The sequence below is a fragment of the Mycobacterium sp. 2-64 genome, from assembly GCF_035918375.1.
Classification (GTDB): domain Bacteria; phylum Actinomycetota; class Actinomycetes; order Mycobacteriales; family Mycobacteriaceae; genus Mycobacterium; species Mycobacterium intracellulare.
Window position 1 is genome coordinate 1,979,246 of the sequence record NZ_CP142361.1, and the last position, 57,671, is coordinate 2,036,916.

A 57,671-nucleotide genomic window follows, 5' to 3' on the forward strand; every position below is an offset into this window, starting at 1 on the left:
ATCCCGCAGGTCAACGCCGAGGTCCGCGACGCCCTGCGCGCCCGCTGGCCCGACGCCGACCTGTTCGACGAGCCGATGCTGCAGCCCGGCTCCTGGATCGGCGGGGACCGCGACGGCAATCCGAACGTGACGGCCGACGTGGTGCGCCAGGCCACCGGCAGCGCCGCGTTCACCGCGCTGGCGCACTACCTGGCCGAGCTGACCGCGCTGGAGCAGGAGCTGTCGATGTCGGCGCGCCTGGTCTCGGTCACCCCCGCGCTGACCGAACTCGCCGGGGGCTGCGCGGAGAAGGCCCGCGCGGACGAACCGTACCGGCGGGCGGCGCGGGTGATCCGCGCCCGCCTCAGCGCGACGAGCGCGGCGATCCTGGACCGGACACCGCAGCAGGTGCTGGATCTGGGGCTGCCGCCGTACGAAACCCCGGCCGAACTGGGCGCCGATCTCGACACCATCGACGAGTCGCTGCGCGGCCACGGCAGCGCGCTGCTGGCCGACGACCGCCTGGCGCTGCTGCGAGAAGGCGTGCGGGTCTTCGGGTTCCACCTGTGCGGCCTGGACATGCGGCAGAACTCCGACGCGCACGAAGAGGTGATCGGCGAGCTGCTGGCGTGGGCCGGCGTGCACCCGGACTACCGGTCGCTGCCCGAAGACGAGCGCGTCGAGCTGTTGGCGGCCGAGCTGGGCACCCGCCGCCCGCTGGTGGCCGACGACGCGCAGCTGTCCGACCTGGCCCGCGGCGAGCTGGATGTGGTGCGCGCCGCCGCGCAGGCCATCAAGCGCTACGGACCGTCCGCCGTCCCCAACTACGTGATCTCGATGTGCCGTTCGGTCTCCGACGTCCTCGAGGCCGCGATCCTGCTGAAAGAGGCGGGGCTGATCGACGCGTCCGGTGCCGAACCCTACTGCCCCGTGGGCATTTCCCCGCTGTTCGAAACCATCGACGATCTGCACAACGGCGCGACGATCCTGCACGCGATGCTGGAACTTCCGATCTACCGGGCGCTGGTGGCCGCGCGCGGCGAGACCCAGGAAGTGATGCTGGGTTACTCGGACTCCAACAAGGACGGCGGGTATTTGGCGTCCAGCTGGGCGGTGTACCGGGCCGAGCTGGCGCTGGTGGAAGTGGCGCGCAAAACCGGAATCCGGTTGCGGCTCTTCCACGGTCGCGGCGGCACCGTCGGGCGTGGCGGCGGGCCGAGCTACGAGGCGATCCTGGCGCAGCCGCCCGGCGCGGTGAACGGCTCGCTGCGGCTCACCGAGCAGGGCGAGGTGATCGCCGCCAAATACGCCGAACCGCAAGCGGCGCAACGCAATCTGGAGAGCCTGCTGGCCGCCACGCTGGAGTCCACGCTGCTGGACGTCGAGGGCCTGGGCGACGCCGCGGAGCCGGCGTACGCGGTGCTCGACGAGGTGGCCGTGCTGGCCCAGCGGGCCTACGCCGAATTGGTGCACGACACACCGGGTTTCGTCGACTACTTCATGGCCTCCACCCCGGTCAGCGAGATCGGGTCACTGAACATCGGCAGCCGGCCGACGTCCCGCAAACCCACCGAGTCGATCTCGGACCTGCGCGCCATCCCGTGGGTGCTGGCGTGGAGCCAGTCGCGGGTCATGCTGCCCGGCTGGTACGGCACCGGATCGGCATTCGAGCAGTGGATCGCGGCGGGCCCGCAGAGCGAGGCCGAGCGGGTGAGCATCCTGCACGACTTGTACCAGCGCTGGCCGTTTTTCCGCAGCGTGCTGTCGAATCTGGCTCAGGTGCTGGCCAAAAGCGACCTCGGCCTGGCGGCCCGCTACGCCGAATTGGTCGACGACGAGGAATTACGGCGCCGGGTCTTCGGCAAGATCGTCGACGAGCACGGCCGAACCATCGCCATGCACAAGCTCATCACCGGGCAGGACAACCTGCTCGCGGACAACCCCGCGCTGGCGCGGTCGGTGTTCAATCGCTTCCCGTACCTCGAGCCGCTGAACCACCTCCAGGTGGAGTTGCTGCGCCGGTACCGCTCCGGCGACGACGACGAATTGGTGCAGCGCGGGATATTGCTGACGATGAACGGGCTGGCGAGCGCGTTGCGCAACAGCGGCTGACGACGCGCGTACTTCCCGCGCTGACCACCGGTGTTGCGGCACGCGGTGTCGGCGTCGTTATGGTTGAGTCGTGGCTTGCCTGCGCGGGCCGCGCACGCAGGGACGAACATCCAACGGGGGAGGTTGGCATTTGAAATCCATCACATTCGGCAAGACGGGGCTTGAGGTTTCCCGGTTGGCCTTCGGCACCTGGGCGTTCAGCAGCGACTGGGGCCAAGCCGACGAGGACGCCGCGATCACCATGATCCAACGCGCGCGTGACCTGGGGATCAACTTTTTCGATACCGCCCAGCAATACGGGTTCGGGGAATCCGAGCGCATTCTCGGCAAGGCCCTTCGCGACGATTTCGCGCGGGCCCGCGACGAGTTGGTGATCGCCACCAAAGGCGGGTTGCGCAAAACCGACACGGGACTGGTCCGCGACGCCAGCCGCGAGTACCTGCGCAGCGGTGTCGAGTCCAGCCTCCGCGCGCTGGGCGTGGATTACATCGACCTCTACCTGGTCCACTGGCCGGATCCCACGACTCCGGCGGCCGAGACGGGTGAAGCGCTCGCAGAACTGGTGTCGGAGGGCAAGATTCGGCACGTCGGTGTCTCGAACTACGACACGACCCAGATAGAGGAACTTTCGGCCACGCTTCCGGTGGAAGCGGTGCAGCCGCCGTACCACCTGTTTCGCCGTGACATCGAATCCGACCTGCTGCCCTATTGCCACGCCCACGACATCGGGGTGATGGTGTACGGACCGCTGGCGCACGGCCTGCTCACGGGAACCATGAAGCCAGACACCAGCTTTGCCGACGGCGACTGGCGCGGCAAGAGTCCGATCTTCACCGGCGAGGATTATCTGCGTAACCTCAAAGTCGTTGATGACCTGAGCCATTTGGCCATCGATCTCGGCGTCACGACGAGCCAGCTGGCCATCGCCTGGACGCTCGCGCAACCCGGTGTGCACACCGCCATCATGGGCGCGCAGCACGTCACCTACCTGCAGGACAGCGCCGGTGCGGCCGACGTCACGCTGACCGACGCGGACCTGGCCGCGATCGAGGACATCATGAAGTCGGCGACGCCGGTCGGCGGCCCGGCCCCCGAGATGCACGAGAAAAAGGCGAGCTGACCAGGGGAGGGCGCCTAGCCCTTCACCAGCTCGCCGACGTGCGCGGTCACCGAATCGGCCAGGGCTTGCAGGTCATAACCGCCTTCGAGCACCGCCACCAATCGGCCGTCGCACAGCATCTCCGCCGATTTCATCAATTCCCTGGTGACCCAGGCGAAGTCGTCGGTCGTCATGGTCAGCGAGCCCAACGGATCGCGCTCGTGCGCGTCGAATCCGGCGGACACGATGATCAGTTCGGGTGAAAAGGCGTGCAGCGCGGGCAGTATCCGGTCGGCGAAGGCGGCGCGCAATTCGGCGCCGCCGTCGCCGGGCGCCAGCGGCGCGTTGAAGATGTTGCCGACCCCGGTTTCCCGCGCCGCGCCGGTGCCGGGAAACAGCGGCATCTGGTGCGTGGACGCGTAGAGCACGCTCGGGTCGGAGTAGAAGATCTGCTGCGTGCCGTTGCCGTGATGGACGTCGAAATCGACGATGGCGACGCGCATCAGCCCGTGTTTGCGCTGCGCGTGCCGCGCGCCGATGCTGATGTTGTTGAACAGGCAGAAGCCCATCGCGCGCTCGGACTCGGCGTGATGCCCCGGCGGCCGACACGCGACGAATGCGTTCTGCACGTCGCCGGCCAGCACCCGGTCCACCGCCCGCAGCGTGGCGCCCACCCCGCGCAAGGCCGTCTCCCACGTCGAGGGCTCCATCATGGTGTCGCCGCCGTCGAGATAGACGTAGCCGTGCTCGGGGCGCGCCGCCTCGAGCGCGTCCACGTAGCGGTTGGAATGCACGTAGCGCGTGGCGGCAAGCTCGGCCGGCTCGGCCGTCTCGCGCACCAGCGCGTCGAACCGGGGCTGGCGCAGCGCCGCCTCCACCGCGCGGTAGCGGTCCGGCCGCTCCGGGTGCCCGGGGGCCGTCCGATGCGCGGCGAAGGCGGAGTGGTGCAGCAGCAGCGTGGCCATCAGGGGTCGGGGCCTACTCCGCGGTCCGGTTGCGCAGCCTGTCCAGCAGACCGCGCACCGCGTGCTCGGTGATCGCCAGGGGCGACATCATGGTCTCGCCCACCTTCACCATCTCGTCGATCCGCGCGACGATGGCCTCCACGGGTTCGACCAGCACGATCAGCCGCTTGGCCAGATCGTCCAGGCTGGCCATGGTGCCGTCCAGGTGATCGAGGCCGGCTTCCAGGCGTTCCACCGTGGCGTTCAGCGCCGACAAGGAGCTGCTGAGCTCTTTCATGGTGTTGCTCAAACCGTCGAGGACGTCTTCGACCTGCTCCACCGTCTTGTCGGCGTTCAAGGCGGCCTGGGTGAGCGTCTTGATCCGGCTTCGCTCTTGCCCCCCGCGCACGGTTCTGTCTGCCATGACCGCCATTATGACCCGGACGGGCCGGCCGGGGACCCCACGGTGGGAATCGCGTCAGGCCACGCCGGACGGGTCCGACGGCAGCTTCGACGCGGCGTCCTCGTCGAGCAGCCAGAGCGTGGTCTCTTGACCGATCGCCCCGGCGGCCGGCACCGACACCGGCGCGGCGCCACCGATGGCCGCGGCCGCCGCGTCGGCCTTCCCGGCGCCCGACACCATCAACCAGACTTCGCGGGAACGCGCAATCGCGGGCAGCGTCAAGGTGATTCGTTGCGGCGGCGGCTTGGGGGAGTCGTCGACCGACACCACCATGCGGGTGGTTTCGAGCACGGCCGGGGTGTCCGGGAACAGCGAGTTGATGTGGCCCTCGGGGCCCATGCCCAGCAGGTGCACGTCGAAGCTCGGCACCGGCTGGCCGGGCGCGGCGTTGGCCGCCAGCAGTTGCTCGTAGGCCAGCGCCGCCGCGGCCAGATCGCCGCCGAATTCGCCGTCGCTGGCCGGCATCGGGTGCACCTGGCTGGACGGGATGTCGACATGATCGAGCAACGCGGCCCGCGCCTGCTTGTCATTGCGCTCGTCATCGTCTTCGGGGACGTAGCGTTCGTCGCCCCAGAACAGGTGCACCTTGGACCACTCGATCGGCCGGTCCACCAGCGACCGCAACAGCCCGATGCCGTTGCCGCCGCCGGTCAGCACGACGAGCGCGCGGCCGCGGGCCGCGACCGCCTTCCCGATGGTGTCGGTCAGTCGCGTCGCGGCGGCGTCGACCAGGGCCTGGCTGTCCGGGAAGATTTCGATGCTGGTGCTCACACGTATTGCACTTTCTCAATGCCTTCCAGCGCGGTTTGGTAAATCTCGTCGGGATCCAGGCGACGCAGGTCTTCGGCGAGGCACTCGCCGGTTTCCCTGCGCGCCAACGGAAGCAGCGCGTCGGGACGCGACGTCCGGCTCAGCGTGGCCGTCCTGCCTTCTTGCGGGCGGCTCAACACGATGGTCTCGCTGCTGCGCGTCAATTCGATCTTGAGCTCGCCGACCGCCCTGCGCACCGGGCCGTCGATCCGGCTGGCCAGCCACCCCGCCAGGACGTCGAGCGCCGGCTCGGTGGCCAGGCCGGACACCAGCGCCGACTCGATGGGCTCGTGCGGCGTCAAGTCGACGGCCGAGGTCAGCAGCGCCCGCCAGTAGGTGATGCGCGCCCAGGCGAGGTCGGTGTCACCGGCGGTGTATCCCGGCAGCCGGCTCTTGATCGCCGCCAGCGGATCGACCCCGTTGGTCGCGTCGGTGATGCGGCGAATCGCCAACCGGCCCAACGGATCCTGCGCGGGCACCGCCGGCGCGACGTCGGGCCACCAGGCCACCACCGGGATGTCGGGGAGCAGGAACGGGGTGACGACGCTGGCCGCGTGGCCCGACAGCGCGCCCGACAGCCGCAGCACCACGACCTCGCTGGCGCCGGTGTCGCCACCGGCGCGCAGCTGCGCGTCCAACCGGGGCTTGTCCGCGTACGGATTTCCCCTCATCGTGACGATGATCCGGCTGGGGTGTTCGTGGCTCGCGTCGTTGGCCGCCTGCAGCGACTCCTCGAGGATCTCCTCGCTGTCGGGCGCGATGATCAGCGTCAGGACCCGGCCCATCGCGACGGCGCCGACCCTCTCGCGGAGTTCGTCGAGTTTCTTGTTGACCGCGGTGGTGGTGGCGTCCGGCATATCGATAATCATCAGGGCCGCCGCCATTCCCGGCCGGTGCGGTGCAGCATCTCGAACGCGGAGTCCGGGCCCCAGGTGCCCGCCTCGTACGGCTCGGGCTTGCCGCCGGCCGCCCAGTTATCCAGCACGGGATCGAGTATCTGCCAAGCCAATTCGACCTCTTCATTGACCGGAAACAGCGACGGCTCACCCAGCAACACGTCGAGGATCAACTGTTCGTAGGCCTCCGGGGATTCCTCGGCGAACGCCGAACCGTAGGAGAAGTCCATGTTGACGTCGCGGACCTCCATCGCGGTGCCGGGCACCTTGGACCCGAACCGCAGCGTGACACCCTCGTCGGGCTGCACGCGGATCACCATGGCGTTGGTGCCCAGCTCGTCGGTCATGGTCGCGTCGAACGGCAGGTGCGGTGCGCGCTTGAAGATCAGGGCGATCTCGGTCACCCTGCGGCCCAACCGTTTTCCGGTTCGCAGGTAGAACGGCACGCCCGCCCAGCGGCGGGTGTCCACCTCGAGGGTGATGGCCGCGAACGTCTCGGTGGTCGAGTCCTTGGCGAACCCTTCTTCGTCGAGCAGCCCGAGGACCTTCTCGCCGCCCTGCCACCCCGCGGCGTACTGGCCGCGGCTGGTGGTCTCGTCGAGCGGCTCGGCGAGCTGCGTCGCCGAGAGCACCTTGATCTTCTCGGCCTGCAACGCCCTGGGGCTGAAGCTGACCGGCTCCTCCATGGCGGTGAGCGCCAGCAGTTGCATCAGATGGTTCTGGATGACGTCGCGGGCGGCGCCGATGCCGTCGTAATAGCCGGCCCGACCGCCCAGGCCGATGTCCTCGGCCATGGTGATCTGCACGTGGTCGACGTAGTGCGCGTTCCAGATCGGGTCGAACAGCTGATTGGCGAACCGCAACGCCAGGATGTTGCGGACCGTCTCCTTGCCCAGGTAGTGGTCGATCCGGAAGACCGACTCCTCGGGGAAGACGGCGTTGACGGACTGGTTCAGCGCTTGCGCGCTCTCCAGGTCGTGGCCGAACGGCTTCTCGATGACCACCCGGCTCCACCGCTCGCCCTGCGGGCGGGCCAGGCCGGACTTGTGCAGCTGATCGCACACGACCGGGAAGGACTTGGGCGGGATGGCCAGGTAGAAGGCGTGGTTGCCACCGGTTCCCCGCTCGGCGTCCAGCTTGTCCAGTGTCTCGGCCAGCCGGGCGAACGCCTCGTCGTCGTCGAAAGCGCCTGGCACGAAACGGAATCCCTCGGCCAGCCGCTCCCAGTTCTCCTCCCGGAAGGGGGTGCGGCAATGTTCCTTGACCGCCTCGTACACCACCTTGCCGAAATCCTGGGTGCTCCAATCCCGGCGGGCGAAGCCCACCAGCGAAAAGCTCGGCGGAAGAAGCCCGCGATTGGCCAGGTCATAGATCGCCGGCATGACCTTTTTGCGCGCCAGGTCGCCGGTGACACCGAAGATGACCATCCCGCACGGCCCGGCGATGCGCGGCAGGCGCTTGTCGCGCTTGTCCCGTAACGGGTTATGCCATTGTTGCGCGGTGCGGGCTGGGCTCATTTGGAGGCGGAACCCAGCTGCTTCTGCGTTTCCTCCAGCAGCTCGGTCCACGAATCCACGAACTTCTCCACCCCCTCGTCTTCGAGCACCACGAAGACGTCGCTCAGATCGATGCCGATCTGGTCCAGCTTGTCGAACACCTGCTGGGCGTCCGCGGCGGTGCCGGTGACGGTGTCGCCCTTGATCACACCGTGATCGGCGACCGCGTCAATTGTCTTCTCCGGCATGGTGTTCACCGTGTTGGGCGCCACCAGTTCGGTGACATAGAGGGTGTCGGAGTAGTCGGGGTTCTTGACCCCGGTCGACGCCCAGAGCGGACGCTGCACCCGGGCCCCGTGGGCCTTGAGCGCCTGGTAACGCTCGCCGCCTTCGAACACCTCCTGGTAGGCCGCGTAGGCCAGCCGGGCGTTGGCCACACCGGCCTGGCCCAGCAGCGCCTTGGCGTCCTCGGACCCGATCTTCTCCAGCCGCTTGTCGACCTCGGTGTCCACCCGGGAGACGAAGAACGAAGCCACCGAATGGATCTTGGACAGGTCGTGTCCGCCTTCGCGGGCCTTCTCCATGCCGGCCAGGTAGGCGTCCATCACGGCCCGGTACCGCTCGACGGAGAAGATCAGCGTGACATTGACCGAAATCCCTTCCGCCAGAACGGCGGTGATGGCCGGAATCCCGGCCTCGGTCGCCGGGATCTTGATGAACAGGTTCGGCCGGTCGACGATCTTCCACAGCTCGACGGCCTGAGCGATGGTCTTGTCGGTGTCGCCCGCCAGCCGGGGGTCGACCTCGATGGACACCCGGCCGTCGACGCCGTCGGAGTTCTCCCACTCGCGCGTCAACACGTCGCACGCGTTGCGCACGTCGTCGGTGGTGACGGTGCGGATGGTGGCGTCGACGTCGGCGCCGCGCTCGGCGAGCTCGGCGATCTGGCTGTCGTAGGCATCGCCCTCGGCGAACGCCTTCTGGAAGATCGACGGGTTGGTGGTCACGCCGACGACGCTCTTGGTGTCGATGAGCTCCTGCAGGTTCCCCGACCGAAGCCGCTCCCGCGACAGGTCGTCGAGCCACACGGAAACGCCCGCGGCGCTCAGCGCCGCGAGGTTAGGGTTCTGAGCGGTCATGTGAATTACCCTTTCCTCAGTTATCCACGACTTGTTCCGCGGCGGCAGCGACGGCTTCGGCAGTGAAGCCGAATTCACGGAATAAGGTCTTGTAGTCGGCGGATTCGCCGTAGTGCTCGATCGAAACGATCTTCCCGGTGTCACCGACCAGTTTGTGCCAGCTCTGCGCGACGCCGGCCTCGACGGCGACCCGCGCCGACACCGACGGCGGCAGCACGCTGTCGCGGTAGTCGTCGGGCTGGGACTCGAACCATTCGACGCACGGCATGGAGACCACCCGCGCCACAATGTCCTTGTCCGCCAACAACTTCTGCGCCTTAACGGCGAGCTGGACCTCCGAGCCGGTGGCGATCAGCACCACGTCGGGGTCCTGGCCGGCCTCCTCGCCGTCCGAACCCAGGATGTACCCGCCGCGGGCGACCCCCTCGGCGCTGGTGCCCTCGAGCACCGGCACGCCCTGGCGGGTCAGGATCAGCCCCACCGGGCCGCTGCCGTTGCCACGGGCCAGGATCGTGCGCCAGGCGTGCGCGGTCTCGTTGGCGTCCGCCGGGCGCACCACCGACAGCTTGGGAATGGCGCGCAACGCCGCGAGGTGCTCGATCGGCTGGTGGGTGGGGCCGTCCTCGCCCAGCCCGATGGAGTCGTGCGTCCACACGTAGATGGTGTCGATGTCCATCAGCGAGGCCAGCCGCACCGCGGGCCGCATGTAGTCCGAGAACTGCAGGAACGTGCCGCCGTACGCGCGGGTGGGGCCGTGCAGCACGATGCCGGACAGGATCGCACCCATCGCGTGCTCGCGAACGCCGAAATGCAGCGTGCGACCGTACCAGTCGGCGGTGTAGTCCTTCGTCGAAATGGACGGCGGGCCAAAGGATTTCACGCCATCCATGGTGGTGTTGTTGCTGCCCGCGAGGTCGGCCGAGCCGCCCCACAGCTCGGGCAGTTTCGGTCCCACCGCGGACAGCACCTTGCCCGAGGCCGCCCGGGTGGCCAGCTCCTTGGAACCCGGCTCCCAGTGCGGGATGTCGGCGTCCCAGCCGTCGGGAAGTTCCTCGGCGGTCAACCGGTCCAGCAGCGCCTTGCGGTCGGGCTCGCGCTGCACCCACGCGTCGAAATCCGCCTGCCACTTCTCGTGCGCTTCCTTGCCGCGGTCGACCAGCTTGCGGGTGTGGGCGATCACCTCGTCGCGCACCTCGAAGTTCTTGTCCGGGTCGAAGCCGAGGATCTGCTTGACGGCGGCGACCTCCTCGTCGCCCAGCGCCGCGCCGTGCGCCTTGCCGGTGTTCATCAACTTCGGCGCGGGATAGCCGATGATGGTGCGCAGCTCGATGAACGACGGCCGGTCGGTGACGGCCTGGGCGGCCGCGATGGCCTCCTCGATGCCCACGACGTTCTCGCCGCCCTCGACCCTCTGCACGTGCCAGCCGTAGGCCTCGTAGCGCGCGGCGGTGTCCTCACACAGCGCGATGTTGGTGTCGTCCTCGATCGAAATCTGGTTGTGGTCATAGAAAACGATGAGGTTGCCCAGTTGCTGGACGGCCGCCAGCGACGAGGCCTCCGAGGTGACGCCCTCTTCGATGTCCCCGTCGGAGGCGATCACGTAGATGAAGTGATCGAACGGGCTGGTGCCCGGGGCGGCGTCGGGGTCGAACAGACCGCGCTCGTAGCGGGCGGCCATCGCCATGCCGACGGCGGACGCCAGGCCCTGCCCGAGCGGACCGGTGGTGATCTCAACGCCCTTGGTGTGGCGGAACTCCGGGTGTCCGGGCGTCTTGGATCCCCAGGTGCGCAGCGACTCGATGTCGGAGAGCTCCAGGCCGAAACCGCCCAGGTACAGCTGCAGGTACAGGGTCAGGCTGCTGTGTCCGCACGACAGGACGAACCGGTCGCGGCCCAGCCAGTACGTGTCGCTGGGGTCGTGGCGCATCGTCCGCTGGAACAGCGTGTACGCCAGCGGGGCCAGGCTCATCGCCGTCCCGGGGTGGCCGTTGCCGACCTTTTGCACCGCGTCGGCCGCCAGCACCCGAATGGTGTCGACGGCGGCCGAGTCGAGCTCGGACCAGTCGTCCGGGAGGTGCGGTTGGGTCAGCGTGGAGATCTCTTCGAGTGTCGTCACAGACTCAGTCCTTGGGTCATCGAGCTGATCAATCCCACCCTAGTGCGGGAGGGCCGGCTCTTGCAGAGCAGGATTTCGGGTACCCGCGGCCGGCAGGTGAGAAAATTACGCGCCCGTCGAAAGCCCTTAACATTCAGTTCGGAAAACTGGGAAAAGTCTGCGGGAACCGACCCACGGGCGGGGCATCGCCGCCACTCGGTCTACCATCGTCTGTAGTAGATGCTGCGCGCCGCTGCGACCCCGAGGAGTTATTGCGTGAGCGTTCGCGGGCGCGCCGCGCCGAGCCGATTGCCAAGCCGGGTGCGAGGCACGGTGCTGGCGTATCTGGCGCTGACCAAGCCGCGGGTCATCGAGCTGCTGCTCGTGACCGCGATCCCGGCGATGCTGCTCGCGCAGCGCGGCACGGTCAACCCGCTGCTGATCGTCAACACCCTGATCGGCGGCATGCTGGCCGCCGGGGGCGCCAACACACTGAACTGCGTGGCCGACGCGGACATCGACAAGGTGATGAAGCGCACGGCGCGCCGGCCGCTGGCGAGGGCCGCGGTGCCCACCCGCAACGCCCTGGTGCTCGGGCTGGTGCTGACGGTCGGATCGTTCTTCTGGCTGTGGTGGACGACCAACCTGCTGTCGGGGCTGCTGGCCCTGGCGACGATCGCGTTCTATGTGTTCGTTTACACACTGCTGCTCAAGCGCCGCACCTCGCAGAACGTCGTGTGGGGCGGTGCGGCCGGCTGCATGCCGGTGATGATCGGTTGGTCCGCCGTGACGAACACGATCGGCTGGCCGGCCCTGGTGATGTTCGCCATCATTTTCTTCTGGACGCCGCCGCACACCTGGGCGCTGGCGATGCGCTACAAGGACGACTACAAAGCGGCGGGCGTCCCGATGCTGCCGGCCGTCGCGACCGAGCGCCAGGTGACCAAGCAGATCCTGATCTACACCTGGCTGACGGTGCTGTCCACGCTGGCGCTGGCGCTGGCGACGGGCTGGCTGTACGCGGCGGTCGCCGTGGTGGCCGGGGTGTGGTTCCTGGCGATGGCGCACCAGCTGTACGCGGGGGTGCGCGTCGGTGAGCCGGTCAAGCCGCTGCGGTTGTTCCTGCAGTCGAACAACTACCTGGCGGTGGTGTTCTGCGCGTTGGCGATCGACTCGGCCATCGGGCTGCCGTACCTGTTCTGACGATCTGGGGCCGCCACTCGGGCGCCGCCAGTCACTTGGGCCACTCCCGTCTCTCCGAGAGAGTGGACCGCGAATGCCCACCTCCCCGCGACAATCGCCCGGCCCGAGTAGTTGCAACCCCACCACGGCGAGTAGCGGCAACCCCACCACGGCGAGTAACGGCAACCCCACCGAGGCGAGTAACGGCAACCCCACCGCGCCTAGTAACGGCAACCCCCCCACCACGATGCTTTGTCGCTCGGAGGTGGGCAAAACGCCCATGCCTTCCGCGGCGAGACCAATGTGGCCGCTGTGACTCGACAGCCCTCAGGGCACCAGCACGATCGAGCCCGTGGTCTTGCGGCCCTGCAGGTCCTCGTGGGCGCGGGCGGCATCGGCCAGCGGGTAACGCCCGCCGACCTCGACGGTGATGTCGCCACGGGCGATCGCGGAGAACAATTCCTCTGCGCGCCAGCTGAATTCCTGCCCGGTGCGGACGAAGTGCGCCAGCGACGGCCGGGTCAAAAACACGGAGCCGGCGGCATTGAGCCGCTGCGGATCGAACGGCGGAACGGGCCCGCTGGCCGCGCCGAACAGCGCGAGCGTGCCCCGCACGGCCAGGCTGGCCAGGCTGGCGTCGAAGGTGGTCGCGCCCACGCCGTCGTACACCGCGGCCACCCCGGCACCGTCGGTCAACGCCCGGATCCGCTCGCCGAACTCGTCGGCGTCGTCGGGGTAGGAGAGCACCTCGTCGGCGCCGGCCTTCGCCGACATCCGCGCCTTCTCCGGGGTCGAGACCGTCGTGATCACCCGCGCGCCGAGCAGGTGCGCCCACTGCGTCAGGATCAGTCCGACACCGCCCGCGCCGGCGTGCACCAGCACCGTGTCGCCGGCCTGCACCGGATACACCGACTTCAACAGGTAATGCGCGGTCAGCCCCTTCAGCAGCGCCGAGGCCGCCACGTCGGCGGGAACGCCGTCGGGCACCGACGCGGTGAAAGACGCTGGGGCGGTGGCATATTCGGCATAACCGCCGGAAGCCGTGGCGGTGACCACCCGGTCGCCGGCGGTGAACCCCTCGACGCCCTCGCCGGTGTCCACCACCGTGCCGCTCGTCTCCTGGCCGAGGATGAACGGCAGCTGGCGCGGGTACTGGCCCGAGCGGAAATACGTGTCGATGTAGTTGACGCCGATGGCCTCGGCCTCGATCAGCACCTCGCCCGGGCCGGGGGAGGGTTGCGGCGTATCGACGTAGCGCAGCACCTCGGGGCCGCCGGTTTCGCTGACTTCGATTGCGTGCATGTGCTTATCATGCCCGGGCATGAAGCTCGCTCGTCCGGACGTCTTCCATCCCCGCATCGTGCTGGCGGGGCCCGGCGACGACCCCGACGACGCGGGGCTGGTGCCCGCGCTGCGCCGGCGTGGCCTGCACGCGCGGTGGCTGTCCTGGGACGACCCGGGGGCCGCCCAGGCCGACCTGGTGATCCTGCGGGCCGCCCCGGTCGGGCCGGGCCGGCGCGACGAATTCCTGGCCTGGACCCGCCGGGTGCGCCACCTGCTCAACCCGCCCGACGCCATCGCCTGGAATTTCACTGAGCGCTATCTGCGCGATCTCGCGGACGACGGGATCCCGACGGACCCTGGCGCGACGGCCCGCTCGACGTTGATCTTTCTCGGCGGGGAGCGATCCCACGCCTGGCCGGGCGAGCCGGAGTTCGAGTCCTGGGACCTCGCCTATGCCGCGCTGGCGGCGGCCGCCGAACGCGCCGGGGTCGGCGCGCGGGAGCTCCTCTACGGGCGCGCCGACGTGGCGGGGGACCGGTTGGTGAAGCTGGATCTCGTTGCGCCGCAGCTGGGTTGGCGGCACGTGGACGCCGCCACTCGCGAGCTCGCGCAGCGCCGGTTCGCCGTGGCGGTCGAGTCAGGCTGCGAGCGGCTCGGGCTCGGCCCGTTCTCGCATCGACGCCCATAGCGCCGCGGTGGCGGCGGTGGCCGCGGCGGCCCCCGCCACGTGCAGGGCGACGAGCGCCGCCGGGACGCCGGTGTAGTACTGGGCGGTGCCGACGGCGGCCTGCGCACACAGCAGGACGAGCAGCACCCCGAGCCGCCGCAGCACCGCGCGGGTCGCACGCACCGCCAGCAGCCCGAAGCCCAGGCCCACGACCAGCGCGAGGTAGGCGACCAGCAGCGAGGAGTGCACGTGCACCAAAGTGGCGACTTCGACCTTGAGTCGCGGCACCGTCCGGGTGGCGCTGCGGTCACCCGCGTGGGGGCCGGCGGCCGTCACCAGCGTGCCGGTGATCAGCACCGCGGCCAGGTTCACGCCCGAGAGCGCGGTCAGCGCGCGCAGGGGCGCGGGGATCAGCACGCGCACGGCTCCGTCGTCGGGCTCGCCGATCTTGACGTAGAGCAGCACCGCGAGCCACACCATCGTCATCGACGTCAGCAGGTGGATGGCCACCGTCCACCACAGCAGCCCGGTGCGCACGGTGATGCCGCCGATGACCGCCTGGACGACGGTCGACACCGGCATCAGCCACGCATACACCAGGACCTCGCGCCGTCGGCGGGCCCGCGTCACCGCGAGCACGGCCAACGCCGCGGTGATCACCACGGCGAAGGTGACCATCCGGTTGCCGAACTCGACGGCCTGGTGGATGCGCGGCACCTCGGCGTGGGCCACCGGGACGAAGCTGCCCGGAAAGCATTGCGGCCAGGTGGGGCAGCCCAGCCCCGAGGCGGTGACGCGCACGATCGCGCCGGTGATGGCGATGCCGCCCTGGGTCAGGATGACGGCCGCGGCGATCAGCCGCTGGACGCCCAGACTGGGATTGGGGAGCAGGTCCACCAGTCGCAACAGCGTTCGTCCGAGCACGGCCCGATCCTAAGGCACCGAAAACTACATGCTGTAGTACGCCCTGGGTCGCCGAGCGGTCGTCAGGTGAACCGGAACCAGCGCAGCGCGCTCAGCGCGGCCAGCGTGCCCCAGGCCGCCAGGACGATCACCCCGAACCAGTCCACCGACATGGTCATCGCCTGCGACAGCGCCTCGGTCAGCGCGCCCGACGGGGTCAGCCGGGCCGCCCATTTCACACCCGTCGGGATGATGTCGGTTTCCACGGTCAGCGCGCCCAGGCCGGCGAAGACGAACCACATCAGGTTGGCGACCGCGAGCACGATCTCGGCCCGCAGCGTCCCGCCGAGCAGCAGGCCGAGGGCCGCGAACACCACGGTGCCCAGCGCGATGACCCCCGCGCCCAACGCCAACGCGAGCAACGCGGGTCGCCAACCCAGCGCAAAACCGATGGCGCCCAACAGGATTGCCTGCAAGAACACCACCGTGACGACGGCCAGGGACTTGCCCGCGATGATGCCCCACACCGGCAGCGGGGTGGCCCCGAGCCGCTTGAGCGCGCCGTAGCGGCGATCGAAGGCGACCGCGATCGCCTGCCCGGTGAACGCGGTCGAGATCACCGCCAGCGCCATGATGACCGGGGTGAACGTGGCGGCGCGGTGCTGGCCGAACGAGCCGAGCGGAAGCAGCGTGAGCCCGACCAGCAGCGTGATCGGGATGAACATGGTCAGCAGCAGTTGTTCGCCGTTGCGCAGCAGCAGCTTGAGCTCCAGACCGAACTGCGCGGCCAGCATCTTGGGCACCGCGCTGGGGCGCGGGTCGGGGGCGAAAGTGCCTGCGGGGAAAGGTGATTCGCTCATGGCCGCAACTTCCTGCCGGTGAGGTCGAGGAACACGTCCTCAAGGCTGCGTTGCTCGACGCGCATGTCGGTGGCCAGCACGTCGATCCGGGCACACCACGCCGTGACCGTCGCCAGCACCTGCGGGTCGACCGGGCCCTCGACGAGGTATTCGCCCGGCGTCACCTCGGTGGCCTTGTAGTCCTCGGGCAGCGCCGCGGTCAACAGGGACAGGTCGAGCCGGGGCGGCGCGCTGAACCGCAACTGGTCCTTGGCGCCGCTGCGCATGAGCTCGGTGGGCGTGCCCGAGGCCACCGTCGCCCCGCGGTCGATGATGACGATCCGGTCGGCGAGCTCCTCGGCTTCTTTGAGCTGGTGGGTCGTCAGCACCACCGTCACGCCGTCGCGGCGCAGCGCGTCGATCAGCTCCCACACCAGCAGCCGCGCGTGGGCGTCCATGCCCGCCGTGGGCTCGTCGAGGAACACCAATTCGGGCCGGCCGACCAGCGCGCACGCCAGCGCGAGCCGTTGCTGCTGGCCGCCGGAGAGCCGCCGGTAGGTGGTGCGCGCGGCGTCGGTGAGGCCCAGGATGTCCAGCAGCCAGGCCGGGTCCAGCGGATCGGCCGCGTAGGCGGCCACCAGGTCGAGCATCTCGCCGGCGCGGGCCGCCGGGTAGCCGCCGCCGCCCTGCAGCATCACGCCGATGCGCGCCCGCAGCCGCGCGTTGTCGGCGATCGGGTCCAGGCCGAGCACCTCGATGGTGCCGGCGTCCGGGCGCACGAAGCCCTCGCACATCTCGACCGTCGTGGTCTTACCGGCGCCGTTGGGCCCGAGCAGGGCCAGCACCTCGGCGGCGTGCACTTCCAGGTCGAGGTCGGAGACCGCTGTGGTGGATCCGTAGTGCTTGTTCACGCCGCGCAGTCGCACGACCGTGTCAGGAACGTCGGGACTCACGAGCGCCGCTCCTCCTCATAGGCGCCGCTCATGCGGCGCACGGCTGGGTCGTCGGCGCGGCTCACGTGGAATCAGCGTAGGCGTCATGGGTCGGCGTCGGCCGCGGGGTCGGGGCAGGTTGCGCGGGCGATGACGGGTCGGCGGCCGGTCGACGGTCGGTTTCCCGGGCCGACACCGGCAGGGGCCGCCAGGGCAACCGGGTGTAGGTCAGCGCGATGAGCAGCACCACGATGACGGTGCTGGCCAGCGTGGCGTCCACGATCTGGAACAGTGCGAACCGGTCGCCGTTGGCGGTCGGGCCGAAGATGCCGACGACGAGGCTGATGACGATCGCCGCCACCCGGAAGCCGGTGCGGGTGGCCCAGCAGGCCAGCGGGATGATCGCCCACAGCAGATACCAGGGCTGCACGACCGGGAACAGCAGCACGCAGATGCCCAGCGCGACGCCGAGGCCGCCGATCGGGTGCAACCGGCCGCGGAAGACGGCCAGCAGCAGCCACGCCACCATGACCGTGATGATCAGCACACCGATCGCACGGGTCAGTCCCAACACCGCGGTGGTGTGATCGCCCAGGCCCAGCAAGATGCCCACCTGCCCGGTGCCGAGCGCCAGCAGCGTCGGGGGCGACATCCAGCTGCGCACCACGTTCGCGGTGCCCAGCGTGTAGATCCAGCCGAAGCCCAGGCCGCTGGCCCAGCCCACGACGGCCATCACCGCCAGCGACAGGGCCGCCATGCCGCCGCCGGTCAACAGCAGGGCGCGCAGGTTTCCTCCCCGCCGGTAGGCCAGGGCCATCGTGACGAAGCCCAGCGCCAGCAGCGACGGCAGCTTCACCTGCGACGACAGCGTGATCAGGACGGCGCCGGCCACCAGCATGCCCAGCGGTTCCCAGTCGGGACCCGGCTTGAGGGAGCGCGGCAGCAGGCGCGGGGTGTCGACACCGCGCAGCGCGAATTCGGCGCCCGCCAGCATCAGGCCCAGCATCAGCGCCTCGTTGTGCACGCCGGCCACCAGATGCATGATCAGCAGCGGATTGGCCGCGCCCAGCCACAGCGCGCTGACCTCGGCGACGCCGCAGCGCCGGGCCAGCCGGGGCGTCGCCCACACGATCAGTGCGACGCCGAGCAGCTCGACGAGCCGGTGGCACAGCACGGCCGCGACGATGTTCTCCCCGGTGATCGCCGAAATGCCGCGCCCCATCCACAGAAACAGAGGGCCGTAGGGCGCGGGCGTCTCGCGCCACAGCGTCGGCACGGACAGGGTGAAGATGTGGGACAGGCCCAGCCCGGAGGCCGGGCCGACCCGGTACGGGTCGAGTCCCTCCAGGGAGATCTGGCTCTGCGCCAGATAGGAGTAGACGTCCTTGCTGTACATCGGTGGGGCGATCAGCAGCGGCAGCACCCACAGCAGCAGGGTGCGGTCCAGGTCACCGCGCGACATCCGCCGGTTGCCCAGCGCGAACCGGCCGAGCATCAGCCAGGCCAGCGCCATCATGACCGCGCCCGTGGTCGTCATCGTCAACGACACGGTCTGGATGCGCGACGGCAGGTTGAGCAGCCGCACCCCGAACGTCGGGTCCTGCACGACGGGCCGCGCCCCGGCGCCCAGCGCGCCGATCGCCATCAGCATCGTGCCGCTGGCGCCGAACAGGCGGATGCGGCGGAGCGAGGTCAGCTCGGTATCGTTCAGCGGCGTACCCACCGCCTGCTCGTCGCCGTGCAGACTCGCGATCGACGAGCTCAGCGTGTGGTGGCGGGCTGACATCTTCAGCAGCGTAGCCGTCCGGCGGTGTGACCAGCGCAACGCCAGGACAGGGGACCCTTGCTAGACCGATCGTCGGAATTGCGTCACACTGGTGTTGTGAAAATCCGAACCAGCCCCGATGGCGTCGCCGCGCCCGACGTCGGCGCTGCGAGCTCGGATCGTCACACCCGCCGCGCCATCGTGCGCCTGCTGCTGGAATCCGGAACGATCACCGCGGGCGAGATCGGTGACCGGCTGGGCCTGGCGGCCGCCGGTGTGCGCCGGCACCTCGACGCCCTGATCGAGGCGGGCGATGCCGAGGCCACGGCCCCCGCGGCATGGCAGCAGGCGGGGCGCGGGCGTCCCGCGAAGCGCTACCGGTTGACCGCCGGCGGTCGGGCCAAGCTCGACCACGCCTACGACGACCTGGCGGCGGCGGCCATGCGGCAGCTTCGCGAGATCGGCGGCGAAGAGGCGGTTCAGGCGTTCGCCCGGCAACGGATCGACGCCATCTTGACCGAGGTCACCGCGGCTGACAGCGCGGCGGACGACGACGTCGAGGCGGCCGCCGAACGGATCGCCACCGCGCTGACCAAGGCCGGCTATGTTGCCAGCACCACCCAGGTCGGCGGGCCGATTCACGGCGTGCAGATCTGCCAGCACCACTGCCCGGTCTCGCATGTCGCCGAGGAATTCCCCGAGCTGTGCGAGGCCGAACAGCAGGCGATGGCCGAGGTGCTGGGCACCCATGTCCAGCGGTTGGCGACCATCGTCAACGGCGACTGCGCCTGCACCACGCACGTCCCGCTGACGCAGAGCAAGGCTTCAAGTACGGCGCCCAGCCCGCGCCACATGACCGACACCACGAGCATCAAAGGAGCGTCTCGATGACACTCACACCCGAGGCCAGCAAGACGGCTACCGCGCCGCTGACCCAGGAAGAGGCGATCGCCTCCCTGGGGCGGTACGGCTACGGCTGGGCCGACTCCGACGTCGCGGGCGCCAGCGCCCAGCGCGGGCTGTCCGAGGCGGTGGTCCGCGACATCTCCGAGAAGAAGAGCGAGCCCGAGTGGATGCTGCAGGCGCGGCTCAAGGCGCTGCGCATCTTCGAGCGCAAGCCGATGCCGACGTGGGGCTCGAACCTGGAGGGCATCGACTTCGAGAACATCAAGTACTTCGTGCGCTCCACCGAAAAGCAGGCGGCGACCTGGGATGACCTGCCCGAGGACATCCGCAACACCTACGACCGGCTGGGCATCCCCGAGGCGGAGAAGCAGCGCCTGGTGGGTGGCGTGGCGGCGCAGTACGAGTCCGAGGTGGTCTACCACCAGATCCGCGAGGACCTCGAGGCCCAGGGCGTCATCTTCGTCGACACCGACACCGGCCTGCGCGAGCACCCCGAGATCTTCCAGGAGTACTTCGGCACCGTGATCCCGGCCGGGGACAACAAGTTCTCCGCGCTCAACACCGCGGTGTGGAGCGGCGGCTCGTTCATCTACGTCCCACCGGGCGTGCACGTCGACATCCCGCTGCAGGCCTACTTCCGGATCAACACCGAGAACATGGGCCAGTTCGAGCGGACGCTGATCATCGCCGACGAGGGTTCGTACGTGCACTACGTCGAGGGCTGCACCGCGCCGATCTACAAATCGGACTCGCTGCACTCGGCCGTCGTCGAGATCATCGTGAAACCCAATGCGCGCGTTCGCTACACGACGATTCAGAACTGGTCGAACAACGTCTACAACCTGGTCACCAAGCGCGCCCGCGCCGAGGCCGGCGCGACGATGGAGTGGGTCGACGGCAACATCGGATCCAAGGTCACCATGAAGTACCCGGCGGTCTGGATGACCGGCGAGTACGCCAAGGGCGAGGTGCTCTCGGTGGCCTTCGCCGGCGAAGACCAGCACCAGGACACCGGCGCCAAGATGCTGCACCTGGCGCCCAACACGTCGAGCAACATCGTGTCCAAGTCGGTGGCGCGCGGCGGGGGCCGCGCCTCGTATCGCGGCCTGGTGCAGGTGAACAAGGGCGCCCACGGATCACGCTCCAGCGTGAAATGCGATGCGCTGCTGGTCGATACGATCAGCCGCAGCGACACCTATCCGTATGTCGACATCCGCGAGGACGACGTCACGATGGGGCACGAGGCCACCGTGTCCAAGGTCAGCGAGGACCAGCTCTTCTACCTGATGAGCCGCGGCCTGACCGAGGACGAGGCGATGGCGATGGTGGTGCGCGGCTTCGTCGAGCCGATCGCCAAAGAGCTGCCGATGGAGTACGCGCTGGAGCTCAACCGCCTGATCGAGCTCCAGATGGAAGGCGCGGTCGGCTAGTGACGAATCTGACCGAAGCGGTCGAGGGGTCGTCGCTTACCGCGCTGAACAAGGGGGAGCTGTTCTCCTCCTTCGACGTGGACGCGTTCGAGGTCCCGCACGGCCGCGACGAAATCTGGCGCTTCACCCCGTTGCGCCGGCTGCGCGGCCTGCACGACGGATCGGCGCATGCCACCGGCAAGGCGCAGATCACCGTCACCGAACAGCCGGGTGTGCGCACCGAAGTCGTCCGCCGGGGCGACGAGCGGCTGGGCCAAGGCGGCGTTCCCGCCGATCGCGTTGCGGCTCAGGCCTTCTCGTCGTTCAACTCCGCGACGGTGGTGACCGTGGCGCGTGACACCGAGGTCGCCAAGCCCATCGAGATCGTGGTGGACGGGCCGGGCGAGGGCGCGGTCGCCTACGGGCATCTGCAGATCCGCGTCGAGGAACTCGCGCGGGCCATCGTGGTCGTCGACCTGCGCGGCAGTGGAACGTACGCCGACAACGTCGAGATCATTGTTTCAGACTCGGCGGCGCTCGGGGTGATCTGGATCGCCGACTGGGCGGACGACATGGTCAACGTCAGCGCGCATCACGCACGGCTGGGCAAGGATTCGGTGCTCGGCCACGTCAACGTGACGCTCGGGGGAGACCTGGTGCGCACCTCGACGACGGTGCGGTTCACCGCCGCCGGCGGCGACGCTCAACTGCTCGGCACCTACTTCGCCGATGACGGCCAGCACATCGAATCCCGGCTGCTCGTCGACCACGCTCACCCCAATTGCCGCTCGGACGTGCTGTACAAGGGTGCGCTGCAAGCGGATCCGGAATCCGACCGTCCGGACGCACACGCCGTCTGGGTCGGCGACGTGCTGATCCGCGCCGAGGCGACCGGCACCGACACCTTCGAAACCAACCGCAATCTGATCCTCACCGACGGTGCCCGCGCCGATTCGGTGCCCAACCTCGAGATCGAGACCGGTGAGATCGTCGGCGCCGGACACGCGAGTGCCACAGGGCGATTCGACGACGAGCAGGTGTTCTACCTACGGGCCCGCGGCATCCCCGAAGACCAGGCCCGCCGATTGATCGTGCGCGGCTTCTTCGCCGAGATCATCCAGAAGATCGCCGTGCCCGCCGTGCGCGAGCGCCTGACCGAGGCCATCGAACACGAGCTTGAGCTGACCGAAGGAAACAAGAACTGATGACCACGCTCGAAATCAAGGACTTACACGTCAGCGTCGCGCGCACCAACGAGGCCGACGCCATCGGAATCCTCAAGGGCGTCGACCTCACGGTGTCCTCGGGGGAGACGCACGCGCTGATGGGTCCCAACGGATCCGGCAAGTCCACCCTGTCCTACGCCATCGCCGGGCACCCGAAGTACGAGGTGACTTCCGGATCGATCACGCTGGACGGCCAGGACGTGCTGGCGATGAGCGTCGACGAACGCGCCCGGGCCGGCCTGTTCCTCGCGATGCAGTACCCGATCGAGGTCACCGGGGTGTCCATGTCGAACTTCCTGCGCTCGGCCGCCACCGCCGTGCGCGGTGAGGCGCCGAAGCTGCGGCACTGGGTCAAGGAAGTCAAGGCCGCGATGGACGACCTGGGAATCGACCCGGCGTTCTCCGAACGCAGTGTGAACGAAGGCTTTTCCGGCGGTGAGAAGAAGCGCCACGAGATTCTTCAGCTGTCGCTGCTCAAGCCCAAGATCGCCATCCTGGACGAGACCGACTCCGGCCTGGACGTCGACGCGCTGCGGGTGGTCAGTGAGGGTGTGAATCGCTACGCCGAAGCCGAGCATGGCGGCGTTCTGCTGATCACGCACTACACCCGCATCCTGCGCTACATCCAGCCGCAGTTCGTCCACGTGTTCGTCGGCGGGCGCATCGTCGAAGCCGGCGGCCCGGAATTGGCCGACCAGCTCGAGGAGCACGGCTACGAGCGCTTCGTGCAGGCGGCGTCTGCGAAGGCCTGACATGACTCGGCGTGATGCGGCGGCTTCCGCTCTCGATCTCGCGGCGATCCGCGCCGACTTCCCGATCCTCAAGCGCGTCATGCGCGGCGGAAATCAGTTGGCGTATCTGGACTCCGGGGCGACGGCGCAGCGTCCGCTGCAGGTGCTCGACGCCGAGCGCGAGTTTCTGCTGACGTCCAACGGGGGCGTGCATCGTGGTGCGCACCAGCTGATGGAGGAGGCCACCGACGCCTACGAGCAGGGCCGCGCCGACATCGCGGCGTTTGTCGGCGCCGACGCGCAGGAGCTGATCTTCACCAAGAACGCCACCGAGGCGCTCAACCTGGTCTCCTATGTGCTGGGCGACAACCGGTTCGAGCGTGCCGTCGGCCCCGGCGACGTCATCGTCACCACCGAGCTCGAGCACCACGCCAACCTGGTCCCCTGGCAGGAGCTTGCCCGCCGCACCGGTGCCACGCTGCGCTGGTACGGCATCTCCGACGAGGGCCGCATCGACCTGGACTCGCTGGAGCTCGACGAGCGGGTCAAAGTCGTTGCCTTCAGCCACCATTCCAATGTCACCGGCGCGCTCGCGCCGGTGGGCGAACTGGTCTCCCGCGCCAAAGCCGTCGGCGCTCTCACCGTGCTGGACTCCTGCCAGTCGGTGCCGCACCGCCCGGTCGACTTCCACGCGCTCGACGTCGACTTCGCCGCCTTCTCCGGCCATAAAATGCTGGGTCCCAACGGGATCGGCGTGCTGTACGGACGCGGGGAGTTGTTGTCGGCGATGCCGCCATTCCTCACCGGCGGCTCCATGATCGAGAACGTCGCCATGGACGCCTCCACCTACGCCGCGCCCCCGCAGCGTTTCGAGGCCGGCACCCCGATGACGTCCCAGGTGGTCGGGCTGGCCGCGGCCGCCCGCTATCTCGACGGCATCGGCATGGACGCCGTCGAGGCGCACGAACGCGGGCTGGTCGCCGCCGCCCTCGAGGGCCTGTCCGGGATCGAGGGCGTGCGGATCATCGGGCCCACCGCACTGGAAAACCGCGGCTCCCCGGTGTCATTCGTCGTCGAAGGCGTGCACGCGCACGACGTCGGGCAGGTCCTCGACGACGACGGCGTCGCGGTGCGCGTGGGGCACCACTGCGCGCTGCCGCTGCATCGCCGGTTCGGGCTGGCGGCCACGGCCCGGGCGTCCTTCGCGGTGTACAACACCGCCGAGGAGGTCGAACGGTTGGTGGCGGGCGTGCGCCGCGCGCTGGATTTCTTCGTCGGCGATCGCAAGCGCGGCGAAGCCGGGCGCAGCGGGTCGTCGCCATGGGTTGGGAGACAATGACCTTGCGCCTCGAACAGATGTATCAGGACGTGATCCTCGATCACTACAAGCACCCGCAGCACCGCGGGCTGCGGGAGCCGTTCGGCGCCGAGGTGTTCCACGTCAACCCGGTCTGCGGTGACGAGGTCACCCTGCGCGTCGCGCTGTCCGACGACGGCGAAACCGTCGCCGACGTGTCGTACGACGGGCAGGGCTGCTCGATCAGCCAGGCGGCCACCTCGGTCCTCACCCAGCAGGTGATCGGTCAAAGTGTCGGCGATGCCCTCAAGACCATCACCGCGTTCACCGAGATGGTGTCCTCCCGCGGCACCATCGAGGGCGACGAGGACGTGCTCGGCGACGGGGTCGCGTTCGCCGGGGTGGCCAAATACCCCGCCAGGGTGAAATGCGCGCTGCTGGGGTGGATGGCGTGCAAAGACGCGCTGGCACAGGCTTACTCACGACAAGAACCAGCCCTCGAGGAGGTTACAGATGAGCGAGACCACCACACCGCATGACGAGTTGCTCGCCGATGTCGAGGAAGCGATGCATGACGTCGTCGACCCCGAACTAGGCATCAACGTCATGGATTTGGGCCTGGTGTACGGCTTGGAGGTCGAGCACGGCGAGATGGGCCCGGTGGCATTGATCGACATGACGCTCACCTCGGCGGCCTGCCCGTTGCAGGACGTCATCGAGGACCAGTCGCGCAGCGCGCTCGTCGGCGCCGGCTTGGTCGACGAGCTGAAGATCAACTGGGTGTGGAACCCGCCATGGGGCCCGGACAAGATCACCGACGACGGGCGCGAGCAACTGCGCGCCCTTGGCTTCACGGTCTAGAACTTCGGTATCGACTCGAATCTCGCGCCGCTCTGCAGTCATCGTCTTTGCGCAGAACGGAAATGGCGCCTTTGGCCTCGAAGATCGCGAGATTGATGCAGTCGGCGTTGGGGTGGCCGTGCAGGCGTAACACGGCCTCGAGGTCGGCTGCGGTCAACCCGCATTGGCGCAGATTGCGTCGGTCTATCTTCCCGTCGCGGATCAGCACTTTCAGCGGTGGATCGATGAACCGTCGAACCCCCGGGATGAAGCGCAATCGTGCCAACACTGCGTGGGTGACCAGGAGGCAGATCAGCGCCGTGGTTGCGCTGAGCCACGACGCGTCGCTGGCGGTGGCGGCCCTGCCGACGATGGCGCCCGCGGCGACCGCGGCGATCCAGTCGAAGGGCGCGAATTCGGCGAGGGTGCGCCGCTCCGTGAAGCGAAACAGGACCGCGGCGGTGAGGAACAGCGTCGAGGATTTGATGGCGGCACCGGTGACACCGGCCGAGTCGCCGATCAGGGCATGAAATATCCGGTCCACGCGTGCCTCCGTTCCAGGTAGTGAGCCTGGCCCCAACCGTTGTGAACTGTCATCACCCTTCACCGCCAATCACCCGGGTGAATGAACGGTAGGGGTGATGACGGTTAACCCCGCCGCGCGTCACGCTCACTGTATGAGCAGACCTGCGGAGGCCCAGGATGTCGCGCCGAGATCCACCGCCGCGATCACGAACTCCCCGGTTCGGACGCACAGCCCGATCGCCACTCCCTGCGGCATCGAACATCTCGATTTCTCGCCACAGTGTCAGCTGGCGTTCCTCGACAACGGTTTTCGGTGTGCGCGCCCGGCGGCGGCGTATGTGGAGTTTCACATGGTCGGTTACTGCAAACGCGACGATTGTGACGAGGATGGCAATGCCTGCGGTTTCGTGTGCGCGGACCATCTCGATGCGTTGGAGTACACGGCCGAGTGCACCGCACGGGAGCTACACCCCGCGAGTCTCGCGCGGCGGCTGTCCCGGCGCGTCGCTCGATGCCCGTCCTGCGATAGACCGATCCGATCTGCCGCCGATATTCTGCAGGTCGTGGTGATGCTCTAGCCAGGCCGACGGTGGTCATCGGCCCTGTCTCAGAGCAGATTTCGCTAACCAGCGTTCGGCGTCGAGGGAGCATGCGCAACCGCTGGCGGCCGCGGTGATGGCCTGCCGGTAGCGGCGGTCAACCAGGTCGCCGGCGGCGAATACGCCGTCGACCGAGGTGTGGCTGGTCCCTTCTCGCGTGAGGACATACCCGTGGGGATCGAGATCGACGATGCCCGCGAGCAGCTCCGAGCGGGGGCCGTGCCCGACGGCCACGATCACCGCGGAAACCGGCAGATCGCGCTCGGCGCCGCCTACGTGCTGTCGCAGCCGCAGGCCGGTCACCCACCGCCGCCCTCGGACGGCGAGGACCGAGGTGTTGGTGAGAACGGTGACCTTGTCGTGTGCGCGCACCCGGGCGGTGGTGAGCGGCGATGCGCGGAAGGTATCGCGGTGATGAACGATGGTGATGCTGCGCGCGATCCCCGTCAGGAAGAGCGCCTCCTCCATGGCGGCGTCCCCTCCGCCGACGACGGCGACATCCTTGTCGCGCAACATCAACCCCGCACCCTTGGCGGTGGTACTGACGCCTCGGCCCCGTAGCCTCTTCTCGCCGGGGATGCCAAGCGCCCGCGGGACCGAACCCATGGCGAGGATGACGGCGCGGGAACGCCAGACCCTTCCGGCTGCCGCCACGGTCTTGACGTCACCGTCTAGCCGGAAATCATCGACGTCGTCGGGGTGCAGCTGGGCGCCGAACCGTTTGGCCTGGGCACACATGTCCCCTACGAGAAGTGGCCCGCTGGTGCCCTCGCGGAAGCCGGGATAGTTCTCGACGACCGTGGTGGTCATCAGCGCCCCGCCACGCGAAGTCCCTTCGATCAGCACCGTGTCGAGCTGCGCTCGCGCCGCATAGATGCCTGCGGTGTACCCCGCCGGGCCCGATCCGACGATGACGACGTCATGGATGCGGGCCGGCGCCGGCACTGCGGGAGCGGACGGGACAAACGTGCTAAACGGTTTGAGCGACAACGACTCCGGCGTCGCGCTCACCGCGCATCCGCACTCCCGTATCGCACGTGGGATTCAGCGCGCAATCGGTCGACCATGTGCGGGTAGTGAAGTTCGAAGGCGGGCCGCTCGGAGCGGATCCGGGGGAGTTCGGTGAAGTTGTGTCGTGGCGGCGGGCTCGAGGTGGCCCATTCCAGCGAGTTGCCGTGTCCCCATGGATCGTCGACGGTGACCGGTTCGCCGTACCGCCAGCTCTTGAACACATTCCACACGAACGGCAGCATCGAGAAGCCGAGGATGAACGCCCCGATCGTCGAGACGATGTTGAGCGGCTGGAAGCCGTCGGTGGGCAGATAGTCGGAGTACCGGCGCGGCATGCCCATGCTGCCCAGCCAGTGCTGCACCAGGAACGTCGTATGAAAGCCGACCAGCGTCAGCCAGAAATGAAGCTTGCCGAACCGCTCGTCGAGCAGCCGCCCGGTCATCTTCGGGAACCAGAAGTACACCCCGGCATAGGTGGCGAACACGATCGTGCCGAACAACACGTAGTGGAAGTGGGCGACCACGAAATACGTGTCGGTGACGTGGAAGTCGATCGGAGGGCTGGCCAGCAGCACCCCGGACAACCCGCCCAGCAGGAACGTGACCAGGAAGCCCATCGCGAACAGCATCGGGGTCTCGAAGGTCAGCTGGCCCCTCCACATGGTGCCGATCCAGTTGACGAACTTGATCCCGGTGGGGACCGCGATCAAGAACGTCGTGAACGAGAAGAACGGCAGCAGCACCGCACCGGTGGCGTAGAGATGATGCGCCCACACCGCGATCGACAGCGCCCCGATGCTGATGGTGGCGTACACCATCGTGGAGTAGCCGAACAGGGGCTTGCGGGAAAACACCGGCACGACCTCGGTGATGATGCCGAAGAACGGCAGCGCGATGATGTAGACCTCGGGGTGGCCGAAGAACCAGAACAGGTGCTGCCACAGCAGGACTCCGCCGTTGGACGCGTCGAAGATGTGCGCGCCGAGGTGGCGGTCGGCGGCCGCGCCGAACAGCGCGGCCGTCAGCAACGGGAAAGCGACTATCACCATGATGCTCGTGACAAGGATGTTCCAGGTGAATACCGGCAAGCGGAACATCGTCATACCCGGTGCGCGCAGGCAGACCACCGTGGTGATCATGTTCACCCCGCCCAGGATGGTGCCCAGGCCGCCGACAATCAGCCCCAGGATCCACAGGTCGCCTCCGGCGCCCGGGGAATGGACCTCGTTGGAAAGCGGCGTGTAAGCCGTCCAGCCGAAATCCGCGGCGCCGCCCGGGGTGATGAATCCCGCCAGCGCGATGAGAGCACCAAACATGAAGAGCCAGAACGACAATGCGTTGAGCCGTGGGAAGGCGACATCGGGGGCGCCGATCTGCAAGGGCAGCACGAGGTTGGCGAACCCGAACACGATCGGAGTGGCATAAAACAGCAGCATCACCGTGCCGTGCATGGTGAACAGCTGGTTGTACTGCTCGTTCGACAAGAACTGCAGCCCCGGTGCGGCCAGCTCGGTACGGATGAACAGAGCCATCAGCCCGCCGACGAAGAAGAAGGCGAAGCAGGCGACGATGTACATGATCCCGATCAGCTTGTGATCGGTCGTGGTGATCAGGCGGTAGATCAGGTTGCCCTTGGGCCCGACGCGCGCCGGAAAGGCCCGGTGGGCGCGCAGCTCACCCACCGGGGGTGCGTAGGCGGACATCAGATTGGTCTCCTAATGCTGGATCCGTCTCCCGCCGGCGGTCAACGGCCTCGGCGCCGGACGACCGCGATCACCCATCGCGGTTCGCGTGCGCCGACGGCGACTTGGCATCGCGAAAGCCGCTGCGGTGGGGCAGCTTCCATCCTGGCCGGACGTAGTGGCACGTATAGCCCGACGGATACCGCTCGAGGTAGTCCTGGTGCTCGGGCTCCGCCTCCCAGAACTCGCCGGCCGGAGCCACTTCCGTGACCACCGCGCCGGGCCACAGTCCCGACTCGTCGACGTCGGCGATGGTGTCGAGCGCGATCCGCTTCTGTTCGTCGTCCAGATAGAAGATCGCTGAGCGGTAGCTGGTCCCGACGTCGTTGCCCTGGCGGTTCTTGGTGGTCGGGTCGTGGATCTGGAAGAAGAACTCCAGCAGCGTCCGATAATCGGTCCGGTCGGGGTCGTAGGTGATCTCGATCGCTTCGGCATGCCCGGGATGGTTGCGATAGGTGGGGTGCGCGTTCTGGCCGCCGGTGTAGCCGACCCGCGTGGACACCACACCGGGCTGCTTGCGGATCAGATCCTGCATGCCCCAAAAGCATCCACCCGCCAGGACGGCAACCTTGTGTGTCATGACCGCTGCTCGCTCACGGGTGCGCCGCCGCGTCGCTCCGCAGCCGCGTCGGAGAACAGGCTCAGGTATCGCCCGTAACCTTCGGCCTCGAGGTTGTCGCGGTGAATGAAACGCAGCGACGCCGAGTTGATGCAGTAGCGCAGGCCGCCTTTATCCCGGGGGCCGTCGCTGAAGACGTGCCCGAGGTGGCTGTCGCCGTGCGCCGAACGAACCTCGGTGCGTTCCATGAAGTGGCTGCGGTCGCTCTTCTCGACGACGTTGTCCGCGTCGATCGGCTGGGTGAAGCTGGGCCAGCCGGTGCCGCTCTCAAATTTGTCGACCGATGCGAACAGCGGCTCACCGGAGACGATGTCGACGTAGATACCGGGTTCCTTGTTGGCCCAGTATTCGCCGGAGAATGGACGCTCGGTCCCGCTCTCCTGGGTAACGTGGTACTGCTCGGGACTCAGCGCGTCGACCGCCGCCGGGTTCTTGGTGTATTCGTGTGACACGGATGCTCCTTGGTGAGTGTGCTCGGTTGTCCGATTAGTTGCGGCCGGCCATGATGCCGCCGTCGACGTTGAGGATCGCGCCGGTGACCCAGCTGGCCTGTTCGGAAAGCAGATAGGTGACGGCGTTGGCGACGTCGACGGGGGTGCCGACTCGTCCCAGCGGGTGAAGCGGCGCGAAAGTGTCTAGCGTGGCGTCGATTTCGTCCTTCGGGATAAAGCCCTCATACAGCGGGGTCTTGACAACCGCCGGCGCCACCGCGTTGACGCGAATCTTGTGCTCCGCAAGCTCGATGGCCAGATTGTGGGTAAGGGCGTGCAGGCCGGCCTTTTGCATCGAATACGCAGACGATGGTGTCAAACCGATGGCCTGATGTGCCCACATGCTGCCGATGTTGACGATGGAACCGCCCTCGCCATTGGCGATCATGCCCGCAACGACGGTCTGTGTCAGGAAGAACAGCGCGTAGTTGAGCTCCATGTAGGAGTCATAGAACTGCTGGTCGTACTCGAGAAACGGCCTGGGGATGAAGAATCCCGCCGCGTTGACCAGCAAGGTCGCGTCGTCGTGCTGCTCGGACAGCGCCCGCTGTACATCCGCGACGGCAGCGCGATCAGTCAGTTCGGCGGCGATGCCCCAGGCGTGGCGACGCCGGTTCGTCAGCTCAGCGACGGTGTCATCGACACGGTCCTTCGAACGTCCGATGATCACCGCGCTGCCGCCATGGTCGACGACATCGAGAGCGACCTGCCGACCCATGCCGGCACTGCCGCCGACAACGATGACCTTCTTGCCGTCAAAATGCATGTTCGGTCCCCTTCGTGGTTGTCTTTGACGGCTCCCCGCTGGGCCGCCGTCTAACGAGACTGCAACGTCGCGGACTGAGCCGGCATCACCCCAGCCGTCTGTTCACCCGGGTGATTTGATGCGGAGTTGGGCGCGAGTCCTTGTCCCGGGCAACTTCGTCGGCGGGGAGAGTCACTGCGATTTGGCGACGACCGGCTGTTCGCGGGTTGCGTCGATAGCGTCCACCAACAGCCAGAGCGCTAAGCCGATGAGCGCGATGTCCTTCATCAAGAATTCGCCATCGGCGGACAGAATGGGAAACCCACCCGCAGACGCCTCGCCGACCCCGGGCGTCGTGATCATGAAACTCAGCGTGGTGACGAAGAACAGAGAGGCGACTATCCCGCCCACCACGGCAGCTTTCGGAGACCAGGGCTTGAGGGCCAAGAGCGCCGCCGTGACCAATTCTACCGTTCCGTTCAATCGGCCAAAGGCGTCGATGGACATGATTTCGTAGACCCAACTCAAGAAGGGGCTGTTGGCCACCCAATGCGAAATGCCGTGGGACTCATAGTAAGTGAATTTCATGGCGCCGAACCAGGCCAGGACTACAGCCAAACCGTAACGTGCGACGAGGGGCGCGATGACGTTTATTCGAGACTTTCCTGGCCCAGCAGTCATCATGGCGGTGGCCTCACTCTGCGACATGCGGTCTCCGTTCTGTGTGTCGGTCGCGGCTCAGATCAGCGACCACTATCTACGCGCATGGGGTGAGTTGTCCTCATCCCCGGATGCAATTCACCCGGGTGAGACGACGGTAAGCCGTTGCGGGGCATGCCGTTCAGTGCGCACAAGCCGGCTCCGGCAGGTCGAGATCGGCCTTGGTCAAACGGTAGACCTGTAGCGTGAGGTTGTAGTACTTGTCGGTCTCGCCGACCCACTCCATCCCCACTCGCCGGGCGGTAGCCACACCACGGCGATTCTCCGGTCGCACGACTGCGAAGACCTCACTGATACCGGGGTTTTCGAATGCCTGATGGGCAACCGCGTGACCGGCTTCCGCGCCGTAACCGTAGCCCCAAGCGTTCGGAGACAGCTGCCACCCGATTTCCAGATCCGTGCCGCCCGGCGGCAGCGGAAGCAGGGCAACGCCCCCGATTACGTCTCCCGCGGTGTTGTCGGTGATCGCCCACCGGCCCAGCGGCAGCCCGGTCGGGTCGCTTTCGGCGATCCATGCCGCCAGGACGTGTCGCATCACCATCGCGTCGGGGATGGGGGGCAAGGCCGGGCACAGCCAACGCGCCACTTCGGGCGCACCGTAGATCGCATATGCGGCGAGAGCGTCATCGAGTTCCCACGGCCGCAACACCAGCCGGGGTGTCTCGATGCGCCGCGTGTCCGCGTCCCAGTCGACGTGATGATGCTCAACCATTCCCGCCCCTAGCGTTGTCGTGTGTAGTGCCCAAACGTTGTGGGCGCGGTCCGATCCGTCAGTTCTCGTTGGTTCCCAGTGTGTTTGGCGTCTCGGCCCTGATGGCCACGATGGTCTCCGCGTCCTCCAGTGCGACCTTTTTGGCGGCGCGCATCACCGCGCGCACGTCGCCGGCGGGTATGACCGCGGCGCCCGAGGCGTCGGCGAAGACGTAGTCGCCGGGACGGACCGCCACCCCCGCGATCACCACCGGACGGTTCGCCTCGTACGGGGTGACGATGTCGCCGCCCGACCGCGTTGTCTCGCCGCGGCAATAGACGGCGAGGTCGTAGTGCGCCAGCTCGGCGAAGTCGCGCAGCTTCCCGTCCGCGAGAATGCCGGCGAGCCGATGGTTATGGACACGCGACAGCTTTGTCCCGCCGCCCAGCGACGCGTCGCTGCAGCCATTGCTGGCCAGGACGAGCACGCGCCCGTCGGCGCCGCTTTCGATGGCGTCGTAGAACAACCTCTTGAAGTTGTAGCGCTCGGGAGGGAGGGCGACCCGGCACGTCGGGAAGTAGGAGATGGTCACGGCGGGACCGAAGAGACGGCGGCCGGGTGTCGGGCTCACCAGGTCGAGGAGGTGACAACGGTGTCGGTGCCGGCGCCCCATGGCGTCCACGATGTCGGCGGTGCGCACGCGACCGGCGAGTACGTCGAGGGATTGCATCAGCGGTCCGGGGTCGCGATACGCCAGGACTGGGCGCCACGGAAGTCGAGCCAGGTGTCCGTGCTCGTTTGCACGAGTCGGGCCAGGACGTCGTCGCAGCCCGGGCAGCGCACCACGATGCCGGGGCCGCGGTGGTAGACGTGGCTCTCGGCGAAGGCGGTGTTACGACAACATTTCCCGCAGGTCAGCGTTGCGGTGGTGACGTCGAATCCCAGCACTTCCGCGAAGGCGCCCGCGGCCGCGTTGCCGTCGACGTGTGTCGGTTCGGTCATCATTCCTCGCTTCTGGATTAGTTGCTCGGCCCAAACCGCTCGGTCCGGATGGCTGACGGCTGATGTCCCTGCTCGATCAGCATTGCGGTCACCGATTCCACGAATCCCGTTGGGCCGCACACATAGATGCGCAACTCGTTGCGGGGTGCCCAGCGGGTCGGCGCGAAGTCAGCGGCACGCACCCGGCCGGACGGCCGCGTGGTGTGTGGCGCGGCCGAGCGGGTGTAGACCCGTGTGACCTCAAGCCAATCACATTCACGCTCGAGCCGCGCCAACTCTTGGGCGTAGTACACATCGGTAGGACTGCGCACCGAATAGATCAGCCGAAAGTGGGCGCTGCCCACCACTAGCCGCTGTCGCAGCATCGCCATCAACGGCACGATTCCCGATCCGCCGCCGACGAGTAGAACCTGACCCTCCTCGTCGGGGCGCCAGACGAACCAGCCACCGATGGGGCCGCGCAATTCGATCTCGTCGCCGGCAGCGAGTCCGAGGAGATACGGCGAGACCTCTCCGTCGGAGATCCGCTGCACGGTGAGTTCGATGTGCTCACCGTCGGCCGGTCTGCTCAGTGAGTAGCTGCGTTGCGCGCTGTACCCGTCCTCGGCGGTCAATTTGAGATCGATGTGCTGGCCGGCCAGGTGGCCGCCCCAGCCGGGCACGGTCAGCCGGATCGTGCGCGCCGAATCGGTCTCGGGGTGAGAATTCACGACACGCGCGACCCGCCACCGTAGCGCCGGTTTCACGTCGACATCCACAGTCGCCGTCAATCCCCGGCGTAGCGTTGTTCTCGCCACGGGTCCCCGTAGTTGTGGTAGCCCAACCCTTCCCAGAAGCCCGGTATGTCGCTGTCGCGCAACTCAATGGATCTCACCCACTTCGCGGACTTCCAGAAATAGAGGTGCGGCACCAGCAGCCGTGCCGGGCCGCCGTGCACCGGGCTGAGCGGGGCGCCGTCGTAGGCGTAGACGATCCACGCCCTGCCGCCGAGAAGGTCGCGCAGCGGGAGGTTGGTGGTATAACCGCCGTAGCAACCGACCAGTGCGAATTCGGCGGCCGTGTCGATCCCTTCGAAAAGAGTGTCCACAGCTACGCCCTCCCACATGGTGTTCAGCTTGGACCACGTGGTGACGCAGTGGATGTCGACGGTGGGCCGCTCGCTGGGCAATTGCCTCAACTGGGCCCAGGTCCACACGCGTTCGGTGCCATGCTCGTCGCGGATTGTGAACCGCCAGCGATCGAGGTCGATGCGCGGAGTCGGTCCCGCCTGCAGCACGGGGAAGTCCGCGGTCAGATGCTGACCGGGCGGCAACTCGACGACCGACTCGGCGCGACGCCCGCGAAAGCCCTTGTTGACGACAGTCATTGGTGTCCTTTTGGCAGCAGATTTGGGGGAGCGGGATAGGACCCGAGCAGTTGCCGCCAGGATGCTACGAATTTGGCGACGCCGTCATCTTCGAGCGTCCTCACAACGTCCTTGAGTTCCACGCCGGCTGCGCTGATGTTGTCGAGCACGGCTCGGGCGTCGGCGGCCGTCCCGGTGATGGAGTCGCCGCTGATCACGCCATGATCGGCAAGTGCCTCCAAGGTTTTTTCCGGGATGGTGCTGACAGTGTGTGGTGCGACCAGCTCGGTGATGTACATGGTGTCGGGATAGGCGGGGTTTTTCACCCCGGTGGAGGCCCACAGCGGGCGCTGCACATGGGCGCCGTCGTAGCCGAGCGCGGCGTAGCGGTGTCCGGCTTGGAACACCTCCTGGTATGCGGCATAAGCGAGCCGGGCGGTGGCGATTCCGGCACGTCCGCGCAGTTCCATGGCTGCCTCGGTGCCGATCGTCTCCAGCCGCTGGTCGATCTCGGTGTCGATGCGGGAGACGAACAGGGATGCCACGGAATGGATTTGGGTGAGGTCTTTGCCGGCGCGCTGCGCCGCCTCCAGCCCGGCCAGGTAGGCGTTCATCACCGCACGATGGCGCTCGACCGAGAAGATGAGGGTCACGTTGACTGAAATGCCCTCGGCCACAGTGGCGGTGATCGCGGACATACCGGCCGACGTCGCGGGGATCTTGATGAACAGATTCGGCCGATCGACGATCTTCCACAACTCGACGGCTTGACTGACCGTCTTGTCGGCGTCGTGGGCTGCCCTCGGGTCCACCTCGATGGATACCCGTCCGTCGACGCCACCGGAGGCTTCCCACTGCGGGCGCAGGACGTCGCACGCTTGCCGGACGTCGTCGGTGATGACGGTGCGGATCGCCGATTCGGCGTCGGCGCCGCCTTCGGCCAGTTCGGTGATCTGCCGATCGTAGGCATGGCCATGTGAGATCGCCCGCTGGAAGATCGAGGGATTGGTGGTGACGCCGACTACGCTTCTGGTGTCGATCAGCCTCTGCAGGTTGCCGGATACCAGACGGTCGCGGGACAGGTCGTCCAACCAAACCGAGACCCCCGCCGCCGAAAGCGCGGTCAGGGTTGGGTCTTGCGTCATTTGTCTGCGGCCTCCTGCCGATGTCGGCGGCTACGCGCTGTTCGTGCGGTGAGGAGCGCGGCGGCGAACGCGACGACCGGCCAGTACGCGCCGGCCAGCATCCGCCGGTCCCGCGTCGTCAAGCTAATGCGGCGCGCTGTTTGCGTCACAGATCCTCCGTTACCAGGCCTTCATAGGAGCGTTGTTGCACGACTGCGCGTGCAAGCCCGTTGCTGCGGAACTCATTCCCGCCCGGTCGATGGCCAGGTTGTGTATGGGCACCTGCCGGGTGGTGTTCTGAGCGTGGCCCGGACCCGGCCAAGCCGTCATCACCCTCCAGCACCACTCACCCGGGTGATAATGCTCAGCTGGACGGACGGTTAGACCCTCAAGGGTGTGTCCAGTGATTGCGGCACGAATCGCAGCTCCGCGGCGCCAAAGGACACACCGAAGCGGGCGCACCACAGAATGACGCTGCCCGGCGGTGTCGACATGGCTACTCGTGTGTCACTCAGCCAGACGCGCAGCTGCGGACCCAACGTGGCATGGAGATTGTCCAGCCGCAGAATCCGTGACCCGTCGGGCAAGGTCGCCAGCCGCGCAGCACCGCTGGTTGGGTGGATGTGGCTGGTGAATTCTCCTAACTGGGTGGTCTGAGCTCCTGGCGGCGGCATCTCATCGATTGTGGTCTTGATCAACAACTTCCACGGTGCCAGCCACCACACGGCGGCAGGCAGTGCGCCCAGGACAAGGGTCGCCCGGGCCACGGGCCGCGGCGCCAACCACTGTGCGGCGTCAGTCCAGATCATCGTGCGCTATCAGCCGCCTGGCCGCCTCGGTGATCGAGCCGGACAGCGACGGGTAGATCGCGAGCGTCTGCGCCAGCCCGTCGACCGTGATGCGATTCTGCACGGCCACAGCGATCGGCAGGATCAGCTCCGAGGCGATCGGGGAGACCACCACACCGCCGATCACGACGCCGGTGGCCTGTTGGCAGAAGAGTTTGACGAAGCCATGACGCAGCTCCGACATCTTGGCGCGCGCATTGGTTTCGAGTGGCAGCATGATGGTCCGGGCCGGCACCGAGCCGTCGTCGATCGCCGTCTGCGGCACGCCGACCGCGGCGATCTCGGGACGCGTGAATACCGTGGCCGCGACGGTGCGCAGCCGGATCGGACTAACCGCCTCGCCCAGCGCGTGATACATCGCGATCCGGCCCTGCATCGCGGCGACCGAGGCCAACGGCAACAGGCCGGTGCAATCCCCGGCGGCATAGATCCCGGGAACCGACGTCCGTGACACCCGGTCTACGGTCAGGTGGTTGCCGCGCCCCAGCTCGATGCCCACCCGCTCCAGGCCCAGGCCGTCGGTGTTGGGGGTCGATCCGATCGTCATCAGGGCGTGGCTGCCCTCAACGGTGCGGCCGTCGGTCATCGTCACCACGACTCCGCCCTCGGTGCGGACAACCGATTGCGCGCGTGCGTTTTTGACGAGTTTGACGCCGCGTTCGGCAAACGATTCCTCCAGTACCCATGCGGCGTCGGCATCCTCGTAGGGCAGCACCCGGTCCCGGCTGGCCACGACGGTCACCGCGGCACCGAGTTCGGCGTACGCGTTGGCGAACTCGGCGCCGGTGACGCCCGAGCCGACGACGATGAGGTGCTCGGGCAGCGCGGTCAGGTCGTAAAGCTGGCGCCAGGTCACGATGCGCTCGTCGTCGGGCTGCGCCGAGGGCAGGATTCGCGGGCTGGCGCCGGTCGCGACCAATACGACGTCGGCATCTCGCACCATCGCGGTGCCGTCGGGCTTGGTCACCTTGACGCAGTGGCGCGCCAGCCCGGGAGTCGCGTCGATCAGCTCACCGCGACCGGCGATCAGCTCGACGCCCATGCTGAGCAGGTCGGCGGTGATGTCGGCGGACTGGGCGGCCGCCAATGTCTTGACCCGCTGGTGGATTTCGGGCAACGAGATCTCCGCGTCGGCGATACCGATGTCCAAGCTCAGAGGCGCCCGGCGCAGTTCGGTGCGCAGCCCGGTGGAGGCGATGAACGTCTTTGACGGCACGCAGTCGCACAGCACGGCCGCACCGCCGATACCGTCGGCGTCCACGATGCTCACCCGTGCCACCTCAGGCCCTCGGGCGGCGGCGACCAGTGCCGCCTCGTAACCGGCCGGGCCCCCGCCGAGGATCACAATGCGGGTCGGCACAGCTCGAACCTCACCATCCGGCCGGACGACAGGTCATCAAAAACGCCATCCACCACCGGCGTTCGTGTCTTCATCGCCGATGATATGGATGGCGGCTTCCTCAGCCGACGCGGCGCCACCGTCAATGCCGACGTCGTAGGCAAGGTAATCCGTAGCCGGATCCGTAGGGTCTACGTCGAAGGCGACGAGCCGGCCCGCGCGCATGCCGCCGACCTGATCGTCGATCGGCTCGCCATCGCTGTCAGCGCTATCACCGATTCCGTCGCCGTCCCACTGGTCGGTCACGTCCGGCAGCTCACGGGCCAGCCGGCGCGCCAGACTTTCGTGGGTGCGCGCTTCCCTCGCGGTGAGACCCCACGCCCGCAATTCCCGCGGGCTTTCCGGGGGTGAGTAGCCCTCGTCCAGGTCGATGCCCGTCTGTTCAGAGTCCACGCTTTCTTCCGGCTCGAGCAGGTGGGCCCCGACGTCGTCGAATTCAGAAATCCCCATCAGCGCCGTCTCCATTCCTTATCTGCAAGGTCGCACTCGCGAAGCGAAGCCGTGCGCCCGCCCGGTGGTTGCCTCAACCGAGCGCCTCGACAAGATCGCGGCAGGCTCGTTCACAGCGACGGCATACCTCGGCGCACACGCGGCAATGCTCGTGTTTCGCCGCGTGCTTGTCGCACTCGTCCCCGCTTGTCTTACAGGCGACGGCGCACGTTTGGAGCCCGTCCTGGTCAAGTTGGCGTCATAGCCCGTGTGCCGGGACAGCACGCGCCCGGTTGTCGCGCAGACATCCGCGCAGTCAAGGCAGGTACGGATGCATTTGGTCAAGTGGTTGACGTCGTCTTCACTGAGGCAGGCGTCTGCACACGCTGTGCACGCCTGGTCGCATTCAAAACACGCGTCGATACATGCGACCAGCTGTCTCGATCGATCCGGCCTAGATCGCGGGGATAGGTCTCCAGCATTCTCCTGGCGGCGTTCACTACGTCCTCCTTGTCAGGTTCCTCCTTGTTGGAGGCTGTCTCACACAACAGAACACGGCTGCGTAGCTGTAGACATCAAAAGCATGGCGTGCAAACGGGTGAACTGTCCTCGCCCACCTGAGTGCCTCACCCGGGTGATAAAACGACGTGACGAATCCGCCGAACCCACTACCCAAGATCACCACTGACGGGGCGCGACCGGTCTGGCGGGTCAGGCGCTCCTAAACCGCCTCGGGCTGCCGCGGGCGAATGATGGCCAGCATCCTGCGCAGCTGCGGCTCCTCTGGGCTGCCGGCGTAGCCATTCAGCCATCCGGTCAACTTCGAGTGTATCGCCACCGGCAACGCCGTACGGGTTGCCAGGAGGGAGGTGAGGATGCGTTTGATCACGAGATACCCTTCGCCGCAGCCTAATTCGACGAAGACAACCGTGCGCTCATAGCCGGTCAGACACGAATTCACCGCGTCGACCAGTAACCACGCCATGTCCTCGTCGGAGATGCTCGACGGCTCAACCGTGGGGCGCGGTTGCGCCACCGAACCACGACTCGGGAACCTCCGTGTCTTCGACGACACCAATCGGGCCTGGGGCCTGATAGCGGCAGTAAGCATGTCCTGGTCCCTTTCCGGTTTCCTGGCGGCGGCTGGGCGTGGTTCATTAACGGCTTTGTCAGACAAGGTGATTCGTGACCGGGCACATCTGGTGCGGTGCCCGCGGATGGGCTAAAACAGTCCGAGTTCTCGCGCCCGGCTGACCGCCGCGCCGCGGTGCTCAACGCCGAGCTTGCGGTAAATGGCGCGCTGGTGGGTCTTCACGGTATTGAGCGAGACGTAGAGCCGCTCACCGATCTCGCGTCGCGATAGCCGGGTGGCGAGCAGGCGAAGAACCTCAACCTCTTTGGGGGTCAGTTCCTCGGCGACCACGCTCCGTTCGTTGCGCGGACTCACCGCGACTCCCGCGTTGCGCTCGGCCGAGGCGAGCAGCGTCGGGGCGATGCCGGCATCGGCGCAACCACGCACCAGGGTGCCGGCCTCTTCGAGGCTCGCCTTGGCGGTCTGGTGGTCGCCGAGCCGCTCGGAGATCTCCGCCCTCACCAACTGCGCCTTGGCCACCTCGAGGATCGCACCACTTTGGCGGGCCGACATGACGGCCATGTCCGCGGCGGCCACCGCCGCAAGCGCGTCACCGCTTTTGGCGAGGAGTTCGGCCGTGGCCAGCGACACCATCACGTCCACCAGATGTTCCGCATCGGCCAGGTCTCGGGGGCTGCCCGAAGCCTCCCGGATCTGATGCTCGGCATCCGCGAGCTCACCCCGTTCGGCCGAGATCAGCGCCAGATAGCCCAACGAGGAACTGCGGGCGCGACGATCGCCCACCTTCTCGGCAAGCTGCACGGCCCGCCGGAAGGCGGCTTGCGCCTCGGGGACATCGCCCGAAAAGTACAGCGCGGCACCATAAATGCAATAGGCGCTCGGTCGGCCCAGCGGTGCTTCGCCGAAATCGAGGGTGGTCGCCCGGCGAGCCCCCTCGAGCGCGGCAGCAACGTCAGCCGTCTTGAATGAGTGAACCGCGCGCAACACGGCGGCTTGCGCGCTGATGGCGCGACCATCCGCGGTATCGTCCGCGGATCGCGCCTCGACCGCCTCGATCCACTCGGCGGCGTCATCGAGTTGACCGACGCTGAGGGCGATCCACGCGCGGGCGACGCTCAGGCGCGGATCCTCTAAGACGGTTTCCTCGGGAAGTAGATCCAGGTAGCCGGAGATGGTCGACAGGCCGCCGCCGTTGAATTCGTCGACCCAGTCCGCGGCGATCAGGTCAGCGCTGCGCGCGGTGTCGCCGGCGGCGAGCAGGTGGCGCAGCGCCTCATCGATGAGTCCCTCGGCCTCGAACCACGTCGCGGCTCGCCGGTGCAGATCGGCGACGAGATCAGGCTCGGTGCGGCGCAGCTCGGTGCGCAGCAGCTCACCGAACAGCTGGTGATAGCGATACCAGTGACGCGACGTGTCCAGTGGCACCACGAACAGGTTTTCGCGCTCGATCTTTTGCAGGACCGCGGCCGAGCCAGACGTTTGCAGCACCGCGTCGCACAGCGCACCGCTGAGTCGTCCCAGGACCGACGTGCGGAGCAAAAAACTACGCAGGTTCGGTGGCTGCCCGTCGAGCACCTCGGCCATCAAGTAGTCGACGATATGACGGTTGTCGCCTGCGAACGTCTTGATGAACGTTGCGGTGTCAGCACGCCCGGCAAGCGAGAGGGCGGCAAGATAGAGGCCGGCAGCCCATCCTTCGGTGCGGCGGTGCAACAGTTGAATATCCGTGGGCGCCAAGCCCAGCCCGAGGACATCGTTCAGCAGGTGGTCCGCCTCGGTCGGCCCGAAACGTAAGTCGTCCGTTCGCACCTCGGCGAGCTCGCCGCTGGCCCTCAGCCGAGCCAGCGGCAACATCGGATCGGCTCGGGTGGCCAACACCAGGTGAAGATTCGCCGGCATCCGGCTGATGAAGAAGGCAAGCTGCTCATGCATCGCTCGGCCTACCACCAGATGGTAGTCATCGAGAATGAGCACGACGGGGCTAGGGATCGTGTCCAGATCGTTGAGCAGGGTAGGCAGCACGACTTGCACTGGATCGGCACCCATCGCCAGGAGTTCGACCGCGCGAATCCCCAGCCCGGGACTGACTTTCTGCAGCGCGGCGACCACGTACATCCAAAACCACACCGGGTCGTTGTCGGAGGAATCGAGCGACAGCCAGGCGAACCGCCCATCCCCACCCATCGCCCACTGCGCCAGCAATGTCGTCTTGCCCCAACCCGCCGGCGCACTCAACAGGGTCAGCTTGCGGGTACGCCCCGCCGACAATGCGTCCAGCAGGGCCGCCCGGTGAACCAGCTGCGCCCCCATGGCCGGGACGTGCAGCTTGGTGGCGAGCAGGACTGCGCGCGCACCGGCTTGTCCGACGCCGTTGTCGCTGCGCCCTGCTGAGCCGCTCATGTCCGCACTCCGCGAATCCGTCGAATCCCGCAGCCGGGCGGGGAAACTCGGCGGTGACGCGTCCTGGGTGGCCGCCCTGTCGGCATCCCAGTTTGTCCTTGCGGGGCCGCCCGGGCTCGTTCTGCTCGGTAATCGCGGCGACTCTATTGAATCAGATGCGCCGTCCGGAAATGCCGCGGGCGCACGCCGGCGGTGCCCGTTTGGGCCGGCGGACCCGCGTCCCGCCAAGGGCTCAATGGTTGTCTCATGAGCCGCGCTCATGCTGTGCCCGCTCACCGCACTTCTCCTGTTTTCACCGAAGCCTCTACTCCTGCAACCCACTGCACCGCCGCGCCCGGATGCTGAACCTCTCAAGGGAGGTGACTGAGCGTCTCAACGCGAGACTTCGGGGCACGCGGGCCGGCGGCCCGCCATCGTCTGCGCCGTGCTCATGGACGTCGGGACACCAACACGTAGCCACCCACGCCGAAGACCACCGGCATCATCATCAACATTCCCAACAGTGTGCTCATCATCGTCTTCTCGACCCTCTGCGCGTTTGCCCTCCGGCGCCGGGCCCTGGTTGGGTCGCGGCGATCCAAAGCGCAATGACTACGTTGGCACCGCGGGAACCGCGCCACCATCGCCCGGCGGGTGATGTTTAGGGCCGGGTCGGTGTATGCCTAGTGGCCTTGGGCTTTGACGGATTGGTCAATCCGGGCGGCGCATGAGTTGCGTCAGTTGAGCGCGGGACGTGATCCCGAGTTTGGCGAAGGCATTGTGAAGATGCGTTTTCACCGTGTGAGGGGAGAGGTGCAGTTGCTGCGCGACCGCGCGGTTGGTCGCGCCGTCGGCGATCAGATGGACGACGGTGAGTTCGGAGTCGGTGAGGCTGTCCAAGCCCGTTTTCGCCCGCGGGTGTGTGACGATGCGCCGTTCCACGCCCAACCCGCGCAGCGCGCGACCGACCCGGCGGGCATCGGCGGTCGCCCCGCACTCGATGTAGGTGTCGAACGCGGCGTTCAGTTGTTCGAGCGCCTCGGCATTGCGCTGCGCGCGAGCCAGTTCGCCGCCGGCATCCTCGGCGGCGCTGGCGTACAGAAGCGGCCGCGGCGACGCGTGCAGCAACTCCGCGGCAGCCACCAATGCCTGGGCATCGTGTTCGAGGATCCCGCGGGCGTACCCGGCCACCGCCGCGAACAGCGGCACCGCGGGCCGGTCACGCTCGAGCACCTCGGTGGCCTGCAGGACCCGCGCGCGTAAACCGGCATCACCGGCGGCCGAGGCCACCCGCGCACCCAAGATCAGGCGAGCCAACGCGTGGGGGAAAAACGGTGTCGCCAGCAGGATGACGTCGCCGAGCCAGCGCATCGCGTCATGAATGTCGTCGCGCTGCCACGCCGCCCGCGCGAGCACATACGCCGATCCGCGACGAATGCCGGCGGAGCCAGTGGAATGGGCGTCGCGCGCGTCATTGACCATCTGTTGCAACAAGTTCCGGTCATCGGTGTGGGCCGCCACCTCGGCGAGAATCACCGTGCGGAGTACGTCGTGCTCGGTCGCCCCCGTCCGCTGCGGTGGCGGAAGGCATTCCGTCGCATCGCGAGCGGCCGACAGCCGGCCCGCAGCGAGGTGGACGAGCCCACTGAAGACGGCCCACAAGGCGAGCGCCATCGCGTTGCCTTCCCGACCGGCTTGCCCGATGCCCTGCGCAACCTGGGCCGTCGCGTCGTCCAACCGGCCGACCACTGCCAGCAGGTTTGCGTTGTACATTCCGGCATAGGCATGCGCCAACGCCGTTTCATTCGTGTGGGCGAGCGGGCAAAGCTCTTCGAAACGGCGCAGTGCGCGGGCCGTATACCCCTCACCGGCATCGAGCAAAGCGTGGGTGACGCCGGCCATGATCGTGGCCTCGAGATCACCGGTGGCGGCCGCGGCCGCGGCCGCCTCGTCGGCGGCCTCGCGCCGTTGCCCACCTTCGTCGAACACCAGGTTGTACGCCAGCCACGCTAGATGCCGCGCCCGGGTGATCTCGCTGAGTCCGCTCAACTCGAGCGCCCGCCGATTCTCCTCCACACGCCGCTGGTCAGTGTGCTTGGTGTGCACGGGAAGTCGCAGCCGGATCTCGGCCTCTACTTCGGGCGACGCCGCGCCCGAGAGCGCCGCGACGGCCAATTCTTCGGCCTCGCCGTGGCGGCCGGCCCGGTTGAGCCACCCCACCGTTTCCGCGACCAGGGATCCATGCTCGGCGTCGTCGGCGGGCAACAGCCCCAGTGCGCGCTTGCTCAGGTCCGCGGCCGCGCTCGCGTCGCCGCGGCCAACCGATTGGGCGGCGTGGCGCAGAGCGTCGATCGCCTCCCGGTCTCCCGGCTCGGCGCTGCGCGCCAGCTGGGTGGCTACCTCGGCCGGCGCCGCGCCCATCCCCAGCATGACCGACGCCGACTGGCGCTCCATCGCCCGGCGCAGCGACTGCGGCAAGGACTGTCGGGTGGCCTCGCGCAGCAAGTCGTGCCGAAACCTCAGCTGCTCACCGTCTTCGATGAAAAGATCCGCGCGCACCGCCTCCTCGAGCGCCGAGAGCAACGACGTCGGCGAACGTTCCAGCATCGCGGCCAGCAAGCCGGCCGAGAACCGGTCCGGCAGCACCGCGGCCACCCGGACCACTTCTGATGCACCTTCGGAGAGCAGGTCCAGCCGTTGCTGCATACTGGCGCCCAGCCGTCGCGGCAGCTCATGTCCGGTGGCCACCGCGTGCCCGCCGGTAACGCTCAGTCGGTCCTCCTCGCCGAGCCCCCTGACGAGCTCGCTGACCAAAAACGGATTTCCGTGCGCCTTGGCGGCCAGATTCAACAGTGACACATCGGCTTTCGCCCGCACGGCGTCACAAACCATGTCGGCGACCGCATCCGGCGCGATGGCCCCCAGTCGCAGGAATGTGGCATGCGCGCGGTGCAGCACCGACAACGTCTCTTGCACCGCTGGCCCGCCGGCCCCGGTGCGGGCGGTCAATATCCACAACACCGCCGCATCCGGCCGCGCGGTGGCCAGCGAACGCAGCGCCAGCAGCGTGCCGTTATCGGCCCAGTGAATGTCCTCCAACACAATCACCAGCGGGGTCTGTGCGGCCGCGGCGTGAATCGCGTCGGCCAAATCGTGCACCACCCAGTAGCGCAGGTCGGCCGATCCGCCCAGGCGGCGCAACGCCTCGGCGTCTCCCACCGGGGGATCGGCGTTGAGCGTGGCCATGAACAGCGAGAAAAACGGCACCGTCTGCTGGTACTCGAACGCCTCACCGAACAAGGTGCGCACCCCGCTGTGGTCGGCCAGCGCCAACACTTCGGTGAGCAACCGACTCTTCCCGATGCCGGGCGGGCCCTCGATGACCAGCACGCCCCCGCGGCCCCGCGCCAGCGCGGTAACCAGTGCGCCGATCATTTTCAGCTCGTCTGCCCGCCCTCGAAGCGGCGGAGTGGACAGCCTTGGGCCGCCGACATCGAATAGGCCGGTGGAAGGCCCCATCGGGTGTGTGTCCTATCTACCGTTTACCGGACTGCCATTGGAGTGCACGTCATTGTAGGCCCGCGCACGCCATCTATCCGATTTGCTGCCGGTCAATCAGCGCCGCGCATGAGCTGCGCCAATTGGGCGCGGGAACTGACGCCGAGCTTGGCAAATGCGTTGTGGACGTGGGTCTTCACCGTGTGGGGGGAGAGGTGCAGCTCGGTAGCGACGTCGCGGTTGGTCGCGCCCTGTGCGATGAGGTTGACGACAGTGAGTTCGGAGTCGGTGAGGCTGCCCCAGCCTGATTTTGCTCGCGGGCTGACGATCCGCCGCTCCACGCCCAATCCACGCAGCGCGCGGCCGACCCGGCGGGCATCGGCAATCGCTTCACACGCGATGTAGGTGTCGAATGCCGCGTTCAGCTCGTCGAGCGCCTCGGCGTTGCGCTGTGCGCGACTCAGCTCGCCGCCGGCGTCCTCGGCAGCGCCAGCGTAGAGAAGCGGCCGCGACGACGAGTGGAGCGCACTCGCCACCGCCACCAACGCATCGGCATCGCGCTCGAGGATCCCGCGGATGTGCTCGGCGACGGTGGAGAAGAACCGAACCCCGGGCCGCTCGCGTTCGAGCACGTCAACGACGGCCAGGAGACGCGCCCGCAACCCGGCATCACCGGCAGCCGAAGCCACGCGCGCGGTCAAGGTCAGCTGATCAAAGACGATCGGCAAGACGGGTGTCACGAGCAGCGGGATATCGCCGCCGAGCCACCACACCGCTTCATGGACGTCGTCGCGCTGCCACGCCGCCAGCCCCAGCGCGGCCGCGGCCCCGCGACGTACGGCAGGTGTACCGCTGGAGTAGGCATCGCGTGCCTCACTCATCGTCTCTAGCAACAACGTTCGGTCGTCGGTGCGGGCCGCCACCTCCGCCAGGGTGAACATGCGCATCGCGGTTACGAAGGTCGACCCCGTTCGCTCCGGCGTGGGCAGCCACTCGATGGCGGCGCGGGCAGCCGACAATCTGCCGGCGGCCGCCTGTACGACCCCCGCCGTCAGGGCCCAGATGTGAAGCGCCATGCCGTCGCGTTCTTGCTTGGATTTCTCTGTGCACTTGTCGACGAGCGCCGCAGCATCGTTCAACCGTCCGACCACCGCGAGCAGGTTTGCTAGGTGGCATGCGGCGAGATTGTGAGCGGTCATGTCGCCCGCGGGGGTCAGGGCTTGCAGTTGCTCAACCCGGTAAAGGGCGCGGCCGGCGTACCCGTCCGCGCAGTCGAGGCAGGCAAGTGCTACTCCGGATAGGATGCTCGACTCGAGATCGCCGGTGGATGCGGCGGCGGCCGCCGCCTCGTTGGCTGCCGCGCTGTCCTGTCCCTGTTGGCCGTACATCGCCATGTTGTACGCCAGCCACGCCTGATGTCGTGCCCGGGTCACGTCGCTGAGGTGAGGCAGTTGAAGTGCGCGGCGGTTGTCTTCGATGTGTCGCGTTGTCGTATCGGTGATCGGTGTCCGGAGCCGGAGAAGAATCTTGGCCTCTTCTTCGGGCGCCAGCGCGGCAGACAGGGTGGTGTCGGCCAATCTTTCCGCCTCTTCGTAGCGGGTGGCCCGATTGAGCAGCACGATCGTCTCTGTGACGAGTGACGCGCGTCCTGAGTCTTGGGCGGGTTGGAGTTCCAACGCGCGCTTGCTCAAGTCCGACGCGGCGCCCGGATCGCTATAGGCCAGAGACTGTGCGGCTTCGCGGAGTGCGGCGATCGCGGCCTGATCGCCCACCTCCGCGCTGCGGGCGAGCTGGGTGGCGACCTCCTGCGGCGCCGCGCCCATGTCCAGCATGACGCTCGCCGATTGCCGCTCCATCGCTCGGCGCAGCGACCGGGGCAACGATTGGCGCGTCGCTTCGCGCAGCAGATCATGACGGAACCTCATCTGATCACCGTCTTCGATGAGCAGGTCGGCGCGGACCGCCTCTTCGACCGCCGATACCAGGGCGGCCGGGCGGCGTTCGAGCATGGCGGCGAGCAGCCGGGCCGAGAATCGGTCAGGCAGTACTGCCGCGACCCGCACGACTTGGCTGGCGGCGGGGGAGAGTTGATCGAGTCGTTGCTGCATGGTGTGGCTGAGCCGTCGCGGCAACGAATCTCCGGTGGCGACCGCGCGGCCGTCGCTGACGTCGAGCCGGCCCTCCTCGTCCAGTCCGCGCAGCAGCTCCGTCAGCAGGAAGGGGTTGCCGTGCGCCTTATCGGCCAGATTCAGCAGCGACGCATCCGCGTTGGCTCGCACGGCGTCTTGCACGATGTCTGCGACCGCGCTCGGTGTCATGGCAGTCAACCGCAGAAAGGTGGCATCCTCGCGTTCCAGCGCGGTCAGCGTCTCGCGAACGGCCGGACCGCCGGCCCCGGTTCGCGCGGTAAGGATCCACAGCACCGGGGCGTCGGGTCGGGTCGCGGCCAGCGACCGCAGCGCCAGCAGGGTGGCGTTGTCGGCCCAATGGATGTCCTCGAGGAGGATCGCCAGGGGCGTTCGGGACGCGGTGGCATGGATGGCCGCTTGCAGATCGCGCACCACCCAGTAGCTGAGATCGGCCGATGTGCCCAAGCGGCGCAACGCCTCCGCATCCCCGACGGGGGGATCCGCGCGCAGTGTCGCCATGAACAGCGGGAAAAACGGCACCGTCTGCTGGTACTCGAACGCCTCGCCGAAGAGTGCACGGACGGCTGCCTTCTCGGCGCGCGCCAAGACCTCGGTCAACAAGCGGCTCTTGCCGATGCCCGGTGGTCCCTCGATGACCAGTACGCCCCCACGCCCCTGAGCGAGCGCCGCGATCAGCGCATCGATCGCCCTCAGCTCGCTCGCCCGCCCGCGGATCGGCGGCGTGCGCAGCTGCCCCGACGCATTCGCGGCACTCACGCGAACCGCCACCCGCCGACGTGTTGTGGGCGGGCGGGAGACGTCCAAGTTGTGTAATCCACTGTTCTCGCCACCGTTAGCGCTGGCAGTCAGTGTAGGCATGTTCTTCGGCCCCACCTGCTGTGTTTCGCGTTCGATTGAATCAACGCACTCAGCAATCACACCCGGTGCACGTCCCCTTTTGCTGGCGGGCGCTAGCCCCAAGGACCTCATCATTTTCTCGTGATCCGCGCTCATGCTGTGCCCGCTCACCGTATTTCTCCTCTCGGGATCGATGTATCGGCTCCTGCCAACTCATGACATCGCTGCGCGCGGATGGTGAGCGTCTCAACATGAGGTGAATGGGTGTCTCAAATTGAGACGACGGCGGACGGTCCGTCATGGTCTTTCCGCTTGGCTTCGGACGGGTGTATCGGTTCATCCGAGCAACGCACCCGTCGCGCGCGTAGGGTAATCGCCGAAGTCGATAAAAGTTTGCTGTCTGCAGCGAAGGGACACCCAGTCTCCGGCCGCGGTCGGCGGGTGTCAGCCGCCGCTCCGCGACGGTGACCCGGAGTCGAGGTAGTTGGGGATGGGTTCACAGGCGCGCCGCACGGCCGAACTCGAGCAGGCCAAGGAAACGTTCCTGCCCGTGGAGTCCCTTGACGTGATTCGCTCAGTCGATGAGGACATTGTGCGCCCCGGTGTCCTCGATTCGTGGCGTCGGTCCCGGGCCCTGCAAGTCCACCCCGACCGGGTCGAGCTGCCCTTTGTGCGCGAACCCAACAGGGGTTCGCGCCTGGTGCGCGCGGCTGCGCCGGTGCTGGAGCGGGTCACCTTTGACCTGGCCGCGCAGGATGTCAGCGTCGTCCTGACGTCGGCTGACGGTGTGGTCGTCGATCGGACCGCTGCGGCAGTCCCCATCCTCGACGCGTTGGACACGGTGAGCCTCGCACCGGGCTATAGCTTGGCCGAAGAGGTGGCGGGCACCAACGGGATCGGCACGGCTCTGGAAACCGGACAGCCCACATTCATCGGTGGCAGCGAGCACTACGTGGCTATGTTCACCGGTTTTGCGTGCGCGGGGTCACCGATCCGTGATCCCGTAACGGGCAGAGTCATCGGAGCCGTCAATTTGAGCTGTCTCGCAGACCGATCCGATCCACTGCTGCTCGCGCTGGCTACCAGCGCCAGTCGCCACATCGAGGAACGCTTGCGCCTGGTGGCTCATGAGAGCGAGACGGCACTTCTGGAAGCCTATCTGCAGCAGGCACGGCGATGTTCGGCCGGCGTGCTGGCGATCGGTGGCGATGTCGTGTTGATGAACCCCTACCTGCGTCGCACGCTCGACGGGGACGAGCAGACCGCGCTGCTTGAACACGCCTCGGATCTGCTCACGTCCACCCTGTCGGGCACGGCGCTGGTTGTGCTGCCGCGGGGACACATCGCCAAAATCACCGCCGCCGACCGGTCGACGACACGCGCCGGCCGCCTCAACGTCGTTTTCCGCGTTGATCTTTCCGGCGAGACCGGCTCGCAATCGCGTCGAACGGGCCGCCTTGCGCCCACGTACATCCCCGGCTTGGTCGGTCGCAATAGCGCCTGGCTGCATTGCTGCCAGCAGGTCCGGCAGTGCTGCCGCGACCGAGAATGGGTGATGATCGAGGGTGAGAAGGGATCCGGCCGGGCAAAGCTGGCGCAGGCGGTGGGGCAGCATGTGAAGCCGGACCGAACGATTCGCGTGATGCGCAGCGAAAGCTTCGGGAGCGCGGCATCTTTCGTCGCCGAGCTGGCGACACTGGCCGCCGATGACGACTTCGCGGTGGTGATCGCCGACGTGGATGACATCGACGAGGACATACTCGAAGCGATCGTGCCGATGCTGGCCGCGCGCGCAGGTCGGGGGTGGATCGCGGCCACCACAAGTTCCGCGGCTCCTGCTGCACCGATCAAACAGTTACTGCCGCTGTTCACCCATACCGTCACCGTGCCCGCGTTGCGACACAGGATTGACGACCTCGAGGAACTCGTGCCCCTGCTGCTGCGCGAGATCACCCGGGGCGCCGATGTGACGCTGGCGCCCGAGGCCATGCGGCAGCTGAGCAGGTTGCCGTGGCCGGGCAACGTCTCGCAGCTGCGCCGGGTCCTGACCGACACCGTTGCCCGCCAACGATCCGGCATTATCGGCGTCGACAAGTTGCCGCCGGAGTGCCGGTCCGTCACACGACGCAAGCTGACTCGGATGGAGGCTCTGGAGCGCGATGCGATTGTCCGCAGCCTTCAGGACAGCGGCGGCAACAAACAAGAGGCCGCACGCGCCCTGGGAATGTCACGTGCGACCATCTACCGCAAGATCAACGATTACGGCATCGCGTAACGGCCTTGCGCTTGTCGGCCGAAAAGCATTGGCCCGCAGTCATCATCAGGAAGCGCCGCGTCCCTCGGCCGTTGCTGGCCAAGTTCCGGGTCGCCAAAGCGCCGGGCGCGTCGCGGGCGCCCCGCCCGGCTGCGGCAACGCGATGAGCCGCTGACCGCCTCTTCGATTCGCACCGCGCATCCTCTCGGCAAATGGGTGGCTCACCCACGTGCGGGGGATGACGTCGCGAATACACCACCTTGAGCGACGTTCGCTGACAGCTCGTGACGCTCCCAATGCCAGGCAAATCACCCGGGTGAATCAGTTCGCCGGGCGATGACCACTCATCCCACGTCGGTTAATGCTGACTTAACAACTGGCGAGCGGACGGTACGTGGAGTCCACCACGTTTCGGGGATCGGCATTCAGGCCGCATGAGCGAGCAACGGGTCGGGGTGAAGGTGGACAACCTCGCTGTGTCGATCACCGCGGAACCGCCACCGCCACGAAGTGGAGAAAACACATGAAGCCCCGCCAATTTCAACGACCGCCAACCGAATACGGCTCCGGCGCCACGCGAACACCATGGCTGCTGCATCGATTACGGGGCGCCGCCGCATCTGCCCGGCATTGGGCGCGCCGCAATGGAGAGGCCGGGACGGGCGCCATCCCGGCGATCGAGGACCAACTTCACGCGCTGCAGCCCATCTGCAGTGCCCAGGGGCTGGCGACCGGCACCACATGCGGTGCGCCGGCGGTGGCGGTCGCCGAGATACACGCCATCGACGGATGCGACCAAATGGGGCTCAGCCCGGACGGTGACCTCGTCGAAACGCTCTGCCAACACTGCCTGGCCACTGTGCGATGGGCGATGGCGACCTACGTAGGTGACAAACGCGAGATGGCGTCGCGCTGCGGCACCCGCCCGGTGTGTGCGACCTGCGGGCGTTCCACCGGATACCTGCGCAGCGTCTTCGCTGTGCGCCCGATCGGGTCCGAGGGAGTGTCATGATGACCCGGGTACGCGTTGCCTCCGTGTTGGTGGCTGTGGTGGCCGGTGATTATGCGCTTCTCACATTGGTCAATGGTCGACTCACCGATTTCGGCGTCACCGCCGGCATCTGGGTGGGGTGCTCGACCGCGGCGGGGCTGATCGCCTACGCCAGCAAGCGACGCCGCCAAGCGATGGCCCGGGGACGTGCGGCTGTTTGGCAGCGCCGTGATCGGCAGGCGGCGACCGCTGGCGGACAACAGTGCCCGTCATGCGGAGACGCGCGCCAACTCCCAAGCGAATCACCCAGATTCGCTGACCGGCAGCGTACGCGCTTGTGCGGGGTATGCGCGCCTGGTTCTCACCCCAGAGTCGACACGACGAGCCCAGGCCGCTCGCGGCGCAATCACCACGTGAAATCCGTTGGGGGCGTGGGGCAACCGATTTCCCGAGCGCGGAAGCGTTGACATGACCGCGCCCGCCGCCGTACCCGGTTCACCGCGCCCCGGTCTAGGAGCGCCCAGGGCGCGTAAAGCCCGACGGTCCCCGTTCCGCGCGGACGTCGTCGTCGATGTGATCCAGGACGGTCCGAGCATGGCTGGGCGCATTGCCTCGCTGAGTGCCCGACTGATGATCCGGCCCGCACTGAGCGTGGGCAGCCACCTGCCCTCGGCGCCCTGGCCATGGGGCGCCGTTGAGATCGCCGCTCGCGCCATCGCCCCGCCACCGGGCACGGTACGCACGGGTGTCGGGCTGGCGCACTGCAGTGCGCAGCTAGTCCGCGCCGCCGGAGTGCTACCGGCCGACGGCTCCCACCGGGCCGTCCTGTACCTGCACGGCGGAGCCTTCCTCACCTGCGGCGCCCACTCGCACGGTCGGCTGGTCAGCATGCTGTCCGGCTTCGCCGACAGCCCCGTACTGGTGCCCAACTACCGCAAGATCCCCAAACATGCGATCGGCGAGGCGATCGAGGACTGCTACGACGGGTACCGCTGGTTGCGACGACAGGGTTACCAGCCCGACCAGATCGTGTTGGCCGGCGATTCCGCCGGCGGCTATCTGGCACTAGCGCTGGCCCAACGCCTGCTCGAGTGCGGTGAGCAGCCGGCAGCGATGGCGGCCATGTCACCGCTGCTGCAACTGGCCACGCAACCCAAAACGACTCATCCCAACGTCGGCTCGGACGCGATGTTTCCGCCCAGAGCGTTCGACGCCTTCCACGCCTTGATCACTCGCGCCGCAGGGCGCACCGCCGCCTACGGGCATTCCGACGCGCTCTACGAGCCGCTCGACCACATCCGACCCGGCCTGCCGCCCATGCTGATCCATGTGTCCGGTTGCGAGGTGTTGCTTCACGACGCGCAGCTGGCGGCTCAACGACTGGCCGCCGCCGGGGTGCCGGTCGAAGTGCAGGTATGGCCGGGCCAAATCCACGTGTTCCAGCTCGCCGCGCCGATGATCCCCGAAGCCATCCGCTCGTTGCGTCAGATCGGCCGCTACATCCGCGAGGCGACCGGATAGCCGGAGGAACCTGGGGATTTCGAAGATGGATTTCGGGGCGCTGCCGCCTGAGATCAACTCCGGCCGAATGTATTCCGGTCCCGGCTGCGGGTCGATGCTGGCCGCCTCGGCGGCCTGGGACGGGCTGGCCGCCGACCTGTATTGCGCCGCCGGCTCCTATGGGTCGGTGATCTCGGACCTCACCAGCGCAGCATGGCTGGGTCCCGGGTCGGTGGCGATGGCGGCCGCCGCCGCACCCTACGTCTCCTGGCTGACGACGACGGCGGCCCTGTGCGAGCAGGCCGCTGCCGAGGCCAGGGTCGCCGCGGCCGCCTACGAGGCCGCTTTCGCGATGACGGTGCCTCCACCGGTGGTCGCGGCCAACCGTGCGCAGCTGATGTTGCTGATCGCGACGAACTTCTTCGGCCAAAACACCCCGGCGATCGCGGCCACCGAAGCCGAGTACGGCGAAATGTGGGCCCAAGACGCCGGGGCGATGTACGGGTATGCGGGCGCATCCGCTGCGGCTTCGGCGTTACCGCCGTTTACCTCGCCCCTTCCCACCACCGATCCAGCAGGGGTCGCCGAACAGGGCGCCGCGGCTGCCCACGCCGGCACCACGACAGCCGGCACGGCCACCCAGGCCATCCTGTCGGCGGGCTCGCAGCTGCTCTCCGCGGTACCCAATGCGCTTCAGGGACTTGCGCTTCCTCTACCGGCCGCGGCAGGACTTCCCTCGTTCTTGGAATTGCTGAGCTTACTGAGCCCGGTGAACCTGGCCGTCTCATCGGCGGCGACAGCCATCACGTCCACGGGGACGGCCGGGTCGTATGCGGGCTTGGGCTACGCGGCGCACTACGACCCGGACGGTGCCAGCAAGATGGACGCCGTATTGGAACGTTTGGGGGCGCTTTCGGGAGGTCCGGGAGCGAGCGCAGCAGCGTCATTGGGTTCGGCGGAGAGGGCGGGCAGCGGTGCGGCGCCCGTGCTGTCGGCGGGGGTGGGCCGAGCCTCCTCAATCGGCGCGCTGTCGGTGCCGCCGGGCTGGGCCGCGGCCACGCCGACCATCAGGGCCGTCGCGGTGACATGGCCGAACTCCCTCCCCGGCCCCATCCCCCCGACCGTCCTGGCGACGAATCCGGAAAACATGCTCAACGAAATGGCTTTGGCGAGTATGGCGATGCGCGGCATCCGCGGTGCTCCGCCCCAAAGCCGGTCCACGATCACCATCACCGTGACGCCACGCCCGCCGGATGACGGCGGGGCGCGCATCACGATGTGAACCGGTTCGCGCTCACCCGGGTGATTTGGCTCGCCGGGTGATGACGACTCACCCCGCACCGGTGAATGCTGACTCGACAGCCGGCGAGCGGAGGGCAAGTGCAGTCGACGATGTACCAGATCTGCATTCGAGGCCGCGTGACCGAGCGGCTCGGGTCCGCATTAGAAGGGATGCGCCTCGAGGCCGGTGCGACCGAAACCGTGTTCACCGGTGAAATCCGCGACCAGTCACAGCTTTACGGACTTCTCGACCGGGTCCGTGATCTCGGCCTCGAGCTCGTCAGCGTACAACCGCAGCCCGCGGCTGACCCGACGACAACCACCCATATCAGGAGGGACCTGTAATGCGAGCCATCACTGTTTCAGATCGTGACGCCGGTGTCGCCGGCCTGTCGCTGACGGACCTGCCCTACCCCCAGGCGGCCGACAACGACGTCGTCGTGCGGGTACACGCCGCCGGTTTCACACCCGGCGAGCTTGACTGGCCGCACACGTGGATCGACCGCTCGGGTCACGACCGGACGCCGAGCGTGCCCGGCCACGAGCTGTCGGGCGTCGTGGTTGAGTTGGGTTACGGCACCACACTTTTGACTGTCGGCCAGCGAGTGTTCGGAATCGCCGACTGGGCCCGCAACGGCTCGCTGGCGGAGTACGCCGCGGTGGAAGCCCGCAATCTCGCACCGCTGCCGATGGATATCGACCACACCGTGGCCGCGGCGCTGCCGATCTCTGGATTGGCCGCCTGCCAGGGCCTGTTCGACCACGGCCGCCTCGCCGCCGGGCAAACGGTTCTGATCCACGGTGCCGCGGGTGGGGTCGGGTCGATCGCGGTGCAGCTCGCCCGCGAGGTCGGTGCGCGCGTCATCGGCACCGGCCGGACCGCAGACCGCGACCGGGCGGAGGAGCTCGGCGTGCACGCCTTCCTCGACTTGGAGACCGAAAAGCTCGAGGACGCAGGCGAAGTCGATGTGGTGTTTGACGTGATCGGCGGGGAGGTCCTCGCCCGATCGGCCGCACTGGTGCGGGCGGGCGGGACGCTCGTCACCATCGCGGAGCCGCCGAAGACCCAGCCGCACGACGGACGGGCAGTTTTCTTCCTTGTCGAAGCCGACCGCGCCCAGCTCGCAGACCTCGCCGCGCGCGTGCGGGACGGACGCCTCAAGCCGGTCGTGGGCGCGGTCCTGCCGCTCGCCGACGCCGCCACCGCGTTCGCTCCCGGCAAGCGCATCCCCGGCAAGACAATCCTGCGGGTCGTCGAGGACTGAAAAGGGAAGGCGGCCAAAATGGCCCTAAAACCGCTCGCCGCGCTGACCGTGGCGGTGATGCTCGCGCCTGCCGCGCACGCCGAGCCGGCGCCAGAGAATCCGGAGCAAAAGCCGGTGGTCCGCCCGGTTTTCAATCAACCCACCAATGTGCCGGGCAAATCACTTGAGGCAGTGAGCGTCAGCTATCCGCCCGGAGCCAAAAGCGAAGCCCACCACCACGCGAAATCGGCGTTCATCGTGGCGTACGTGATCTCGGGTGCGATCCGCAGTCAGGTCGAAGGTGAGCCGGCACGCGTCTATCACGCCGGCGAGACATGGAGTGAAGCGCCCGGCGCCCACCACACCATCAGTGAAAATGCCAGCGCCACCGAACCCGCCGAATTGCTGGCGGTGTTCCTCCTGGACACCGGAGACGGACCGCTCACCACGGACGACAACGCGAGCCATGCGCACGCCTGATCCGATCCGAGTTGTCCGGATGGCACTACGAGTCTCACTCGCGGCGGCCTTTCTGTCCGCCGTTGCGGACCGATTCGGGTGGTGGGAACCGTTTGGGCAGGGTAGCTGGGGGAGTATGGACCGCTTCGCCGACTATGCCCATTGGCTTGTTCCGTTTGCTTCTGGATGGTCGTTGACCGTCATCGTGTGGGCCGCCACCGCCACCGAAGCGAGCCTGGCGATCCTGCTCCTGGCCGGCTGGTGGCCGAAACTCGTCGGGGCGGCGACCTGCCTGGTGCTCACTGTATTTGGGACCGCGATGGCCGTAGCCCTCGGTATCGAGTCACCGCTTAGCTACAGCGTCTTCTCCGCGGCAAGCGCCGCCGCGGCCTACGCCATACTCGGCGCGACATCGCCGGCACCCGCCGCTGGCGCCTCATGCAGTCCGGAAACTTCCAACCGTCGCAACCCGGCTCGTTGTAACGGGTGAGCCTGATGAAAGCGAGCAAGGACTTCGACGTGATCGTCATAGGCGGCGGGGTGGCCGGTGTGGCCGCCGTGCGCAAGCTCGCGTCCGTGGGCCTGTCGGCAGCGCTCATCGACGATCGTCTGGTCGGCGGGGAGTGCCATTATTGGGGCTGCAACCCCAGCAAAACACTGCTGCGCCCGATCGAGGTGTTCAACCTCGCGAGGTCGGTTCCAGGTGTGCGAGAAGCTATGTCGGACCGAAAGATCGACGTGGCCGCCGTCTTCGCGAAGCGCGATGCGATCATCGAGCACCTTTCGGACGACGACCGAAGAGCATCGCTACGGCAAGCCGGGGTCGCGGTGTTTCACGGCTTCGGCCGGCTGAGCGGAGAACGAACAGTGCGCGTGGCCTACGCCCCGGGAGATACCACCGAAGTCGTCCTGACGGCACACCATGCGGTCGTCGTGGCGACCGGCACTCGTCCCAACGTGCCGGAGGTACCCGGGTTGGCGCAAGCACGCCCGTGGACCAATCGGGACCTGACGACCATGGCACAAGTGCCACCGCGTGCGCTGGTGGTGGGCGGCGGTCCGGTCGGTGTCGAGTTCGCGACCATCCTCACCGGATTGGGCTCCGCGGTAACACTTCTGGTGCGTGGTAACACCCTGCTTCCCAACTGCGAACCCGAAGCCCGCGAGTTGGTCGCGCAATCACTGCGCAGCCAAGGCGTCACGATTCACTTCGAGACAGAGTTGTCGTCGGCCGCCCGCCCCGTGGCGGGCGGGCCCGTCGCCGCAACGTTCCACCGCCAGACCGTCGAGGTGGACGAGATCGTCCTGGCCGCCGGACGGCGCACTAACACCGACAACATCGGACTGGAAACCCTTGGCCTGCCACGCGGCGAGACCGTCGCTGTGAACGACCATCTCCAAGCGGTCGGCGTCACGGGCGACTGGCTCTACGCGCTGGGAGACACCACCGGGCGTGCCCGGCTGTCTCATATCTCCACCTACCACGGCCGCGTCGTGGCCGACATCATCGCGGCCCGGGCCGCCGGACGGGAACTGTCCGAGAACGAGTTGACTGCCCATGATGCCGGCAACCTGGCGCAGGTTATCCACACTGACCCTCAAGTGGCGTGGGCGGGGCGCACCGAAAGTCAGGCCCGAGCAGAAGGATTCGCGGTGCGGACGCGGACCGCCCGTTACCCCG

The 57,671-nt window shown here is 67.6% G+C and carries 53 protein-coding genes and 1 pseudogene (2 of these 54 running past the window's edge); 21 read left to right on the forward strand and 33 right to left on the reverse strand.

Features of this window, described 5'->3' with window-relative positions; genetic code table 11:
* Together ppc and QGN31_RS09740 are read left to right on the forward strand one after the other, a co-directional pair.
* Positions 1 to 2,091: the 3' portion of a phosphoenolpyruvate carboxylase gene (gene ppc / locus QGN31_RS09735; protein ID WP_014942455.1), read on the forward strand. The gene continues 726 nt to the left of window position 1, outside the view; 2,091 of the gene's 2,817 nt are visible here — the last part of the coding sequence; the start codon falls outside the window, past its left edge; the stop codon is at positions 2,089 to 2,091.
* Between the two features lie 130 nt (positions 2,092 to 2,221).
* Positions 2,222 to 3,211 (forward strand): aldo/keto reductase, encoded by a 990-nt coding sequence (locus QGN31_RS09740; RefSeq protein WP_009951912.1) that lies wholly within the window; start codon positions 2,222 to 2,224, stop codon positions 3,209 to 3,211.
* A 14-nt stretch (positions 3,212 to 3,225) separates the two neighbouring features.
* On the opposite strand, the gene QGN31_RS09745 is transcribed toward QGN31_RS09740, so the two are convergent.
* From QGN31_RS09745 to tkt, 7 genes are read right to left on the reverse strand one after another with little or no spacing between them, the layout of a single operon-like run.
* On the reverse strand, positions 3,226 to 4,155 hold the full coding sequence (locus QGN31_RS09745; RefSeq protein ID WP_014942454.1) for a histone deacetylase family protein: 930 nt from the start codon (positions 4,153 to 4,155) through the stop codon (positions 3,226 to 3,228).
* A gap of 13 nt (positions 4,156 to 4,168) precedes the next feature.
* Positions 4,169 to 4,567 (reverse strand): hypothetical protein, encoded by a 399-nt coding sequence (locus QGN31_RS09750; protein ID WP_009955772.1) that lies wholly within the window; start codon positions 4,565 to 4,567, stop codon positions 4,169 to 4,171.
* Between the two features lie 45 nt (positions 4,568 to 4,612).
* Positions 4,613 to 5,368: a 6-phosphogluconolactonase gene (pgl, locus tag QGN31_RS09755; protein WP_009955770.1), complete on the reverse strand. Its 756-nt coding sequence runs from the start codon at positions 5,366 to 5,368 to the stop codon at positions 4,613 to 4,615.
* The gene (opcA, locus tag QGN31_RS09760; RefSeq protein WP_008258116.1) at positions 5,365 to 6,276 is read right to left on the reverse strand and encodes a glucose-6-phosphate dehydrogenase assembly protein OpcA; all 912 of its coding nucleotides are present in this window, start codon (positions 6,274 to 6,276) and stop codon (positions 5,365 to 5,367) included. Before opcA ends, pgl begins: the two co-directional genes overlap by 4 nt.
* Positions 6,276 to 7,820 carry a glucose-6-phosphate dehydrogenase gene (gene zwf, locus QGN31_RS09765; protein ID WP_009955768.1) on the reverse strand — a complete coding sequence of 515 codons (1,545 nt, stop codon included), beginning with the start codon at positions 7,818 to 7,820 and terminating at the stop codon, positions 6,276 to 6,278. The genes opcA and zwf overlap by 1 nt, the downstream gene beginning before the upstream one ends.
* A complete protein-coding gene (gene tal / locus QGN31_RS09770) occupies positions 7,817 to 8,938 on the reverse strand; it encodes a transaldolase (RefSeq protein ID WP_014942453.1) in 1,122 nt (373 codons plus the stop codon). Before tal (QGN31_RS09770) ends, zwf begins: the two co-directional genes overlap by 4 nt.
* Before the next feature lie 16 nt (positions 8,939 to 8,954).
* Positions 8,955 to 11,054 (reverse strand): transketolase, encoded by a 2,100-nt coding sequence (tkt, locus tag QGN31_RS09775; protein ID WP_008258107.1) that lies wholly within the window; start codon positions 11,052 to 11,054, stop codon positions 8,955 to 8,957.
* Between the two features lie 255 nt (positions 11,055 to 11,309).
* Here tkt and QGN31_RS09780 point away from each other — a divergent pair, with 255 nt between their 5' ends.
* Positions 11,310 to 12,236 (forward strand): heme o synthase, encoded by a 927-nt coding sequence (locus QGN31_RS09780; protein WP_043955086.1) that lies wholly within the window; start codon positions 11,310 to 11,312, stop codon positions 12,234 to 12,236.
* A gap of 306 nt (positions 12,237 to 12,542) precedes the next feature.
* Here the strand turns inward: QGN31_RS09780 and QGN31_RS09785 are convergent, their stop codons facing one another.
* Positions 12,543 to 13,517, reverse strand: a complete 975-nt coding sequence (locus tag QGN31_RS09785; RefSeq protein WP_014942451.1) for a quinone oxidoreductase family protein — start codon at positions 13,515 to 13,517, stop codon at positions 12,543 to 12,545.
* Between the two features lie 19 nt (positions 13,518 to 13,536).
* Between QGN31_RS09785 and QGN31_RS09790 the strand changes: the two genes are divergently transcribed.
* The gene (locus QGN31_RS09790; protein WP_043955084.1) at positions 13,537 to 14,187 is read left to right on the forward strand and encodes a hypothetical protein; all 651 of its coding nucleotides are present in this window, start codon (positions 13,537 to 13,539) and stop codon (positions 14,185 to 14,187) included.
* Here the strand turns inward: QGN31_RS09790 and QGN31_RS09795 are convergent.
* From QGN31_RS09795 to mptB, 4 genes are all read right to left on the reverse strand, one after another.
* Positions 14,137 to 15,090 (reverse strand): COX15/CtaA family protein, encoded by a 954-nt coding sequence (locus tag QGN31_RS09795; protein ID WP_014385242.1) that lies wholly within the window; start codon positions 15,088 to 15,090, stop codon positions 14,137 to 14,139. The two genes, QGN31_RS09790 and QGN31_RS09795, sit on opposite strands and share 51 nt — an antisense overlap.
* A 62-nt stretch (positions 15,091 to 15,152) precedes the next feature.
* Positions 15,153 to 15,929, reverse strand: coding sequence for an ABC transporter permease (locus QGN31_RS09800; protein ID WP_014385241.1), 777 nt, complete (start codon positions 15,927 to 15,929; stop codon positions 15,153 to 15,155).
* Positions 15,926 to 16,861, reverse strand: coding sequence for an ABC transporter ATP-binding protein (locus QGN31_RS09805; protein WP_041785083.1), 936 nt, complete (start codon positions 16,859 to 16,861; stop codon positions 15,926 to 15,928). Before QGN31_RS09805 ends, QGN31_RS09800 begins: the two co-directional genes overlap by 4 nt.
* A 61-nt stretch (positions 16,862 to 16,922) precedes the next feature.
* A complete protein-coding gene (gene mptB, locus QGN31_RS09810) occupies positions 16,923 to 18,626 on the reverse strand; it encodes a polyprenol phosphomannose-dependent alpha 1,6 mannosyltransferase MptB (protein ID WP_014942450.1) in 1,704 nt (567 codons plus the stop codon).
* A gap of 96 nt (positions 18,627 to 18,722) precedes the next feature.
* On the opposite strand from mptB, the gene QGN31_RS09815 reads away from it, so the two are divergent.
* From QGN31_RS09815 to QGN31_RS09845, 7 genes are read left to right on the forward strand one after another with little or no spacing between them, the layout of a single operon-like run.
* Positions 18,723 to 19,496: a helix-turn-helix transcriptional regulator gene (locus tag QGN31_RS09815; protein ID WP_009955755.1), complete on the forward strand. Its 774-nt coding sequence runs from the start codon at positions 18,723 to 18,725 to the stop codon at positions 19,494 to 19,496.
* Entirely contained in the window at positions 19,493 to 20,941 is a 1,449-nt protein-coding gene (gene sufB, locus QGN31_RS09820) for a Fe-S cluster assembly protein SufB (RefSeq protein WP_009955754.1), read from the forward strand. The genes QGN31_RS09815 and sufB overlap by 4 nt, the downstream gene beginning before the upstream one ends.
* Positions 20,941 to 22,125 carry a Fe-S cluster assembly protein SufD gene (sufD, locus tag QGN31_RS09825; RefSeq protein WP_009955753.1) on the forward strand — a complete coding sequence of 395 codons (1,185 nt, stop codon included), beginning with the start codon at positions 20,941 to 20,943 and terminating at the stop codon, positions 22,123 to 22,125. Before sufB ends, sufD begins: the two co-directional genes overlap by 1 nt.
* Positions 22,125 to 22,898 carry a Fe-S cluster assembly ATPase SufC gene (sufC, locus tag QGN31_RS09830; protein WP_009955752.1) on the forward strand — a complete coding sequence of 258 codons (774 nt, stop codon included), beginning with the start codon at positions 22,125 to 22,127 and terminating at the stop codon, positions 22,896 to 22,898. The genes sufD and sufC overlap by 1 nt, the downstream gene beginning before the upstream one ends.
* A gap of 1 nt (position 22,899) precedes the next feature.
* Positions 22,900 to 24,216: a cysteine desulfurase gene (locus tag QGN31_RS09835; RefSeq protein ID WP_014385238.1), complete on the forward strand. Its 1,317-nt coding sequence runs from the start codon at positions 22,900 to 22,902 to the stop codon at positions 24,214 to 24,216.
* Entirely contained in the window at positions 24,213 to 24,713 is a 501-nt protein-coding gene (gene sufU / locus QGN31_RS09840; RefSeq protein WP_009955750.1) for a Fe-S cluster assembly sulfur transfer protein SufU, read from the forward strand. The genes QGN31_RS09835 and sufU overlap by 4 nt, the downstream gene beginning before the upstream one ends.
* The gene (locus QGN31_RS09845; RefSeq protein WP_008258091.1) at positions 24,688 to 25,035 is read left to right on the forward strand and encodes a metal-sulfur cluster assembly factor; all 348 of its coding nucleotides are present in this window, start codon (positions 24,688 to 24,690) and stop codon (positions 25,033 to 25,035) included. The genes sufU and QGN31_RS09845 overlap by 26 nt, the downstream gene beginning before the upstream one ends.
* Here the strand turns inward: QGN31_RS09845 and QGN31_RS09850 are convergent.
* Entirely contained in the window at positions 25,025 to 25,558 is a 534-nt protein-coding gene (locus QGN31_RS09850; protein ID WP_014385236.1) for a DUF421 domain-containing protein, read from the reverse strand. The two genes, QGN31_RS09845 and QGN31_RS09850, sit on opposite strands and share 11 nt — an antisense overlap.
* Positions 25,559 to 25,655: 97 nt before the next feature.
* On the opposite strand from QGN31_RS09850, the gene QGN31_RS09855 reads away from it, so the two are divergent.
* Positions 25,656 to 26,117, forward strand: a complete 462-nt coding sequence (locus tag QGN31_RS09855; protein WP_014711995.1) for a hypothetical protein — start codon at positions 25,656 to 25,658, stop codon at positions 26,115 to 26,117.
* Positions 26,118 to 26,132: 15 nt separating this feature from the next.
* On the opposite strand, the gene QGN31_RS09860 is transcribed toward QGN31_RS09855, so the two are convergent.
* From QGN31_RS09860 to QGN31_RS09955, 20 genes and pseudogenes are all read right to left on the reverse strand, one after another.
* Positions 26,133 to 27,083, reverse strand: coding sequence for an NAD(P)/FAD-dependent oxidoreductase (locus QGN31_RS09860; protein ID WP_014942449.1), 951 nt, complete (start codon positions 27,081 to 27,083; stop codon positions 26,133 to 26,135).
* A gap of 62 nt (positions 27,084 to 27,145) precedes the next feature.
* On the reverse strand, positions 27,146 to 28,852 hold the full coding sequence (ctaD, locus tag QGN31_RS09865) for an aa3-type cytochrome oxidase subunit I (RefSeq protein WP_043955081.1): 1,707 nt from the start codon (positions 28,850 to 28,852) through the stop codon (positions 27,146 to 27,148).
* Between the two features lie 70 nt (positions 28,853 to 28,922).
* Entirely contained in the window at positions 28,923 to 29,471 is a 549-nt protein-coding gene (msrA, locus tag QGN31_RS09870) for a peptide-methionine (S)-S-oxide reductase MsrA (protein ID WP_041297910.1), read from the reverse strand.
* The gene (msrB, locus tag QGN31_RS09875) at positions 29,468 to 29,962 is read right to left on the reverse strand and encodes a peptide-methionine (R)-S-oxide reductase MsrB (RefSeq protein ID WP_014385232.1); all 495 of its coding nucleotides are present in this window, start codon (positions 29,960 to 29,962) and stop codon (positions 29,468 to 29,470) included. The genes msrA and msrB overlap by 4 nt, the downstream gene beginning before the upstream one ends.
* Positions 29,963 to 29,996: 34 nt before the next feature.
* Positions 29,997 to 30,767, reverse strand: a complete 771-nt coding sequence (locus tag QGN31_RS09880; RefSeq protein WP_014385231.1) for an SDR family NAD(P)-dependent oxidoreductase — start codon at positions 30,765 to 30,767, stop codon at positions 29,997 to 29,999.
* A 171-nt stretch (positions 30,768 to 30,938) separates the two neighbouring features.
* Entirely contained in the window at positions 30,939 to 31,454 is a 516-nt protein-coding gene (locus QGN31_RS09885; RefSeq protein ID WP_014942447.1) for a YkgB family protein, read from the reverse strand.
* A gap of 133 nt (positions 31,455 to 31,587) precedes the next feature.
* A complete protein-coding gene (locus QGN31_RS09890) occupies positions 31,588 to 32,178 on the reverse strand; it encodes a GNAT family N-acetyltransferase (protein ID WP_014385229.1) in 591 nt (196 codons plus the stop codon).
* 58 nt (positions 32,179 to 32,236) lie between these two features.
* Positions 32,237 to 32,887 carry an RraA family protein gene (locus tag QGN31_RS09895; RefSeq protein ID WP_014942446.1) on the reverse strand — a complete coding sequence of 217 codons (651 nt, stop codon included), beginning with the start codon at positions 32,885 to 32,887 and terminating at the stop codon, positions 32,237 to 32,239.
* Positions 32,887 to 33,162, reverse strand: a complete 276-nt coding sequence (locus QGN31_RS09900; protein WP_014942445.1) for a DUF6510 family protein — start codon at positions 33,160 to 33,162, stop codon at positions 32,887 to 32,889. Before QGN31_RS09900 ends, QGN31_RS09895 begins: the two co-directional genes overlap by 1 nt.
* Positions 33,163 to 33,176: 14 nt before the next feature.
* Positions 33,177 to 33,917, reverse strand: coding sequence for a ferredoxin reductase (locus tag QGN31_RS09905; RefSeq protein ID WP_014942444.1), 741 nt, complete (start codon positions 33,915 to 33,917; stop codon positions 33,177 to 33,179).
* 8 nt (positions 33,918 to 33,925) lie between these two features.
* On the reverse strand, positions 33,926 to 34,525 hold the full coding sequence (locus tag QGN31_RS09910; protein WP_008258058.1) for a sulfite oxidase-like oxidoreductase: 600 nt from the start codon (positions 34,523 to 34,525) through the stop codon (positions 33,926 to 33,928).
* A complete protein-coding gene (gene tal / locus QGN31_RS09915) occupies positions 34,522 to 35,649 on the reverse strand; it encodes a transaldolase (RefSeq protein ID WP_014385225.1) in 1,128 nt (375 codons plus the stop codon). Before tal (QGN31_RS09915) ends, QGN31_RS09910 begins: the two co-directional genes overlap by 4 nt.
* Before the next feature lie 359 nt (positions 35,650 to 36,008).
* Complete coding sequence (locus QGN31_RS09920) at positions 36,009 to 36,437, reverse strand: DM13 domain-containing protein (protein WP_052322843.1); 429 nt, start codon at positions 36,435 to 36,437, stop codon at positions 36,009 to 36,011.
* Complete coding sequence (locus QGN31_RS09925) at positions 36,424 to 37,836, reverse strand: NAD(P)H-quinone dehydrogenase (protein WP_008258053.1); 1,413 nt, start codon at positions 37,834 to 37,836, stop codon at positions 36,424 to 36,426. The genes QGN31_RS09920 and QGN31_RS09925 overlap by 14 nt, the downstream gene beginning before the upstream one ends.
* A gap of 36 nt (positions 37,837 to 37,872) precedes the next feature.
* On the reverse strand, positions 37,873 to 38,340 hold the full coding sequence (locus tag QGN31_RS09930; protein ID WP_008258051.1) for a DUF5709 domain-containing protein: 468 nt from the start codon (positions 38,338 to 38,340) through the stop codon (positions 37,873 to 37,875).
* A gap of 58 nt (positions 38,341 to 38,398) precedes the next feature.
* Positions 38,399 to 38,786, reverse strand: a pseudogene (locus QGN31_RS09935) (four-helix bundle copper-binding protein).
* 239 nt (positions 38,787 to 39,025) lie between these two features.
* Positions 39,026 to 39,340, reverse strand: a complete 315-nt coding sequence (locus QGN31_RS09940) for a hypothetical protein (RefSeq protein WP_008258049.1) — start codon at positions 39,338 to 39,340, stop codon at positions 39,026 to 39,028.
* 186 nt (positions 39,341 to 39,526) lie between these two features.
* Positions 39,527 to 41,797: a LuxR C-terminal-related transcriptional regulator gene (locus tag QGN31_RS09945; protein ID WP_008258047.1), complete on the reverse strand. Its 2,271-nt coding sequence runs from the start codon at positions 41,795 to 41,797 to the stop codon at positions 39,527 to 39,529.
* A 690-nt stretch (positions 41,798 to 42,487) separates the two neighbouring features.
* Entirely contained in the window at positions 42,488 to 45,211 is a 2,724-nt protein-coding gene (locus tag QGN31_RS09950; RefSeq protein WP_008258045.1) for a helix-turn-helix transcriptional regulator, read from the reverse strand.
* A gap of 176 nt (positions 45,212 to 45,387) precedes the next feature.
* Complete coding sequence (locus QGN31_RS09955) at positions 45,388 to 48,180, reverse strand: helix-turn-helix transcriptional regulator (RefSeq protein ID WP_043955788.1); 2,793 nt, start codon at positions 48,178 to 48,180, stop codon at positions 45,388 to 45,390.
* A 571-nt stretch (positions 48,181 to 48,751) separates the two neighbouring features.
* Here QGN31_RS09955 and QGN31_RS09960 point away from each other — a divergent pair.
* The 9 genes from QGN31_RS09960 to QGN31_RS10000 all read left to right on the forward strand — a co-directional run.
* A complete protein-coding gene (locus tag QGN31_RS09960) occupies positions 48,752 to 50,536 on the forward strand; it encodes a sigma-54-dependent Fis family transcriptional regulator (protein ID WP_014385220.1) in 1,785 nt (594 codons plus the stop codon).
* A 502-nt stretch (positions 50,537 to 51,038) separates the two neighbouring features.
* Positions 51,039 to 51,527 carry a hypothetical protein gene (locus QGN31_RS09965; RefSeq protein ID WP_014942439.1) on the forward strand — a complete coding sequence of 163 codons (489 nt, stop codon included), beginning with the start codon at positions 51,039 to 51,041 and terminating at the stop codon, positions 51,525 to 51,527.
* Positions 51,528 to 51,974: 447 nt separating this feature from the next.
* Entirely contained in the window at positions 51,975 to 53,027 is a 1,053-nt protein-coding gene (locus tag QGN31_RS09970; RefSeq protein ID WP_036428998.1) for an alpha/beta hydrolase fold domain-containing protein, read from the forward strand.
* 25 nt (positions 53,028 to 53,052) lie between these two features.
* The gene (locus QGN31_RS09975) at positions 53,053 to 54,288 is read left to right on the forward strand and encodes a PPE family protein (protein ID WP_008258036.1); all 1,236 of its coding nucleotides are present in this window, start codon (positions 53,053 to 53,055) and stop codon (positions 54,286 to 54,288) included.
* Positions 54,289 to 54,386: 98 nt separating this feature from the next.
* Complete coding sequence (locus QGN31_RS09980; RefSeq protein WP_014942437.1) at positions 54,387 to 54,632, forward strand: hypothetical protein; 246 nt, start codon at positions 54,387 to 54,389, stop codon at positions 54,630 to 54,632.
* Complete coding sequence (locus QGN31_RS09985; RefSeq protein ID WP_014942436.1) at positions 54,632 to 55,552, forward strand: NADP-dependent oxidoreductase; 921 nt, start codon at positions 54,632 to 54,634, stop codon at positions 55,550 to 55,552. The genes QGN31_RS09980 and QGN31_RS09985 overlap by 1 nt, the downstream gene beginning before the upstream one ends.
* Positions 55,553 to 55,570: 18 nt before the next feature.
* A complete protein-coding gene (locus tag QGN31_RS09990) occupies positions 55,571 to 56,011 on the forward strand; it encodes a cupin domain-containing protein (protein WP_014942435.1) in 441 nt (146 codons plus the stop codon).
* Complete coding sequence (locus QGN31_RS09995) at positions 55,998 to 56,480, forward strand: hypothetical protein (RefSeq protein WP_043955074.1); 483 nt, start codon at positions 55,998 to 56,000, stop codon at positions 56,478 to 56,480. Before QGN31_RS09990 ends, QGN31_RS09995 begins: the two co-directional genes overlap by 14 nt.
* A 5-nt stretch (positions 56,481 to 56,485) precedes the next feature.
* Positions 56,486 to 57,671, forward strand: partial view of a dihydrolipoyl dehydrogenase family protein gene (locus tag QGN31_RS10000; protein ID WP_043955786.1) — the 5' portion only. Its footprint extends 293 nt past the window's final position; 1,186 of the gene's 1,479 nt are visible here — the first part of the coding sequence; it begins with the start codon at positions 56,486 to 56,488; its stop codon lies beyond the right edge, outside the window.

Bases quoted from the DNA above. Each gene is read 5' to 3' on its own strand.
- QGN31_RS09745 (WP_014942454.1), bottom strand. From the start codon at position 4,155: ATGGCCACGCTGCTGCTGCACCACTCCGCCTTCGCCGCGCATCGGACG.
- QGN31_RS09750 (WP_009955772.1), bottom strand. From the start codon at position 4,567: ATGGCGGTCATGGCAGACAGAACCGTGCGCGGGGGGCAAGAGCGAAGC.
- opcA (WP_008258116.1), bottom strand. From the start codon at position 6,276: ATGATTATCGATATGCCGGACGCCACCACCACCGCGGTCAACAAGAAA.
- zwf (WP_009955768.1), bottom strand. From the start codon at position 7,820: ATGAGCCCAGCCCGCACCGCGCAACAATGGCATAACCCGTTACGGGAC.
- tal (WP_014942453.1), bottom strand. From the start codon at position 8,938: ATGACCGCTCAGAACCCTAACCTCGCGGCGCTGAGCGCCGCGGGCGTT.
- QGN31_RS09785 (WP_014942451.1), bottom strand. From the start codon at position 13,517: ATGCACGCAATCGAAGTCAGCGAAACCGGCGGCCCCGAGGTGCTGCGC.
- QGN31_RS09790 (WP_043955084.1), top strand. From the start codon at position 13,537: ATGAAGCTCGCTCGTCCGGACGTCTTCCATCCCCGCATCGTGCTGGCG.
- QGN31_RS09800 (WP_014385241.1), bottom strand. From the start codon at position 15,929: ATGAGCGAATCACCTTTCCCCGCAGGCACTTTCGCCCCCGACCCGCGC.
- mptB (WP_014942450.1), bottom strand. From the start codon at position 18,626: ATGTCAGCCCGCCACCACACGCTGAGCTCGTCGATCGCGAGTCTGCAC.
- sufB (WP_009955754.1), top strand. From the start codon at position 19,493: ATGACACTCACACCCGAGGCCAGCAAGACGGCTACCGCGCCGCTGACC.
- sufC (WP_009955752.1), top strand. From the start codon at position 22,125: ATGACCACGCTCGAAATCAAGGACTTACACGTCAGCGTCGCGCGCACC.
- QGN31_RS09835 (WP_014385238.1), top strand. From the start codon at position 22,900: ATGACTCGGCGTGATGCGGCGGCTTCCGCTCTCGATCTCGCGGCGATC.
- sufU (WP_009955750.1), top strand. From the start codon at position 24,213: ATGACCTTGCGCCTCGAACAGATGTATCAGGACGTGATCCTCGATCAC.
- QGN31_RS09845 (WP_008258091.1), top strand. From the start codon at position 24,688: ATGAGCGAGACCACCACACCGCATGACGAGTTGCTCGCCGATGTCGAG.
- QGN31_RS09855 (WP_014711995.1), top strand. From the start codon at position 25,656: ATGACGGTTAACCCCGCCGCGCGTCACGCTCACTGTATGAGCAGACCT.
- ctaD (WP_043955081.1), bottom strand. From the start codon at position 28,852: ATGTCCGCCTACGCACCCCCGGTGGGTGAGCTGCGCGCCCACCGGGCC.
- msrA (WP_041297910.1), bottom strand. From the start codon at position 29,471: ATGACACACAAGGTTGCCGTCCTGGCGGGTGGATGCTTTTGGGGCATG.
- QGN31_RS09880 (WP_014385231.1), bottom strand. From the start codon at position 30,767: ATGCATTTTGACGGCAAGAAGGTCATCGTTGTCGGCGGCAGTGCCGGC.
- QGN31_RS09885 (WP_014942447.1), bottom strand. From the start codon at position 31,454: ATGTCGCAGAGTGAGGCCACCGCCATGATGACTGCTGGGCCAGGAAAG.
- QGN31_RS09890 (WP_014385229.1), bottom strand. From the start codon at position 32,178: ATGGTTGAGCATCATCACGTCGACTGGGACGCGGACACGCGGCGCATC.
- QGN31_RS09895 (WP_014942446.1), bottom strand. From the start codon at position 32,887: ATGCAATCCCTCGACGTACTCGCCGGTCGCGTGCGCACCGCCGACATC.
- QGN31_RS09900 (WP_014942445.1), bottom strand. From the start codon at position 33,162: ATGATGACCGAACCGACACACGTCGACGGCAACGCGGCCGCGGGCGCC.
- QGN31_RS09910 (WP_008258058.1), bottom strand. From the start codon at position 34,525: ATGACTGTCGTCAACAAGGGCTTTCGCGGGCGTCGCGCCGAGTCGGTC.
- tal (WP_014385225.1), bottom strand. From the start codon at position 35,649: ATGACGCAAGACCCAACCCTGACCGCGCTTTCGGCGGCGGGGGTCTCG.
- QGN31_RS09920 (WP_052322843.1), bottom strand. From the start codon at position 36,437: ATGATCTGGACTGACGCCGCACAGTGGTTGGCGCCGCGGCCCGTGGCC.
- QGN31_RS09930 (WP_008258051.1), bottom strand. From the start codon at position 38,340: ATGGAGACGGCGCTGATGGGGATTTCTGAATTCGACGACGTCGGGGCC.
- QGN31_RS09945 (WP_008258047.1), bottom strand. From the start codon at position 41,797: ATGAGCGGCTCAGCAGGGCGCAGCGACAACGGCGTCGGACAAGCCGGT.
- QGN31_RS09950 (WP_008258045.1), bottom strand. From the start codon at position 45,211: ATGATCGGCGCACTGGTTACCGCGCTGGCGCGGGGCCGCGGGGGCGTG.
- QGN31_RS09960 (WP_014385220.1), top strand. From the start codon at position 48,752: ATGGGTTCACAGGCGCGCCGCACGGCCGAACTCGAGCAGGCCAAGGAA.
- QGN31_RS09965 (WP_014942439.1), top strand. From the start codon at position 51,039: ATGAAGCCCCGCCAATTTCAACGACCGCCAACCGAATACGGCTCCGGC.
- QGN31_RS09970 (WP_036428998.1), top strand. From the start codon at position 51,975: ATGACCGCGCCCGCCGCCGTACCCGGTTCACCGCGCCCCGGTCTAGGA.
- QGN31_RS09975 (WP_008258036.1), top strand. From the start codon at position 53,053: ATGGATTTCGGGGCGCTGCCGCCTGAGATCAACTCCGGCCGAATGTAT.
- QGN31_RS09985 (WP_014942436.1), top strand. From the start codon at position 54,632: ATGCGAGCCATCACTGTTTCAGATCGTGACGCCGGTGTCGCCGGCCTG.
- QGN31_RS09990 (WP_014942435.1), top strand. From the start codon at position 55,571: ATGGCCCTAAAACCGCTCGCCGCGCTGACCGTGGCGGTGATGCTCGCG.
- QGN31_RS09995 (WP_043955074.1), top strand. From the start codon at position 55,998: ATGCGCACGCCTGATCCGATCCGAGTTGTCCGGATGGCACTACGAGTC.